The organism is Vibrio sp. M260112, from assembly GCF_036533775.1.
GTDB lineage: Bacteria > Pseudomonadota > Gammaproteobacteria > Enterobacterales > Vibrionaceae > Vibrio.
The window spans coordinates 1-57671 of the sequence record NZ_JATABH010000016.1; the positions used below are offsets into that span (position 1 = coordinate 1).

General features: G+C 45.6%; 50 protein-coding genes, 1 other RNA gene, 1 pseudogene and 1 riboswitch (1 of these 53 running past the window's edge). Of the genes and pseudogenes, 32 read left to right on the top strand and 20 right to left on the bottom strand.

All coding sequences use genetic code 11. The annotated features are described in order from the left end of the window. Positions 1-195: 195 nt before the first annotated feature. Positions 196-783, bottom strand: coding sequence for an outer membrane protein (locus QTN95_RS09080; RefSeq protein ID WP_331417252.1), 588 nt, complete (start codon positions 781-783; stop codon positions 196-198). Between the two features lie 132 nt (positions 784-915). Between QTN95_RS09080 and cydH the strand changes: the two genes are divergently transcribed. Together cydH and QTN95_RS09090 are read left to right on the top strand one after the other, a co-directional pair. Then, positions 916-1008 (top strand): cytochrome bd-I oxidase subunit CydH, encoded by a 93-nt coding sequence (gene cydH / locus QTN95_RS09085; RefSeq protein ID WP_331417253.1) that lies wholly within the window; start codon positions 916-918, stop codon positions 1006-1008. Positions 1009-1015: 7 nt separating this feature from the next. After that, positions 1016-2164: a patatin-like phospholipase family protein gene (locus QTN95_RS09090; RefSeq protein ID WP_138970804.1), complete on the top strand. Its 1149-nt coding sequence runs from the start codon at positions 1016-1018 to the stop codon at positions 2162-2164. A gap of 43 nt (positions 2165-2207) precedes the next feature. Here QTN95_RS09090 and pyk read toward each other — a convergent pair whose 3' ends face one another. Next, positions 2208-3650 carry a pyruvate kinase gene (gene pyk, locus QTN95_RS09095; RefSeq protein WP_331417254.1) on the bottom strand — a complete coding sequence of 481 codons (1443 nt, stop codon included), beginning with the start codon at positions 3648-3650 and terminating at the stop codon, positions 2208-2210. A gap of 339 nt (positions 3651-3989) precedes the next feature. Here pyk and mlc point away from each other — a divergent pair, with 339 nt between their 5' ends. Both mlc and QTN95_RS09105 read left to right on the top strand, forming a co-directional pair. Continuing rightward, complete coding sequence (mlc, locus tag QTN95_RS09100) at positions 3990-5207, top strand: sugar metabolism global transcriptional regulator Mlc (protein ID WP_331417255.1); 1218 nt, start codon at positions 3990-3992, stop codon at positions 5205-5207. Positions 5208-5336: 129 nt separating this feature from the next. Further along, on the top strand, positions 5337-6284 hold the full coding sequence (locus QTN95_RS09105; RefSeq protein WP_138970807.1) for a chemotaxis protein CheV: 948 nt from the start codon (positions 5337-5339) through the stop codon (positions 6282-6284). 79 nt (positions 6285-6363) lie between these two features. Here the strand turns inward: QTN95_RS09105 and QTN95_RS09110 are convergent, their stop codons facing one another. From QTN95_RS09110 to QTN95_RS09125, 4 genes are all read right to left on the bottom strand, one after another. Then, positions 6364-9435 carry an error-prone DNA polymerase gene (locus QTN95_RS09110; RefSeq protein ID WP_331417256.1) on the bottom strand — a complete coding sequence of 1024 codons (3072 nt, stop codon included), beginning with the start codon at positions 9433-9435 and terminating at the stop codon, positions 6364-6366. An 11-nt stretch (positions 9436-9446) separates the two neighbouring features. Then, the gene (locus QTN95_RS09115) at positions 9447-10847 is read right to left on the bottom strand and encodes a Y-family DNA polymerase (protein WP_331417257.1); all 1401 of its coding nucleotides are present in this window, start codon (positions 10845-10847) and stop codon (positions 9447-9449) included. A gap of 2 nt (positions 10848-10849) precedes the next feature. Next, on the bottom strand, positions 10850-11527 hold the full coding sequence (gene imuA, locus QTN95_RS09120) for a translesion DNA synthesis-associated protein ImuA (protein ID WP_331417258.1): 678 nt from the start codon (positions 11525-11527) through the stop codon (positions 10850-10852). Positions 11528-11671: 144 nt separating this feature from the next. Then, a complete protein-coding gene (locus QTN95_RS09125; RefSeq protein WP_269376015.1) occupies positions 11672-12415 on the bottom strand; it encodes a YciK family oxidoreductase in 744 nt (247 codons plus the stop codon). An 87-nt stretch (positions 12416-12502) separates the two neighbouring features. Here QTN95_RS09125 and sohB point away from each other — a divergent pair, with 87 nt between their 5' ends. After that, positions 12503-13564 carry a protease SohB gene (sohB, locus tag QTN95_RS09130; protein ID WP_138970812.1) on the top strand — a complete coding sequence of 354 codons (1062 nt, stop codon included), beginning with the start codon at positions 12503-12505 and terminating at the stop codon, positions 13562-13564. Between the two features lie 103 nt (positions 13565-13667). Here the strand turns inward: sohB and QTN95_RS09135 are convergent, their stop codons facing one another. After that, positions 13668-15104 (bottom strand): DEAD/DEAH box helicase, encoded by a 1437-nt coding sequence (locus QTN95_RS09135; protein ID WP_331417259.1) that lies wholly within the window; start codon positions 15102-15104, stop codon positions 13668-13670. A 103-nt stretch (positions 15105-15207) separates the two neighbouring features. Continuing rightward, entirely contained in the window at positions 15208-15771 is a 564-nt protein-coding gene (gene rrtA, locus QTN95_RS09140; RefSeq protein WP_331417260.1) for a rhombosortase, read from the bottom strand. Between the two features lie 3 nt (positions 15772-15774). On the opposite strand from rrtA, the gene QTN95_RS09145 reads away from it, so the two are divergent. Together QTN95_RS09145 and QTN95_RS09150 are read left to right on the top strand one after the other, a co-directional pair. Further along, a complete protein-coding gene (locus QTN95_RS09145) occupies positions 15775-16383 on the top strand; it encodes a tRNA-uridine aminocarboxypropyltransferase (RefSeq protein ID WP_331417261.1) in 609 nt (202 codons plus the stop codon). Positions 16384-16468: 85 nt separating this feature from the next. Continuing rightward, a riboswitch (purine riboswitch) is annotated at positions 16469-16568 on the top strand. 78 nt (positions 16569-16646) lie between these two features. Beyond that, the gene (locus tag QTN95_RS09150) at positions 16647-17654 is read left to right on the top strand and encodes an adenosine deaminase (protein ID WP_331417262.1); all 1008 of its coding nucleotides are present in this window, start codon (positions 16647-16649) and stop codon (positions 17652-17654) included. Between the two features lie 49 nt (positions 17655-17703). Here the strand turns inward: QTN95_RS09150 and QTN95_RS09155 are convergent, their stop codons facing one another. After that, positions 17704-19020: an anti-phage deoxyguanosine triphosphatase gene (locus tag QTN95_RS09155; RefSeq protein ID WP_331417263.1), complete on the bottom strand. Its 1317-nt coding sequence runs from the start codon at positions 19018-19020 to the stop codon at positions 17704-17706. Positions 19021-19234: 214 nt separating this feature from the next. Between QTN95_RS09155 and QTN95_RS09160 the strand changes: the two are divergent. Then, positions 19235-19369: pseudogene (locus tag QTN95_RS09160) on the top strand (LysR family transcriptional regulator); the annotation flags it as partial. 16 nt (positions 19370-19385) lie between these two features. Here QTN95_RS09160 and yfbR read toward each other — a convergent pair. Beyond that, on the bottom strand, positions 19386-19994 hold the full coding sequence (yfbR, locus tag QTN95_RS09165) for a 5'-deoxynucleotidase (protein WP_138970821.1): 609 nt from the start codon (positions 19992-19994) through the stop codon (positions 19386-19388). 73 nt (positions 19995-20067) lie between these two features. Next, positions 20068-21282 carry a pyridoxal phosphate-dependent aminotransferase gene (locus QTN95_RS09170; protein WP_331417264.1) on the bottom strand — a complete coding sequence of 405 codons (1215 nt, stop codon included), beginning with the start codon at positions 21280-21282 and terminating at the stop codon, positions 20068-20070. A 186-nt stretch (positions 21283-21468) separates the two neighbouring features. On the opposite strand from QTN95_RS09170, the gene QTN95_RS09175 reads away from it, so the two are divergent. From QTN95_RS09175 to QTN95_RS09205, 7 genes are all read left to right on the top strand, one after another. Further along, complete coding sequence (locus tag QTN95_RS09175) at positions 21469-22809, top strand: isochorismate synthase (protein ID WP_331417265.1); 1341 nt, start codon at positions 21469-21471, stop codon at positions 22807-22809. Further along, positions 22810-24540, top strand: a complete 1731-nt coding sequence (gene menD / locus QTN95_RS09180) for a 2-succinyl-5-enolpyruvyl-6-hydroxy-3-cyclohexene-1-carboxylic-acid synthase (protein WP_331417266.1) — start codon at positions 22810-22812, stop codon at positions 24538-24540. Next, positions 24530-25318 (top strand): 2-succinyl-6-hydroxy-2,4-cyclohexadiene-1-carboxylate synthase, encoded by a 789-nt coding sequence (gene menH / locus QTN95_RS09185; protein WP_331417267.1) that lies wholly within the window; start codon positions 24530-24532, stop codon positions 25316-25318. Before menD ends, menH begins: the two co-directional genes overlap by 11 nt. A 38-nt stretch (positions 25319-25356) precedes the next feature. Then, the gene (gene menB, locus QTN95_RS09190) at positions 25357-26223 is read left to right on the top strand and encodes a 1,4-dihydroxy-2-naphthoyl-CoA synthase (protein ID WP_269375994.1); all 867 of its coding nucleotides are present in this window, start codon (positions 25357-25359) and stop codon (positions 26221-26223) included. A gap of 163 nt (positions 26224-26386) precedes the next feature. Then, a complete protein-coding gene (gene menC / locus QTN95_RS09195) occupies positions 26387-27376 on the top strand; it encodes an o-succinylbenzoate synthase (RefSeq protein WP_331417268.1) in 990 nt (329 codons plus the stop codon). Beyond that, positions 27373-28743 carry an o-succinylbenzoate--CoA ligase gene (gene menE / locus QTN95_RS09200; protein ID WP_331417269.1) on the top strand — a complete coding sequence of 457 codons (1371 nt, stop codon included), beginning with the start codon at positions 27373-27375 and terminating at the stop codon, positions 28741-28743. The genes menC and menE overlap by 4 nt, the downstream gene beginning before the upstream one ends. A gap of 94 nt (positions 28744-28837) precedes the next feature. Further along, complete coding sequence (locus tag QTN95_RS09205; RefSeq protein ID WP_171052123.1) at positions 28838-29011, top strand: hypothetical protein; 174 nt, start codon at positions 28838-28840, stop codon at positions 29009-29011. Here QTN95_RS09205 and QTN95_RS09210 read toward each other — a convergent pair. From QTN95_RS09210 to QTN95_RS09220, 3 genes are all read right to left on the bottom strand, one after another. Further along, complete coding sequence (locus QTN95_RS09210) at positions 29008-29931, bottom strand: YeiH family protein (protein ID WP_331417270.1); 924 nt, start codon at positions 29929-29931, stop codon at positions 29008-29010. The genes QTN95_RS09205 and QTN95_RS09210 overlap by 4 nt on opposite strands. A 119-nt stretch (positions 29932-30050) precedes the next feature. After that, complete coding sequence (locus QTN95_RS09215; protein WP_331417271.1) at positions 30051-31922, bottom strand: MFS transporter; 1872 nt, start codon at positions 31920-31922, stop codon at positions 30051-30053. 24 nt (positions 31923-31946) lie between these two features. Beyond that, positions 31947-32537 (bottom strand): TetR/AcrR family transcriptional regulator, encoded by a 591-nt coding sequence (locus QTN95_RS09220; RefSeq protein ID WP_331417272.1) that lies wholly within the window; start codon positions 32535-32537, stop codon positions 31947-31949. A gap of 193 nt (positions 32538-32730) precedes the next feature. Between QTN95_RS09220 and QTN95_RS09225 the strand changes: the two genes are divergently transcribed. Both QTN95_RS09225 and QTN95_RS09230 read left to right on the top strand, forming a co-directional pair. Further along, on the top strand, positions 32731-33609 hold the full coding sequence (locus tag QTN95_RS09225; protein ID WP_331417273.1) for a Tim44 domain-containing protein: 879 nt from the start codon (positions 32731-32733) through the stop codon (positions 33607-33609). Between the two features lie 125 nt (positions 33610-33734). Then, positions 33735-34055: a DUF1244 domain-containing protein gene (locus tag QTN95_RS09230; RefSeq protein ID WP_331417274.1), complete on the top strand. Its 321-nt coding sequence runs from the start codon at positions 33735-33737 to the stop codon at positions 34053-34055. Between the two features lie 72 nt (positions 34056-34127). Here QTN95_RS09230 and QTN95_RS09235 read toward each other — a convergent pair whose 3' ends face one another. Beyond that, positions 34128-35195 carry a PLP-dependent cysteine synthase family protein gene (locus QTN95_RS09235; protein ID WP_331417275.1) on the bottom strand — a complete coding sequence of 356 codons (1068 nt, stop codon included), beginning with the start codon at positions 35193-35195 and terminating at the stop codon, positions 34128-34130. Between the two features lie 117 nt (positions 35196-35312). On the opposite strand from QTN95_RS09235, the gene QTN95_RS09240 reads away from it, so the two are divergent. Then, a complete protein-coding gene (locus QTN95_RS09240; RefSeq protein WP_171052125.1) occupies positions 35313-35786 on the top strand; it encodes an Lrp/AsnC family transcriptional regulator in 474 nt (157 codons plus the stop codon). Positions 35787-35813: 27 nt separating this feature from the next. Here QTN95_RS09240 and tesB read toward each other — a convergent pair whose 3' ends face one another. Further along, on the bottom strand, positions 35814-36674 hold the full coding sequence (gene tesB, locus QTN95_RS09245; protein WP_331417276.1) for an acyl-CoA thioesterase II: 861 nt from the start codon (positions 36672-36674) through the stop codon (positions 35814-35816). A 194-nt stretch (positions 36675-36868) separates the two neighbouring features. Here tesB and QTN95_RS09250 point away from each other — a divergent pair, with 194 nt between their 5' ends. Further along, a complete protein-coding gene (locus QTN95_RS09250; protein WP_138970836.1) occupies positions 36869-37294 on the top strand; it encodes a YbaY family lipoprotein in 426 nt (141 codons plus the stop codon). A 21-nt stretch (positions 37295-37315) separates the two neighbouring features. Here QTN95_RS09250 and QTN95_RS09255 read toward each other — a convergent pair whose 3' ends face one another. After that, entirely contained in the window at positions 37316-37618 is a 303-nt protein-coding gene (locus QTN95_RS09255; RefSeq protein ID WP_331417277.1) for a DNA base-flipping protein, read from the bottom strand. Positions 37619-37667: 49 nt separating this feature from the next. Here QTN95_RS09255 and QTN95_RS09260 point away from each other — a divergent pair, with 49 nt between their 5' ends. The 10 genes from QTN95_RS09260 to QTN95_RS09305 all read left to right on the top strand — a co-directional run bounded on the left by QTN95_RS09260 (position 37668) and on the right by QTN95_RS09305 (position 49617). Beyond that, positions 37668-38408, top strand: a complete 741-nt coding sequence (locus tag QTN95_RS09260; protein ID WP_138970838.1) for a hypothetical protein — start codon at positions 37668-37670, stop codon at positions 38406-38408. Between the two features lie 233 nt (positions 38409-38641). Continuing rightward, the gene (locus QTN95_RS09265; RefSeq protein ID WP_443088866.1) at positions 38642-40651 is read left to right on the top strand and encodes a diguanylate cyclase domain-containing protein; all 2010 of its coding nucleotides are present in this window, start codon (positions 38642-38644) and stop codon (positions 40649-40651) included. Between the two features lie 127 nt (positions 40652-40778). Next, positions 40779-40875: signal recognition particle sRNA small type (ffs, locus tag QTN95_RS09270), an RNA gene on the top strand. A 681-nt stretch (positions 40876-41556) separates the two neighbouring features. Then, on the top strand, positions 41557-43197 hold the full coding sequence (locus tag QTN95_RS09275; RefSeq protein WP_331417279.1) for an ABC transporter substrate-binding protein: 1641 nt from the start codon (positions 41557-41559) through the stop codon (positions 43195-43197). 71 nt (positions 43198-43268) lie between these two features. Next, positions 43269-44189, top strand: coding sequence for an oligopeptide ABC transporter permease OppB (gene oppB, locus QTN95_RS09280; protein WP_331417280.1), 921 nt, complete (start codon positions 43269-43271; stop codon positions 44187-44189). A gap of 15 nt (positions 44190-44204) precedes the next feature. After that, complete coding sequence (oppC, locus tag QTN95_RS09285) at positions 44205-45107, top strand: oligopeptide ABC transporter permease OppC (protein WP_331417281.1); 903 nt, start codon at positions 44205-44207, stop codon at positions 45105-45107. A gap of 29 nt (positions 45108-45136) precedes the next feature. Beyond that, complete coding sequence (locus tag QTN95_RS09290; RefSeq protein ID WP_240800956.1) at positions 45137-46108, top strand: ABC transporter ATP-binding protein; 972 nt, start codon at positions 45137-45139, stop codon at positions 46106-46108. Then, on the top strand, positions 46105-47100 hold the full coding sequence (gene oppF / locus QTN95_RS09295; RefSeq protein WP_331417282.1) for a murein tripeptide/oligopeptide ABC transporter ATP binding protein OppF: 996 nt from the start codon (positions 46105-46107) through the stop codon (positions 47098-47100). Before QTN95_RS09290 ends, oppF begins: the two co-directional genes overlap by 4 nt. Before the next feature lie 178 nt (positions 47101-47278). Further along, positions 47279-48223: a glutathione S-transferase family protein gene (locus tag QTN95_RS09300; RefSeq protein ID WP_331417283.1), complete on the top strand. Its 945-nt coding sequence runs from the start codon at positions 47279-47281 to the stop codon at positions 48221-48223. Positions 48224-48342: 119 nt separating this feature from the next. Further along, entirely contained in the window at positions 48343-49617 is a 1275-nt protein-coding gene (locus tag QTN95_RS09305) for an MgtC/SapB family protein (protein WP_331417284.1), read from the top strand. A gap of 63 nt (positions 49618-49680) precedes the next feature. Here the strand turns inward: QTN95_RS09305 and pta are convergent, their stop codons facing one another. Together pta and QTN95_RS09315 are read right to left on the bottom strand one after the other, a co-directional pair. After that, positions 49681-51855 carry a phosphate acetyltransferase gene (gene pta / locus QTN95_RS09310; RefSeq protein WP_331417285.1) on the bottom strand — a complete coding sequence of 725 codons (2175 nt, stop codon included), beginning with the start codon at positions 51853-51855 and terminating at the stop codon, positions 49681-49683. A gap of 122 nt (positions 51856-51977) precedes the next feature. Next, a complete protein-coding gene (locus QTN95_RS09315; protein ID WP_331417286.1) occupies positions 51978-53174 on the bottom strand; it encodes an acetate kinase in 1197 nt (398 codons plus the stop codon). 350 nt (positions 53175-53524) lie between these two features. Between QTN95_RS09315 and yfbV the strand changes: the two genes are divergently transcribed. Continuing rightward, positions 53525-53977 (top strand): terminus macrodomain insulation protein YfbV, encoded by a 453-nt coding sequence (yfbV, locus tag QTN95_RS09320; RefSeq protein WP_138973341.1) that lies wholly within the window; start codon positions 53525-53527, stop codon positions 53975-53977. Between the two features lie 130 nt (positions 53978-54107). On the opposite strand, the gene ald is transcribed toward yfbV, so the two are convergent. Continuing rightward, the gene (gene ald, locus QTN95_RS09325) at positions 54108-55232 is read right to left on the bottom strand and encodes an alanine dehydrogenase (protein WP_331417287.1); all 1125 of its coding nucleotides are present in this window, start codon (positions 55230-55232) and stop codon (positions 54108-54110) included. A 174-nt stretch (positions 55233-55406) separates the two neighbouring features. Between ald and lrp the strand changes: the two genes are divergently transcribed. Together lrp and QTN95_RS09335 are read left to right on the top strand one after the other, a co-directional pair. Beyond that, the gene (gene lrp / locus QTN95_RS09330; protein ID WP_004414493.1) at positions 55407-55901 is read left to right on the top strand and encodes a leucine-responsive transcriptional regulator Lrp; all 495 of its coding nucleotides are present in this window, start codon (positions 55407-55409) and stop codon (positions 55899-55901) included. Between the two features lie 181 nt (positions 55902-56082). Further along, positions 56083-57671 carry the 5' portion of a DNA translocase FtsK gene (locus QTN95_RS09335; RefSeq protein WP_331417288.1) on the top strand. It continues 1321 nt past the right edge of the window, so only the first 1589 of its 2910 coding nucleotides appear in the window; the start codon lies at positions 56083-56085; its stop codon lies off the right edge, out of view.

The window sequence follows — 57671 nt, forward strand, 5'->3', positions numbered from 1 at the left end:
CGCATTACTCACTTGCAAGAGGAGGCGATACACCATGTCTTGCCCATTAAACGAGAAGAGCGGATATATCCGAGAGCAATAAAACCAAAGGCAAAGAAATACCCCAATAAAAAGAAAGCCAGTCAGCTTAACTGACTGGCATTAGGCATTAGCCTCCTTTTTACTTTCATGCTCTGAAGATGTATCGGTGTACGACTAAAAGCGCCAGCTAATCCCAAGATTTGCGGAGAATTGGTTCATCCAATCTGTTTGGAATTTAATCACGCAGGAGTCATTACTACTGTTGTTGAATTGGCATATTCCAGTGGTTTCGTTATCCACGACCGTTCCTAGCCAACGAATATGAGTGTTAAGCGCAAGTGAGTCCGACACTCGGTATTCAATTCCCGTAAAGATACTCGCTGAAAAACCTACTTCGTCTTTAACCCAATCCGCATTGATATACGATGCTCCAAGCCCGATACCCAAGTAAGCTGAGATTTTGTCCTCGACCGGATAGTAGATGCTGCTTTGCAGATGCAAGTAGTGGATGGATGAGTTGAGGTTGATGTTTTCCACTTCACTATTTTGCTGGCTGTAGAATAGCCCAATGCGACCGTTGTCAATATCACTTTCAATGGACAGGGCAAAGCTTGGTGAGCTGGTTAAGTCGAGTTTGTTCTGAGCTTGGTCTTCAACACTCCCTCCCGCGGTGTAGCCAATCCAAGGTGAAATGTGTATCTCAGCAAAGGCCACGGGACTGGTTACAAGTAACAGTATTGGCATGGTATGTTTGAGTATCATTTATTGCCTCTTTCCCGATCAGTAATGCGCTAATTGTGACGCTAACATCATAATGCCACACAAAAAATACGTATTAATTGAAGATGGCTCACATAGATGTTATTACTTTGTTACACAATAAAGGAGGTGTCTATGCAACACGATCTGAAGTTTGCCCTAATCATTACAGCGACAGTATTTGCTGTTCTTCTCGGATTTGCAGTTACTGCTGTTATGACGGCGTAGCCATTCGATGAAAAACTGCGGTGTTATCACCAACGCTGCTGTACAACTCGATACTGAAAGGCTCAAAAAGTACACTGGCGGTAACAATGCTTTGGTTGCTCAGGGAGGCGGCCAAAGGGGGATTTTTACCTCTGGTGTTCTTGATGCATTTCTCCTTTCCAATTTTGATCCCTTCCACTCCTTTTATGGCACATCGGCTGGTGCATTGAACTTGTGCGCTTTCCTATGCCGCCAAAGAGGTATTGGCCGCTCGTTTATTCTCGACCTGACGACTGACTCTGAGTTTTTTCACCTGTTTCGTTATATTCGTCGTAAGCAGTATCTTGGTTTAGATTGGGCTTTGGATAAGATTAGCGACTATCCGTACCGACTAGATATAGATTTAGGCCGAAGGGTACTCGCAAATCGGCATGCCTACGCCGCTGTAACCGATACTGAGCGTTTGTTTGACCACTACCTACCAATGTTGCAAGAAGATTGGAAAAAGGTGCTCATAGCCACGTGTGCGATTCCTCGTTTGTATCATCAACCAGTACAGTTTCCTCACGGCGAGTATGTCGATGGGGGTGTTTCTGCTTCGATACCCGTCCAGGAGGCGTGGCGCAGAGAGGCGCGTTGCATCGTTGTCATTCGGACTGAAGGTGATGATCTATTAGATAAGCCTCCTGTTGAGACTCAGCAATTGGAAAATATGTGGTTACGTGATTCGTTTAATCTCATTCATGGTCATTTTCAGGAAAGGCTTGGACGCTGGAAACACGATTGGCACCTGTTTTTCGCCGAGCAGGTTGAGCGTGCTAAGCGGGAAAAAATAGAGCATAAACATCTTGAATCACTAAATGGTGGACGTTGGCTATTTGGTGCGGATGATGTTTATCGACTTAGCCATTTGTTGGGGGACAAGTTTGATTCAGGCCTAGCGGATATGCTGATGGTGCACTATCAAACCTATTCGTTGACCCAAGAGTTTTTGCATTCGCCACCTGATGACTGTTTTGTTATCCAAATTAGGCCCGAACAAGCGCTGAAATCGAGTTCACTAATGAGTGAGAGAGAAGATCTTTTGCATGACTACCAGACGGGTTTAGACGCTGGATTTCGTTTTGTAGAAGCGTTTTCTCAGTGTACTGACAAACTTGCCGTCGTATGTAAATAAGGGAGCTGATACGCTCCCTTAACGGTTGCAGAGTGTTGACTTGTTATGCAGCTAAGATACGCATACAGTTGGTTGAACCAACTACGTCCATCACATCCCCCTGAGTAATAATCACTAGGTCACCATCGTCTAATAATCCACGTTGCTTCAAGGTGGCGACAGCGGCTTCGGCCGTGGCGAGCCCCGTCGCTGACTTATCATCAAAGAAGACAGGGAATACGCCGCGATAAAGCGCCGATAAATTAAGCGTACTTTCATTGCGTGAGAGAGCGAAGATTGGTAGCCCCGAGCTCAAGCGAGACATCATAAGCGCGGTACGACCGGATTCAGTCAGTGTCACAATGCCTTTGATTCCACGCATGTGGTTTGCTGCAAACATTGTTGACATTGCAATCGTCTCTTCACCTGTCTCAAATACGGACTCCATTCGGTAGCTAGAACGGTTTACAGCGGACATTTTCTCTGCCCCTAAACAGACTTCTGCCATCGAGCGAACGGTTTCTAGTGGGTATTTGCCCGCAGCGGTTTCACCTGACAACATAACGGCATCGGTGCCGTCTAAGACCGCATTGGCTACGTCCATTACTTCGGCACGAGTCGGCATTGGGTTTTCCATCATCGACTCCATCATCTGCGTCGCCGTGATAACGGTTCGGTTGAGTGCTCGAGCTCTGCGGATAAGTTGTTTTTGAACACCCACAAGCTCAGGGTCTCCAATTTCGACCCCTAAATCACCACGTGCAACCATCACCGCATCCGAAGCAATGATGATGTCGTCAATGTTAGCTTCACTCTCTACTGTTTCGGCACGTTCCACTTTGGCGACGAGACGAGTTTGTAGCCCTGCATCGGTCGCGAGTCTGCGGGCATACTTCATATCTTCCCCGTTGCGAGGAAATGAAACCGCAAGGTAGTCAACGTTAATTTCGGCTGCGAGCTTGATATCTTTCTTGTCCTTCTCTGTGAGCGCTTCAGCAGAGAGACCACCGCCTTTTTTGTTTATCCCTTTGTTGTTTGATAGCGGGCCACCAATAATAACTTTGGTACGGACTTCTGTACCGCTAACAGCAATGACCTGTAGCTGAACACGGCCATCGTCAAGCAGTAGAATGTCGCCTGTCGAGACATCGTTTGGTAGTTCTTTATAGTCAAGACCGACTGCATCCTTATTGCCTTCACCCGGAGGTAAGGCGCTGTCGAGAGTGAAAATATCGCCGATAGAGAGGGTGATTTTGCCTTCTTTAAATGTGGATACACGAATTTTTGGGCCTTGAAGGTCTCCCAGAATTGCGACATGAGTGCCCAGTTTTGCAGCGATGTTACGAACTCGTGTTGCTCGCTCACGATGATCGTCTGCGGTTCCGTGCGAGAAGTTCATCCGTACTACATTGACCCCAGCTTCGATAATTGCTTCCAGCATGCCGGGTTGATCGGTAGAAGGTCCTAGAGTAGAGACAATTTTTGTTCTTCTTTGGATTGCAGTCATTCGGATCTCCTTGGTTTGACTTTGCCGCGTACTCGTTAACGTGCGGCACCTGTGCTTTTTTCCGTACTTACGTCAGGTTAGCTATAAGTATATACCTGAGTAAAATCTGTACTAATAAATCACATTACAATTCGATGTCGGTCTGTGAAAAGGTGATTGAAGAGATATTTATTAACGCAAAAAAATGCGAATCGATTTGTGATAAATCCTTCGCTATTTGATTAGGAACACAAAGAATCATGTTTATACGTGACACTTGTCACGGCAATCTATCAAAGCTCTTCACAATTACTTCGCAAAGTAAAAAAATTGTCGAGTTGTTGATATTTGGAGCACTCTATGTACATGGCTCAACCCGGCCATATTGATCATATCAAGCAGGTCAATGCTGGCCGCGTATATAAACTTATTGATCAAAAAGGACCTATTTCGCGGATTGACCTCTCCAAACAGAGTGAGCTGGCGCCAGCTAGCATTACCAAAATCACCCGAGAGCTCATCGAAGTACATCTTATTCATGAAACCACGGTTCAAGAAGCGACCAGTCGTGGGCGTCCTGCTGTTGGTTTGCAAGTCAACAATGAAGGTTGGCAGTTCCTATCTATGCGTCTTGGACGTGGCTACTTAACAATCGCTTTGCATGAGCTGGGTGGGGGCGTTCTAATCGACACCAAAATCGATATCCATGAAGTGGACCAAGATGATGTTCTCGCTCGCTTACTTCATGAAATTGATGAGTTTTTTCAAACCTACTCAGAGCAGTTAGATCGCGTAACCAGTATCGCGATTACTTTGCCAGGTCTCGTTAACTCTGAGCAGGGGATAGTGTTGCAGATGCCGCACTACAATGTTGAGAATCTGCCGTTAGGGCCAGAAATATACAAGGCGACGGGGTTGCCAGTATTTATTGCCAACGATACGCGCGCATGGGCTTTAGCTGAAAAGCTGTTCGGTCATTCGCAAGATAATGAGAATTCGGTTCTGATCTCTATTCACCACGGCTTAGGTGCGGGGATTGTGCTGGATGGACGCGTATTGCAAGGGCGTCATGGCAATATTGGTGAACTCGGTCATATCCAAATCGATCCCAATGGCAAGTTATGTCATTGTGGAAACCGTGGGTGTCTAGAAACGGTTGCCAGTTCTCAGGCAATTAGGGGGGAGGTGACACAGCGTATCGCTCAGGGCGAAGCTTCTTCCCTGTCGGAAATAGAAGAGATCACCGTAGAAGATATCTGTGAAGCGGCTGAAAATGGCGACCCGCTCGCTGTTGATGTGATTGAAAAACTTGGTCGTTACCTTGGCTCTGCGATTGCAATTGTGATTAACCTCTTCAACCCAGAAAAGGTGTTGATTGGTGGGGTGATTAACCAAGCGAAAGAAGTACTTTACCCTGCGATTCAAACTTGTATTGAAGAGCAAAGCTTACCCGTGTATCACCAAGACTTAGAGCTCGTCGAGTCACGTTTCTATAAGCAGGCGACGATGCCAGGAGCGGCATTAATCAAGCAAGCTCTTTATGATGGTCTATTGTTGATGAAGGTTATCGAAGGATAGTAGTTTCTGAGCTGTAGTTCCTTTATCTTTCTAGTAAACCCATATAATCTTGAATGATATATGGGTTTATTTTTATGTTAGTCTTGCTATAGACTACTTTTGTTATATACACATCGGTCGAGAAGTAATATGTCTGGAGTTTTAAATACCGTTGATCAGCGAACTAATCTAGTGGGTGAAAACCGCCTAGAGCTTCTGTTGTTTAGCTTGAATAGCAGGCAGGTTTTCGCCATCAACGTATTCAAAGTACGTGAAGTGATCAAGGTTCCACCGTTGACCAAAATGCCCGGTTCGCATCACCATATCACCGGCGTTGCTTCTCTTCGTGGTGTCTCCGTTCCTGTTATTGATTTGCGTGCCGCAATTGGTTTTCCTCCATCTCGTCTAGAGAATCAAGAAGAAAATCTGATCATCACGGAATATAACCGAACCATACAAGGGTTTCTGGTTGGTCAGGTGCGCAATATCGTTAATACCGCATGGACGGAAATTCAGCCTCCGCCAAAAACCGCAGGTCGAGCAAACTACTTAACGGCGATCACGCATGTTAAAGGTGGTGACAATCTAGATATCGTTGAAATCATCGATGTCGAGAAGGTGCTGGCTGAGATTATTGACTATGACATTTCTATCTCGGAAGGGGTTCTTGATCACGATTTGGTGACCGAGATGGTTGGTCGTAACGTTCTGATTGTTGATGATTCTTCGACAGCACGTACTCAAGTGCGTGGTACTTTGTCACAGCTTGGCCTGAATATTATTGAATGTCGCGATGGCTTAGAAGCGCTCAATTTACTTAAGTCGTGGTGCGACGAAGGTAAGAACGTCGTTGAAGACCTGTTGTTGATGATCACCGATGCCGAAATGCCAGAAATGGATGGCTACAAGCTGACTCATGAAGTTCGTAGTGATCCCCGAATGAAAGATCTTTTTGTCACACTCAATACTTCTCTCAGTGGCAGTTTTAATGATGCCATGGTGAAAAAGGTAGGCTGTGACCGTTTTATTTCTAAGTTCCAGCCGGACTTATTGGTTCAAGTGGCGCAAGATCGTCTGCGCGATGTATTGAATAAATAGAGATTATCGATATCTGTATTGATTAAAGGGAGCATTGCTCCCTTTTTGCTTAATTTATAATGGGCTTACATCGTTGAATTTAGTGAAAGTCCCGCGATTTACTGCGTAAATCTTGCAGCTTATCGGTCATATCGATCAAACGGCCGGCAATAACATGATGAACATCCCCTTCTTTCTCTAGAATCCCTTTCACTTGCAAGATCTTTGCGGTCAAATAGGCGGCTTTTTGGGCCCGTGAGGTTGCTTTCCAAACCACGACATTGATGTTGCCTGTATCATCTTCGAGCGTGAAAAACGTCACTCCTGCGGCGGTTCCAGGTGACTGTTTCCCCGTTACGACACCTGTCACCGTGACTAAAGACTGATGTGTTTTCTGTGCCAAATCACGCATACGAGTAAAGCGACCGAGAACACCGCTTTCATCCAATAGAGTGATAGGATGCTTGGCAAGAGATAGCCCAGTCGCGGCATAATCTTCAAGGATAGTTTGACTTTCGGAAGGTACATTCACAGTGGGGAGTTCAGCTTCTTGCATATGCTGAAATAGAGGGAGATCAGAGAGTGTGTCCATCATTGCCCAGCGGGTCTGATAGCGATTATTACTTAGACTATGCATGGCGTTGGCGGACGCTAGCAGCTCAAGATCACGTTGGTTGAGACCAATATGTTTAAGTTGATTGATATGAGTAAATCTCGTTTCGGCTCTGGCATGGAGCAATTGTTTAGCACTCTGAGTGCTGAAGCCTTTGATTTGTCTGAGTCCAAGCCGAATCGCCCACTTCCCCTGTTCACCAACGACGTGGTGATCGTATTGTGAGGCATTCACACAGACTGGCAAAATATGAACACCATGGCGACGAGCGTCTTGTACGAGTTGTGAGGCACTATAAAAACCCATCGGCAGGCTATTGAGAAGCGATGTATAAAAAGCCTCAGGGTAGTAATGCTTGAGCCATGCCGAGCAATAAGCAAGTACTGCAAAAGAGGCTGAGTGACTTTCTGGAAAGCCGTATTCACCAAATCCAAGTATCTGAGCGAAGATGCGTTCAGCAAACTCAATCTCATAGCCTCTGGCGAGCATGCCTTCTATCAGCTTGGTTTTGAATTTGACTAAGTCACCACTCTTTTTCCACGCGGCCATAGCACGGCGAAGTTGATCCGCTTCACCCCCACTGAAGCCCGCAGCCACCATGGCAATTTTAATCACTTGTTCCTGAAAAATAGGCACACCGAGAGTCCTCTCGAGTACGCTGCGCACCTCTTGTGATGGGTACTCGACACTTTCTTCGCCATTTCTGCGTTTTAGGTAGGGATGAACCATGTCACCTTGAATTGGGCCAGGGCGAACAATGGCAATCTGGATGACGAGATCGTAATAGCAGGCGGGTTTTAAGCGTGGTAGCATGCTCATTTGTGCCCGAGATTCGATTTGAAACACACCGACAGTATCGGCTTTCTGAATCATGCGGTAGACCTGGCTATCATCCTGACGCCGGGTGATTTCCGCGATGGTGAGTGTACGGCGGTGGAGACGTTCAATGAGGTCAAAGCATTTACGAATCGCAGTCAGCATTCCCAAGGCTAATACGTCTACTTTCAACAGTTTCAGTGACTCTAGATCATCCTTATCCCATTGAATAACGGTTCTGTCTACCATCGATGCGTTTTCTACTGGGACGAGCTCATATAGCGGCCCTGCGGCAATAATAAAACCGCCCACATGTTGCGAGAGATGACGTGGAAAACCAAGAATATCATTCACCAACGAGATGAACTGTTCTCCCTTTAGCGAGTCTGGTTGAAGACCAAGCTCCACTATTTGAGCTTGCCATCCCTGAGCTCGGTCGCGGCGATTGATATTTTTGATAAAGTAATCCAACTGACTCTCTTCGATTCCCAACGCTTTACCTACATCACGCACGGCGCTTTTGAAACGGTACGAAATGACCGTGGCGGCGAGTGCGGCACGTTCGCGACCATATTTTTGATAAATATACTGGATGACTTTTTCGCGTCGTTCATGCTCAAAATCGACATCAATATCCGGCGGCTCATCGCGTTCACGGCTGATGAACCGTTCGAACAGGACGGAGATTTTTCTGGGATCCACAGAGGTAATCTCTAAGCAGTAACAGACGACTGAGTTGGCGGCTGACCCCCGACCCTGATAGAGGATATGGTTGTTTTTGGCGAACATGACGATGTCATGAATGGTCAAAAAATAGAATGGATAATTAAGCTCGTCGATCAGTGCGAGCTCTTTATTAATCGTCGTTTCGATATCACTTGGAACACCATCTGGAAAGCGCAGCTTTTTACCATGTTCAACTAACTTGGTTAGGTAACTCATCGGCGTGTGTCCATCAGGGACCAGCTCGCTTGGATATTCGTATTGAAGCTCTCCTAAACTGAAGGTACAGCGGTTGGCAACCGCTATACTTTCTTGCAACCATTCAGCTTTAAACAACTTAGTGAGCTTTTCCTGACTGCGTAGCGTTCGTTCGGTGTTTGTTAATCGCTGCTCACCTAATTCACTCACGCTACAACCGTGCTTTATTGCAGTCAGAGTGTGTTGCAGTGGTAAACGAGTCGCGGTATGCATTAATACGCCGCCACAAGCGGTAATGGGTAATTGATGGTGAGTGGCGAGTTGCTGACAGTGTTCTAGGTATTGTTTGTCATCGGATTTAAGATGACGCTGTACGCCAACCCAAAGTCGATGTCGGTGATGCTGAGTGAGCCAATGTCCCCACTTATTGTCAGTGGTTCTATGACAAGGAAGCCAGATGAGTAAGCAACGCTTAGCCGACATCAAATCCCATTCTGACAGCTGATAGCTGCCTTTTTCAGAACGTCTCCTAGCATTGGTGATAATTCGACAAAGCTCAGCATAGGCCTCTCTGTTGGGGCATAACAGAACGACCTGACAGTCGTCATTGAGCCAGAACATGCTGCCTATAATCAGCTTAATATTAAGATTATGCTGTTGGCTGGCGCTATAAGCTCGGACGACTCCCGCAACAGAGCACTCGTCAGTGATAGCCAGCGAGTGATAGCGAAGAAAGTCCGCTTGTAAGATCAACTCTTCAGCATGCGAAGCGCCGCTAAGAAAAGAGAAGTTACTTTGACAAAACAGTTCAGCGTAAGCCATATCAACACTCGTCAGCTAAACATCCCGTGGACGAACCACTGGTGATCCTGATTACGAAATACCCATAGCCAACGTCCTGCGTGAGTGCGAGCAACGAAGTAATCACGGGTCATATCATCGCCATCCCACCAGCCAGCAACGAGACGTTCAGGACCTTGAATAATGGCAATTTTTTCCATTAACGGCTCGGGTTTATATAACAATAAACTCGGACGTAAGCGATAACTGATATGACGTATAGGGATTGGTAGAGTTGGGTCACAGAGAAAGGTCGCCTTTTCAGGACGAGGATCATGGCTGTGAGCGACTTTACGCACGTGTTCATTACCTAGCTTCGCTTGCAGAAGACCAATCAGTTCCAGTTCGGTCTGTTCGCCTTGCACGCCGTTAAAGAGATCGGCGCTGGTGGATTCAAGCTCTCCGGCGCGAATGAGACGCAAGGTTAATCCTTGAACCGGAGCCTCCAGTTTGATTGACTCCATTGTTAGGCGACAAAGAGTCAGCCATCGTGTGGTGAGATAATCCCCACTAGCGGAATAAAAGCTGACTGTGCACTCTTCTTTATCGCGTTGATGTAATCGCAGTGCCAGCTCGTAGCCCACTTGATTGCGTAGCGTCAGGAAGCATTCGAGTTTATCGAGTAGTTTGGTTAAAGGTTTTTCTAGCCATTGGACATTTTCGATGTCGAACAGAAGTTCTTGATAGCATTCAAAATGTTCAGGGGGGTGATAAAACGTGACAGGGTGTTTGAATTGCCCCATCAGACGTCCTACGTAGTTGACGAGATCAATATCAAAACGACGAGCGACCTCTTGCATCGGTAAGGCGAGAAGCTGCTCAAGGGTCGCCACTCCAACTCGTTGCAGTTTTTCAACTTGCTTGTGCTCTAATTCAGTAGCAAAGAGCGGAAAAGGGGCCATCGCCGAGATAATTTTCTCTTTATCGAGCGTCAGTAGTGCGACACCTGATTTGGCTAACAGCATGGCCGAGAATGGCGAGAATCCGATCGAGTACAGATAGTTAAGCTGTAACTTTTCAAGATGGTGAGAGACCCGTTGCCAATAGGCGTTCAACCCTCCGTAGAGTGACAGCATATCCGTGACTTTCAATAACACGCCTTGCGGAGGAAATAAGCAAATATCAGATGTGACCATATAAAGCCATTGGGCAATATTGAGCAACGTTTGCTGTTCGATTTTCGGATCGTAGGGGTGAACTTGTAGCTTCTGGCACAAAGCACTGGCACTGCCCAACCCCATACCTAGCTGAATACCTTCGTCGAGAGCCGCTTGGTTACATTGCACCACTTTAAAATGGCTTGATTCAACAATCGCCAGTGGTGATGCGCTGTTTTCTGCAAATAATGCATCCAGCTGCAAGGTTGGGAAATGAAGGTAGATCCAACTTTGCATAGTTAGCCTTGTTGACGGATCGGGAATGGGATAACGACGGGTGCTTTAGGTTGCAGGGTTAAACTTGGCCAACTTGCACTCATATCGATGACGAAACTGCCCTGTGGCCAGCCTCCTTTGCGTTTAGTGATGGTCACTTCAATACCAAGCGGGTGGGGCAGCAATGTCATACTTAAGCTGACAGGTAGAGAAAAGAGACTTTTTGCTACGCTTTTAAAGACGAAGTGCAGGCAGTTGCCACGTTCACTTGCGACTTGCAGTCGTCTGGCTTGGTGAACTTCAAGCTCAGGATGCCAAAGCAACACATTGCTACACGCGCCACTGCGCAGGCACTGTTCAGCCGCCCACAATGCTTGGTGCGGGTTGCGAGGGGAGATCATCAGGACTTTATTCGTGTCTAAGCCCAAATGATGAAGCTGCTCAGCACATAAGTAACCCGGTGCTTGAATGAAGACAGATAATCGATCTTGGCTGGTGTTTTTCAGGTGTGGCAGCACTAGGCGTAATTCACCAATGCTGGTCTCACTTTGTAACTCGACGACGCCATATTTTGGAAAGCCACCTTCGAGCTTTTGATCCAAGAGTTCATAGCCTGTTGAGTAGTAATCGTGGTGTTCAGGTGTTTGGATTCCTGACCAAAGCCACTGTTTTTTCTTCAGATGCTCGATTAATTCATACATAATAATTTACCTGTATATATGTACAGTATAATTTATTGAGTATGAACGGCAAGAGGAGAGAGATTTAAATGGATAAAAAAACGCCTTGTGCGATTAGAAACAGACCACAAGGCGTTGATTGCAATGTAAAATAGTTTTTTACGTTTATCGTTTTGGTTGTGCGTCGATACACTCACCGTTTACTGACTTGCTCTCTGCTGACATCAGGTACAGATAGAGCGGCATAATATCGAGAGGTGTTTTTAGCAAATCTGCATCTTCAGCAGGATAAGCTTTAGCACGCATGCCTGTTCGAGTCGCACCTGGATTGATGGCGTTGACACGAATGTTGCTTTCGCTCAATTCGTCAGCAAGGATCTGCATCATCCCCTCAGTCGCAAACTTGGACATCGCATAAGTTCCCCAGAACGCGCGACCACTATGACCAACCGTTGATGAGGTAAAAATGATGCGAGCATCTGGCGATTTATGCAGTAGAGGCAGCACAGCTTGAGTCATCAGAAACTGTGCTTTAACGTTAACCTGCATGATATCGTCGTAAGTGTCTTCACCGATCTGATCAAATGGGCTAATGACGCCGAGTAAGCTGGCATTGTGCAAAACACCGTCTAAACGACCAAACTGACCCTCAATGGTATCAACCATATCGAGGTAGTTTTGTTTAGTCGCGCCTTTCATATCAAGCGGGATAATCGCTGGTTGAGGATAACCAGCCGCTTCGATTTCGTCGTAAGTCTGCTCCAGCTTTTTCACTGTACGACCAAGTAAAATCACGGTAGCGCCGTGCTCTGCATAAGAGAGCGCCGCTTGCTTACCGATGCCGGCACCTGCGCCAGTCACCAGAATGACTTTACCTTTCAGGGCATCTGAAGAAACAGCATATTCCACGATGTGTATCCTTTTGTAATGTTCTGCTTTATGAATCCATAACTTGGTGGTTACAATACACTAATTCGCACATTTGGGGATCTCACATTGGAATTTTTGTTGGACTATGGCCTGTTTTTGGCCAAGATTGTGACTGTTGTAGTCGCGGTGATTGCGATATTGGTTATTGCTAAAGCAGTGAGCGGAAAAAGTGGTGCTGCCAAGGGTGAACTCGAAATCACCAACTTAACAGAGCAGCATAAAAATACCGTTGAACAGCTAGAACATTACTTACATGACGACGCTTTCATCAAGGCTCGCGATAAGGCTGAGAAGAAGCAAGAGAAAGAACAGAATAAAGCACGCGAAAAAGAGATTAAGAAGGCATCAAAAGAGGGTGAACTGGATAGCAAACGTGAACCTCATCTGTTTGTCCTTGATTTTAAAGGTAGTATTGATGCTAAAGAAGTGGCTTCGCTGCGTGAGGAAGTGACGGCGATTTTAGCTGTAGCCCGTGAAGGTGATGAAGTGTTACTACGATTAGAGTCTGGTGGTGGCATGGTACATGGCTACGGCCTTGCTTCGTCTCAACTGGATCGTATCAAGGCAGCAAAACTTCCTTTGACGATTGCTGTTGATAAAGTCGCGGCAAGCGGGGGCTATATGATGGCCTGCATCGCCGATAAGATTGTTTCAGCACCATTTGCCATCGTCGGTTCTATTGGCGTGATTGCCCAGTTACCAAACTTCAATAAAGTGCTGAAAAAGTACGATATTGAATATGAGCAACTGACGGCCGGCGAATACAAGCGCACGCTGACTATGTTTGGAGAAAACACAGATAAAGCACGCGAGAAATTCAAGCAAGAGCTAGAAGAGACGCATGATCTTTTTAAAGATTTTATCCGTGAACGTCGTCCTGCATTAGAGTTAGATAAAGTCGCGACGGGCGAGCATTGGTTTGGTACCCAAGCCTATAAACTTGGTTTGGTTGATGAGATTAAAACGTCAGATGACATTGTCGTTGAAGCGTGCAAGGACAAAACCGTACTAGCCATTCATTATGTAGAGAAGAAGAAGCTGACCTCAAAGCTTGCAGGTCTTGCCGGAGAGGCGGCTGACAACGTTCTGATGAAGTTGATTGACCGTGGCCAGCGCCCAATCATCTAAATGACTAATCATGCAGAATCAAAGCGCCTATCTCAAATGGCGCTTTTTTTTAACTCACTTCAGTGGTCTAAACGGAGTCGTTTAGCCTTAAACGATGAGCCTGCTATTGGCTTGATGCAGAACTGCGAGGTGCTTTTGCGCGGTTAGGGCGTCGGTTAGACGGTTTACCGTTTGATGGCTTACTGCTGCCAGAACGGCCTTTCGCTTTTCCTTCGCCATGCTTAACGTTAGTAGGTTTGCTTTCTCCACTTGGCTTACTATGACCGAAATGGCGTTTATTTTTGCTTGCTGGCTTATTGCCACGGGCATTATCTCCCGAGCGTTGACCATCTTGGTGGCCAGTCTTAGGCTTCTTAGGTTTTTTCGCCTTGATAGGGCGTGTATCTAGTTTTGATTCTGGCAACTCGTTAACCGGTTTAAAGCCTTCCAGCTCAAAACGCGGCAGTACTTGTTGAATCAAACGTTCAATACCAAATAAATCACCCGCCTCATCCGCTTCTACTAAAGAGATCGCTTTGCCTACTTCACCGGCACGACCTGTACGACCGATACGATGAACGTAGTCTTCGGAGACATTTGGCAGCTCAAAGTTAACAACTTGTGGCAGCTGTGGAATATCGATACCACGTGCGGCGATATCTGTCGCAACTAAAACTCGGATATCACCGGATTTAAAGTCAGCCAGTGCTCGAGTACGTGCGCCTTGGCTTTTGTTGCCGTGAATAGCGGCTGCTGTAATGTTCTCATTATTGAGGAACAGCGCTAAACGGTTCGCACCATGCTTGGTACGGCAGAACACCAGCACCTGTTTCCAGTCGCCATCTTTAATCAGTTTGACTAGCATCGGTGCTTTTTTGCGCTTGTCTGCTGGGTAGATGCTTTGCTCAATGGTCACTGCTGTCGAGTTTTCAGGGTTAACCGAAATCTCGACTGGATTGTTTACCAATCCCTTTGCTAGTTCACGGATCTCTGGCGAAAAGGTGGCCGAAAACAGTAAGTTCTGACGTTTTGCTGGTAATAAATTTAGGATCTTACGAATATCGCGGATAAAACCCATGTCAAGCATGCGGTCGGCTTCATCAAGAACTAAAACTTCAAGCTGCTCAAACTTAATCGCGTTTTGCTGGTAAAGGTCGAGTAGACGTCCTGGCGTAGCCACAACAATGTCGCTACCTTTACGAAGCTTCATCATTTGAGGGTTAATTTTCACACCGCCAAACACAACGGTGGAAGTCAGTTTCTGATAACGACTGTACTTGAATACATTCTCTTGAACTTGTGCAGCCAGCTCACGAGTCGGCGTCAAGATTAACGCACGGACATGATTGCCCCTTACTCGTGTACCATTGTCTAGGCGTTCAAGGATAGGAAGAGTGAAACCGGCTGTTTTACCTGTACCTGTCTGCGCTGCTGCCATAACATCCTGACCGTTAAGTACGGCAGGGATAGCTTGCTCCTGAATTGGAGATGGTTTGTTGTAACCCTGTTCCTCAATTGCTTTGAGAATCGGGGCAGAAAGGCCTAAGGAGGTAAAACCCATAGTGTGTACTCTGTATAATAAATGCGTAATATTCACGCACATTGGTTATGCGTGAAAAAGGGCGCCATTCTGAGCCCTTTGACGATGAACATCAACCAAATTATTACGCAGTGGTCAGAGGTTGGGATTTTCTCTTGATGAAATAGACCATCAGAGCGAATACCAAGCCAGACAGCGCACCGAATAAGTGAGCTTCAACGGCAACCGGTGCGTTGATAAGATCGCTGGTTGACTGGGCGGCTCCCATGGTGAGTTCCCACGTCACTTTAAGCATCACACCAGCCACCAATAGCCAACTGCTTTTACGTTCTTGTAGGGCTTCTAAGGTGGCGAAATAGGCGAAGATGCCATGTAATGTGCCTGATAGTCCGACATAGCCATTCATAGTGGTAAACAAATTGAGAATACCAATACAAAGGCTAGTTGCAATCAATATGAGCGCTAAACTCTTGGCCGTTGGCTTAAAAACGAAACAAATCACCCATAGACCCGCCAGATTCATCGTGAGGTGAGCAAAGTTGGTATGAGTGAAATTTCCTGTTAGGATTCGCCACCATTGGCCTTGGTTAATCCAGTAGCGATGCCAATTTACTTGCGACGCTAAGGGATCGAATTGCAGACCCAAGCACACTAAACTTATAGCGATTAACAGAAGAAATAAGCGCACACTATGTCCCGATATTGTTCTCAATGTGGAAAGTCACTCAAAGCTTGTATATGTAAGTGGATACAAAGCTTAACATCAAATGTTGAGCTGGTTATTCTACAGCATCACAGCGAGAGGACCAGACCTATGGGCACTGCACGTATATTAAAATTGTCGCTGGCCAACAGTTACTGCTTTGAAGGCGAAGATTTCTCGCAGCACATTGAACTCAATGCTTTGCTGAATGAAGCTCAGTGTCATCACTTTGTACTCTATCCAGGAGAAGGGGCGTTAGCGCATACTGAAGTCGCTGAGAAGCTGACTGAAGGTACCAAGATACGCATTATCTTACTCGATGGTACATGGAAAAAAGCCTATAAAATTTGGCAGTTATCGACCAATCTGCATTCTCTTCCTTTGATACGTTTACCTGATGACCTACAAGGCAACTACCGTATCCGCAAAGCGCCAAGTGACAACAGTTTGTCGACTGTTGAGGCTGGCTATCATATTTTGTCGCTCCTTGAGCCAGAAAACGAGTTTAGGCCACTGATTGAGGCTTTTAACCACATGATAGAGTTTCAGATAAAGCAGATGCCACCGGGGGTGTTTGAGAAAAACTATCTGAGTTAATTAAAATGCCTAGAAAATCACAATGAACTAGCTAAACTATATTTTTAAGCGGCTTAGAAGATCGGTTACCAGATTGATAAGTCGTACCGTGGTCTTCACGGTGCTTCGTATAATCCCGCTGATAGGGTGCGGGAGTCTCTACCTGGAGCCGTAAATTCCAGATTACGAAGAGTTAAGTGCATAGCGCTTTTCTCTTTGTATGTCTGACACTTTTCTAGAGAAAGGCGCTTGTTATACCAACCAAATTGAGTGAGGAGACAAGCGTGCATCAATCCAATTTTATCCAACAACTACCAAAAGTAGAGCTGCACTTACATATCGAAGGGACACTCGAGCCCGAAATGATGTTCGAGTTAGCACAGCGGAATCATATTACCTTGCCTTATAGCACGCCTGAAGAAGTTCAGGCTGCGTATGAGTTTACTAATCTGCAGTCTTTTCTTGATATCTATTATCAGGGGGCCAACGTATTAATTACGGAGCAGGATTTTTACGACTTAACCTACGCTTATGTGACACGTTGTCACCAAGATAATGTCATTCATACCGAGATTTTCTTCGACCCGCAAACTCATACCGAGCGTGGTGTGGCGTTTGAAACCGTGCTCAATGGTATCCATCGTGCATTGCAGGATGGGCGAGAAGAATTTGGTATCAGCAGCCGAATTATCATGTGTTTCTTGCGTCATCTTGATGAAGCGAGCGCGTTTGCAACATTGGAACAGGCGTTACCCCACAAAGACAAAATCATCGCAATAGGATTGGATTCGTCAGAACTGGGACATCCACCAGAAAAATTTTCTCGTGTGTTTGCCAAAGCGAGGCAAGCTGGCTTTCTGACGGTCGCACACGCTGGAGAAGAAGGCCCTTCCAGTAATATTAATGACAGTTTAGAACTACTAAAAGTGAGCCGAGTCGACCACGGTGTACGCTGTGTCGATGACGAGAAGTTGGTTGAACATTTGGCTAAAACGCGCATGCCGTTGACGGTTTGCCCATTATCGAATACCAAATTAAAAGTGTTTGAGCAGATGCAAGATCACAACATTGTTGAACTATTAAGAAAAGGTTTGTGCGTCACCATCAATTCAGACGATCCTGCCTATTTTGGTGGCTACATGACGGATAACTTTCTTGCTGTCGATAAAAGTCATGGTTTAACTTGGGAAGAGCTGGCGCAGTTTACCTTAAATGCGATTGAAGCCAGCTTCATTAGTGCGGAAGAAAAACAGGAACTGACTGCAAAGTTGGATGCCTTTATGGCTGACTAAATAGAATCAGGAGCCATTTGGCTCCTGATTTGTTAAAGCGCAACGATTGCTAGTGTGATGAAAATAGCTGCTGATGCAGGCGCTGGGCATGTCCATCTGTCATCGATGAAATGTAATCGGCGATTACCCTATATCCTTCACTCGGGTCGTGTTTTGCTGCCCACTGCAAACGAACTTGAGTAGGTAACAATCGCTCAGGATCAGCACTGAGCGCTTCGAAAATATCCATGATGATCTGTTGGCCTTTGTACTCGACTACCTGTACATGCGGTACTTGAATAACGTAGTCACTAACGAAGTGTTTAAGAATGTCTAAAGCCTTAGCCATCTTAGGCTCAAGATAGGCATTGAATGAAAGCAGTTCACACGCAAAACAGGCATCAACTGGTTTAATAGATATACTGGTCAATAGCGCGTTGACCATCCCACCAATCGCATCTTTGCGCTGGTAGTGAGTGCCTGCAAACAACATGTCGGTGATGGAATCGATATGTTGTTCAAACCATGGGTCACCACATTCCGATAACTGACTGGCCGCCCCTTCAATCCATTGGTGGCGATTGACCATTCCAAGTACCAAGGCGTCTTCAAGATCATGCACACCGTAGGCGATATCATCGGCCAGCTCCATAATCGAACAATCGATAGACTTATAGCGAGTCTTTTTGTGTTCGGTATCAGGCAGTTTTTCATCGCGCATCGTACTGAAAAGCTGTTTGTCTTTTTCGCTCAGAGGTTCGAGCAACCAGTCAAACAGTGAGCGATCACAATCATAAAGTCCTTTAGCAGGCATCCAGTCGCGTGCACGGAGTTTGCGTTGATGGGAGACACTGTCTGGGAGGGTCACTGCTCGTGTTTGACTGATCATTGCCGGATACTTGATGAGCCCAAGTAGCGTTCGACGAGTTAGGTTCATACCGAAATGTTCAGTGTAAGGTTCGAGTTTAGTGACGATACGAAATGTCTGTGCATTGCCTTCGAATCCACCGTGTTTGCGCATCATGTAGTTAAGTGCAACTTCTCCGCCATGCCCGTAGGGTGGGTGGCCAATGTCATGTGCAAGGCAAAGTGAATCAATCAAACTGTCACTGGGCAGCAGATCACGAAACTCTGGTTGTTTCTTTTTCAATTGCGCGACAATTCCGGTGCCTAGTTGAGCGGCTTCTAATGAATGCGTTAAACGAGTGCGGTGGAAGTCATCGAAACTTTTGCCGTGAACCTGAGTTTTCGCTTGTAGGCGGCGAAAGGCAGCAGAATGAAGAATACGGGCACGATCGCGTTGATATGGGCTGCGGTGGTCATCACGACGAATCTTATGTTCATCATCATGACGTTGATGCCATAAATCGCTGATTTGAAACGTCATAGGCAATACCCCTCTGTTTTTCCTAACCGTACACCGATGCAGAGAGGACTTCAAGTGGCAGAAAACTATGAAAATTTTGCCACTTGATCCATAGGCTAGTCCTTCATACTTAAAATCAAAACAGCAGCCACGGCGAGAAAAGCCGTCATCATCAGAAATACATCGTTGTAGGCCATAATAGCGGCGTCGCGTTGCATGGTCGCAATCAGACTTGCTTGTGCGCTTATTACCTGAGTACAAGATGCCTGAAGTACAGGTGAGTCTTGTCTATGCAGATAGGCAACTGATGCCGAAACGTAAGAAAGTGTTGATTGAATATTTGCTTAACGCGTTCCAGCATCGTAATTAAGTGGCAACAAGCTGTATTAGCTGATCTCGTCTAAAGAGAGCTCGAAGCTTGGTGCGAAGGTATTTAGGAAATATTCCATCTCTGGGGTAAAGCGTTGCTTTAAGGTGACATCTAAGCGTTTTTTCGCCAGCGCATACTCATGATTGCCTGCACTCAGTTCTTCGAGACATTTCAGATAGGCGCAAATGGTATCGGCTTGCTTAACTATCATGGCATCATCGGAATGCGCTTGTTGGGAGATTAAATATGGGGTGAAATCATCGTGAAATTCTTCGGGCAGCATAGATAACAGTTTCTTTTCTGCGGCAGCCTCAATCTTTTTGTATTCTTTGGCTATCTCTGGATTGTAGTACTTAACGGGTGTTGGTAAATCACCGGTTAACACTTCACTGGTGTCATGGTACATACCTAAGATAGCGATTCTTTCTGGGTTAAGGTTGCCGCCAAACTTCTTGTTTTTGATCAGTGCCAAAGCGTGGGCAACGAAAGCAACCTGTAAGCTGTGTTCTGAGATGTTTTCACTTGATACTGAACGCATCAACGGCCAACGCTGAATCAGTTTCATGCGCGCCAAGTGGGCAAAAAAGTGGCTTTCCTGAACAACTTTGTTTGGACTATCTGACATTTCTCTACTCCATGAAATGAAAAAGGGCACTCAGTGAGTGCCCTTTAAGAATATGAGAGATTGAAGCTAATTACTACTGACTATAGGTCGACAGGAAGCGTTCAAAGCGACCGATCGCAACTTCAAGATCTTCGACGTGAGGTAAAGTCACGATGCGGAAGTGATCAGGTTTAGGCCAGTTAAACCCTGTCCCCTGAACAAGCAGCACTTTTTCTTGAACCAAGAAATCGAGCACCATCTTCTGGTCGTCTTTGATGTTGTAAACCTTAGTATCAATTTTTGGGAACAAGTACATCGCCCCTTTCGGTTTGACACACGATATCCCTGGGATCTGGTTAATCAATTCCCATGCGCGATCACGCTGTTCGAGCAGACGACCACCAGGCAGAATCAATTCATTAATACTTTGATAACCACCTAATGCAGTTTGAATCGCATGTTGCATCGGCACGTTAGCACAGAGTCGCATTGACGCTAGCATATCGAGACCGTTTATATAGCCTTTGGCCATATGTTTAGGGCCCGTCATAAACATCCAACCGCCACGGAAACCACACACGCGATAAGCTTTCGACAATCCATTGAACGTCATCACGATGACATCGTCGGTTAGGGTTGCAACGGAAGTATGTGTTGCGCCGTCGTAAAGAACTTTGTCGTAGATTTCATCAGCGAAGATGATAAGTTTATGCTGACGTGCAATCTCGATCACTTCAAGTAGGAAGTCACGGCTGTATACTGCACCGGTTGGGTTATTCGGGTTGATTAATACGATGCCGCGTGTTTTTGGCGTGATTTTACGCTTGATGTCGTCAAGGTCTGGATACCAGTCCGCTTCTTCATCACACATGTAGTGCACCGCATTACCACCGGAAAGAGCAACGGAAGCGGTCCATAGCGGGTAGTCAGGTGCAGGGACGAGCATTTCGTCACCATTGTTTAGCAACGCTTGCATTGCCATAACGATAAGCTCAGAGACGCCGTTACCAATGTAGACGTCTTCGACGTCTAGTGAATGAATTCCCTTGCGCTGATAATGCTGAACGACGGCTTTACGAGCTGAATAAATTCCTTTTGAATCACAGTAGCCTTGCGAAGTAGGCAAGTTACGGATTACATCGACTAGGATTTCGTCAGGTGCGTCAAAGCCAAATGGGGCGGGGTTTCCGATGTTTAGCTTTAGTATTTTATGCCCCTCTTCTTCCATGCGTTTAGCATGTTTTAGTACCGGCCCCCTAATGTCATAGCAGACATTATCGAGTTTCGACGACATCCCGATATTTTGCATTGATTAAAACCTAAAAATAATTGAATTTCTTTATTAAAGTACATCAAAAAGAATTTTTTTAGAATAAAAATCTGGTTGAATGGCAAGAAATAACAACTTGTAGCACGCCCGTTATCACAGGATTTTGCAAAACATTCACCACAACCTTGATTTGAGAGGGGTCTATAAATAGAGTAACCACCTACAATGAATAACAATCCCCATGCATACGAGGCTGATTTGTCTAATTTTCATCAAGCCGTTACTGAACTGATCGAACGCGTAAAGGATGCAGGAGACGGTATCACTCGTCTGGTTCAAGTTCTTGAGGAAAAACCGGACTTTGCGTTTATCGACTGGCTTGAGGCTCAGCCGATTTTCCCTCAGTTCTATTGGCAATCGCGCGATACTCGTGAAGAAGTGGTCGCGCTAGGCCAGTTACATACATTTGTCGACCCTGCGCCCGCTTATGCCATATTGGCTGAAGATCAGCGTATATGGGGAGGGCGTTCATTTGACGGACAGACGAGCAAGAATCGTCGCTGCATGTCTTCGTTCTTTTTTCTACCGCAGATAGAGCTGATTCGCTTTGATAACAGTTGGTCTATTGCGGTGAACTTAACGGCAGAAAAACACCGCACTCTCGCTAGCCTATGCAAGTTGCAGCTTGACGTTAAACCTCTTATGCCCGTTACGGCACATGTCGAAAATATCCAGCATACGCCTGATAAGTTTCAGTGGGGGGAGTTGGTAGATAAAGTCCTGACAGGCATTAGCAATAACGAGTTTAAAAAGGTGGTTTTGGCTCGCAAAACAGAGGTCACGCTTGATGCGCCCTTATGTGCGGCTCAGTTCTTAAAATCAAGCTATCTGCACAATCACCATAGTTTTCACTTTTTACTGTCGTTAGATAGGAAGCATAGTTTTATCGGATCAACGCCGGAGCGTCTTTACCTGCGTCAAGATCAGGAACTTTATACGGAAGCGCTCGCCGGTACGATCGGACGAGGTAGCAATGCCACTCAGGATATGGAACTGGCTAACTGGTTGGCCAACGACAGCAAGAACCTCAATGAAAATCAATATGTTGTAGACGATATTATCGAGCGTCTAACTCCGCACTCTGAACATGTAGAGGTGGAACAAGAGGCTCGCTTAGTTCGTTTACGTAAGGTTCAGCACCTAAAACGCAGCATTCACGCCCACTTGAATAAAGGTGTTAATGGCGTGCAGTTGTTGAGTGCGTTACAGCCAACCGCAGCAGTTGCGGGCTTGCCGCGCAAAGAATCGATGGCATTTATTCAGCAACATGAACCCTTTGCTCGTGGTTGGTACGCAGGCTCGATGGGCTTTATCAGTCACCAGAGAGCTGAGTTTTGTGTCGCAATTCGCAGCGCCCTGATCCTCGATGACCATGTCCAGTTATTTGCTGGTGCAGGTATTGTTCCTGGCTCAGTAGCGGAATATGAATGGCAAGAGCTGGATAAAAAAATGTCGACACTGTTGTCTCTGATATCAGATAACGCACCGTTAGGAGTCGCTTCTTAGATGAACGCGGAAGTTTTAAGTGCTAATCAAGCAGTGATAAACCGCATTTGGAGTCAGGTAATACTTGAAGAACTGACCCGATTTGGTGTGCGTGAAATTTGTATCGCTCCTGGCTCTCGCTCAACGCCTTTGACATTGGAAGCGGATGAAAATCCACAACTAAACCTCCACACGCATTTTGATGAGCGTGGGCTGGGATTTATGGCGTTAGGCCTTGCGAAAGCAAGTGGTAAACCTGTCGCTGTCGTTGTGACATCAGGAACGGCAGTCGCGAATCTTCTTCCCGCTATTGCGGAAGCAAAACTTACTGGCGAAAAGCTGGTGGTGCTTACGGCGGACAGACCCGTCGAACTGGTTGGCTGTGGTGCTAACCAAGCCATCAACCAACTTGGGATCTTTTCTAGCCATGTGACCTGTGCGGTTGACCTACCCAGTCCATCGTTGAATATTCCACTCAATTGGGTGCTAACGACAATCGACCAAGCGCTGGCTGAGCAACAGCAAAAGGGCTGTGCGATTCATGTTAACTGCCCATTTCCTGAACCACTTTATAGCGCTGAACCTAAGTGTTTATACCAAAGCTATAGTGACCAATTGGGCTTGTGGTGGCAAAGCGACAAACCGTTGACGAGTAAGAGTTACCCATTGCAGAGTCCACAACTGAATGTCAGTGATTTTTCGCGAAGAAACGGCCTGATAGTGCTTGGTAGTGTGACGCGCAGTGAAGCATCTGCTGCCAAACAGTTGGCTGAGCGGCTAGGTTGGCCAATCATGTGTGACCCACAGTCCGGACAAAGCTCGGCTTGGTCACACTACGATCTATGGTTGCAGAACAGCAATCAATCGGAAGCCTTACAGCAGTGTGAGTTAGTTTTGCAACTGGGTTCGCGCATCGTATCGAAGCGTCTGAATCAGTGGTTAGCTAAGCATATCAAAACCACTGGTGCTGATTATCACTATGTTGCGCCGAGTTTCGACCGTAATAACGCGAGCCATATGATGCAAGTGCATCATCTTGCCTCTGTAGAGAGTTGGATCTCGCACTTGTTAGCGATATTGCCGCCAATTGCTCAAACGAATTCAGGTTGGGCTGATGAGTTGTGTGCTGTCTCTGAACAGGTCAATAGTTTGGCTTCGTTGCATCTCTCGTGCGATGCGCCTCTATCTGAAATCGCTTTGGCTCTAACCGCGCCTCAACTGCCTAAGCAAGCACAATTGTTTATCGGCAATAGTCTGTTTGTACGCCTTTTGGATATGTTTGCCCGTTTTGATGGCGTTGAAGTTTATAGCAATCGAGGGGCGTCAGGGATTGATGGCATAGTCGCTAGTGCTGCGGGAGTGGTACGGGCAAATAAACAGCCAACGGTTCTCTTCATTGGCGATACATCGCTTTTATACGATATCAACTCATTAGCGCTGTTTACCCATGAGCAAACACCGGTTGTCATCGTGGTGACCAATAATGATGGTGGTGCCATCTTTGATTTACTGCCTGTTCCAGAGCAACAAAAACAAGCTTTGTATCAAATGCCCCATGGCTTTGAGTTTGAACATGCTGCTCGACAGTTTCATCTTGCTTACGCTAAGCCAGAAACGTTGGCGGAATATCAGCAACTGATCGACAACCATGTTGAGAATGGTGTGGGTGGATTGGTTATCGAAGTGCAAACGCCCGCGGAGCAAGCTTCCCGTCAGTTAAGAGAATTTACGCAACAGATTCATGCTTTATAGTCAGGCTTCTCAGCATTTAGCCCATAACCCAGCACAGCCAGTGCTGGTCTTTTTGCATGGCTTACTGGGTTGTGGAAAAGATTGGCAACAGACAATTGATTACCTAAGTGATTACCCTTCAGTTTGTCTTGATTTACCCGGTCATGGCTTGAGTGGGTTGAACAGCTGTAACAATTTTAAAGAGTGTTGTGATCAAATATCTGACACTCTTCTCACCCAGTTCGAGCCTCATCGACCTATAGTACTGATTGGTTACTCAATGGGTGGTCGCATCGCAATGAATGGTGTGGTGAACAATCACTTTGCGGGGCTTAATATTCAGCAATTGATTGTTGAAGGGGGAAACTTTGGTTTGCCATCCCCAATGGATAGAGCAGCAAGGTGGGAGTACGATGTTCAGTGGGCTGAACGTTTTACGAATCAGCCAATTGAACAGGTGCTAAGCGATTGGTATCAGCAGGCGGTGTTTAGTTCACTAAATCATGCGCAAAGACAAAAACTGATCGCTAAACGCAGTGCTAACCTAGGGCCACAAGTGGCAAACATGATGCTAGCGACCTCGCTGGCAAAGCAAGATTATTTGTTGGATGCGCTCAGCTCATCCGCAGTAGCAGTACATTATATTTGTGGCGAGAAAGACGATAAGTTTAGTCAGTTGGCCAAACGAAGCGGTTTGTCTTTCAGCCAAGTTGCAGAGGCTGGGCATAATGTTCATGTTGAACAGCCCCAAGCTTTTGCCGAAATCGTTAAAACTCAAATAAAACAAACCTTTGTATAGTTTGTTTTGAGTCAATTGGTAAACAAACAGGAATCACCATGGCAAAAACAGTCGGTATCTCAGAAGAAGAATTATACGCACCAGTACACTGGAATGACTGCAGCGGTGAATATGAAGATATTCAGTACCACAAATCTGAAGATGGTATCGCTAAGATTACTATCGCCCGCCCACAGGTTCGTAATGCGTTCCGCCCTCAAACGGTAAAAGAGATGATCAACGCGCTTGCCGATGCACGTTATGACGAAGGTGTCGGCGTTATTATCCTTACCGGTTTAGGTGAGAAAGCGTTTTGTTCTGGCGGTGACCAGAAAATTCGTGGCGATTACGGTGGTTACAGAGATGACTCAGGTACGCACCACTTAAACGTTTTGGACTTCCAACGTCAGATTCGTACGTGTCCGAAGCCTGTTATCGCTTCGGTTGCAGGTTGGGCTGTAGGCGGTGGTCACGTACTGCATATGATGTGTGATCTGACGATCGCCGCTGAGAATGCACAGTTTGGTCAAACTGGCCCTAAAGTAGGTTCCTTTGATGGGGGGTGGGGCGCGTCATACATGGCACGTATTGTTGGTCAGAAAAAAGCTCGTGAAATCTGGTTCTTATGTCGTTTCTATGATGCGAAGGAAGCGCTAGACATGGGGCTAGTCAATACCGTGGTGCCTCTAGAAGATCTTGAGAAAGAAACCGTACGTTGGTGTCGTGAGACATTACAGCACAGCCCAATGGCGCTTCGTTGTCTTAAGGCCGCGTTGAACGCAGATTGTGATGGTCAAGCGGGTCTTCAAGAGCTAGCTGGCAACGCAACCATGATGTTCTACATGACTGAAGAAGGTCAGGAAGGTCGCAATGCTTTCAATGAAAAGCGCCGTCCGGACTTTAACAAGTTTCCACGCAACCCATAATTTGTCGTTAATATCTTAGTTCTAATCGTGATAGCAATTCGAGGATGCGTCATCTTTCACGTCCTCGCCTTGCTGTAGAAGCGATAACCTAGATGTTTGCAGACGAACGGGTGAAATATCCAATGCATGCTACATTTATATCAATAATGAAAAGGATATTGCTATGAGATCAGCCAAACTCTATCGCTATGAACTGCCGATGGACAGCGGTGTGATACTGCGTGATCAGAGGTTGAAACAGCGCGAAGGTTTTGTCGTAGAGTTAGCGCTTGATGGTGACACTGGTCTTGGTGAAGTTGCTCCTCTTGCGGGTTTTAGTATTGAGACCATGGATGAAGCCTATTCACAGCTCGTCGAGCAACTGGCTTTGTGGCAACAAGGCGTGGAGCTTAATTTTGATGGTCTGTATCCATCGGTTGCGTTTGGTCTTTCAATGGCGCAAATGGAATTGACGCAACAGCTTCCACAGCACGGTGTGTATCAAGCTGCTCCACTCTGCTCAGGGGATCCTGATGAGCTCATTCCTAAGCTCAACGCAATGAGCGGTCAGAAAGTAGCAAAAATCAAAGTTGGGCTGTATGAGCCTATTCGTGACGGGATGTTAGTGAGTCTATTTTTGGAGTCCATTCCTGACCTCACACTAAGATTAGATGCCAACCGAGCTTGGAGTGCTGAAAAAGCGCAACAGTTTGCCAAGAAGATCGCGCCTTCGTTAAGAGGACGTATTGCCTTTATCGAAGAGCCCTGCCAAGTGCCGGGTGACAGTTTTTCTTTTGCGATTGATACTGGAATTGCTATCGCTTGGGATGAGACGCTTCAGCATGCGATTCGTCGCGATGATTTTAAGCTTGAAGATCTCAATGGTGCTAAAGCGATCGTCATCAAGCCGACTTTACTTGGCTCTGTTGAACGCTGTATCGCGTTGATTCAAAGAGCTAAGGAACTGGGGATCAAAGCGGTTGTGAGTTCGAGTATTGAATCAAGTCTTGGTTTAACTCAGTTGGCTAGACTGGCACATTGGCAGTTACCTGACGAAATACCAGGTCTTGATACTGTGGGTTTGTTCGCTCAGCAGCTAGAAGTTGCTTGGCCAGGTTGCGAATTGCCACTGACTTCATTGTCGGACCAAGCATTGATTTGGCAGTCAGAATGAAAGCAGAGTTATCACCTGTCAATAAATGGGCTCAACTGAGCCCATCTTTGTATGCTTTAGAGACTCCTGAGCAAGGTTACACTTGGCTTGAACTCGCCGAAAAAGTACAACGCCTAGCCGCATCTTTAGGTAAACAAGGCGTATCCGTTGGCGACCTAGTTACTTGCGTGGGTAAGAACAGTCCTCAATTGTTGCTGCTCTATCTCGCCTGCCTCGAACAGGGAGCCATTTGTGCGCTTACTATGCCGCAGAGTGAAAGTGAGCTTAAAAGCAAACTGGCAACCCTGTACCCCAATCCCGACAATGCTTACCTATGGTCGGATCAAGGTACGCCTGTGCCTACGACGGGGTATCATGTTCAAGTGTCAGAGCTTGAAATCGAAGATTGGCACAGCCATTACCAAAACAAATCTATCGCTTCGATTGTATTTACATCTGGTTCAACGGGCATACCGAAAGCGGTTGCTCATACATCGCAGCACCATCTTGCCTCAGCGCAGGGTCTACTTGAAAAATTTCACTTCCAGCCAGGTGATACTTGGTTATTGAGTCTGCCTATGTACCACGTATCTGGTTTAGCGATTGTCTATCGTTGGCTTGCGACTGGCGCAACTCTCAAAATAGGTACAGGTAATTTAAGCGAAGATATTTCGGATGTCAGCCATGCATCACTGGTCGCAACCCAGCTAAAACGCTTGCTCGATAGTAGTGAAACTCTGGCTCTCAGCCATGTTTTACTGGGGGGGAGTCATGTCCCTTTGGAACTAAGCCAGCAAGCCGCTGAGCGCGGGATTGAAACCTGGCTCGGATATGGAATGACAGAAGCGGCCTCAACAGTGACCGCTAAAAAGATAGACGCAGTTTATAGTGCGGGGAGCGTATTACCCAAACGCTTGGTAAAACTGGATGGTCAGCGCATTTACATTGGTGGTGATACTCTGGCTTCAGGTTACTACAAGCAAGGAGTACTGACGCCAATAGCTGAAAATGGCTGGTTTGATAGTAAAGACCTTGGTCAGTGGTTAGGTGACGAGTTGGTGATCATCGGTCGAGCGGACAACCAATTTATTTCTGGTGGGGAGAACATCCATTGTGAGGAAATAGAAGCAGTGCTCAACCAATTAGATGCTATCCAGCTAGCGATTATCGTGCCTATCGAAGATGACGAATATGGACATCGACCTGTCGCGGTATTGCAGTGTGAAAAGTTACCTGAACAAGCGGAGATTGAATTACTGTTACAACTTAAGCTAACTAAATTCAAATGGCCGAAGGCCTATTATCAGATGCCACTGGAACTGTTAGCGGGTGGGATAAAATTATCGCGCCAAAAGGTTAAACAGTGGCTGGAAAGTCAACTTAGTTAATTTCGACATTTCATAGTCCAAATGTGAATTTAGCAATCTTATAACCTTAATTCATAATACCTCTATTGAGATATGGAATTGGATATAAGAAGCAATGAAAGCACTCTTGGTTATCGCCGTGTTACTTCAGATAACGGTTGCCCTGCAAAGTGAGGGTTTAGTTAAGGCATTAGCTGAGCTCTCGGCGTTTTTGCTGGTTGTTACTATCGCCTCAAGCACTAAACAGCAAAAACGTCAATCGCTAGAACTTGATACAGAAAAGCGTTAAACCAACGTAAGCCATGCTAATGACGTGGTTGAAATCAGTATCCACAAAGTCACACCAAACATCAGTGGTTTGGCGCCCGCCGACTTGAGTTTCTCGACAGAAATACCGCAGCCAATCAAGAATAAACAGACCACTAACGCACGTTTCGCTACGTCAAATATGCCCTGATAGAGCGCATCAAATTGGGGGAGGGCATCACTTACCGCGATCGCGATACAGTAAAACAAGATGAAGTATGGAATGGTGACTTTCTTTGAGTCGCTACGGAACAAAAACGCGCTAAACAGTGCAACAGGTATGATCCATAGTGCTCGAGCCAGTTTAAGCGTTGTCGCCGTTGTCAGTGCTTCTTCACCATAAGCAGACGCGGCACCAACCACGGATGAGGTATCATGAATCGCGATGGCTGCCCAGGTGCCAAACGTGTGCTGGTCAAGGTTCAACGCATGACCAATCACCGGGAAGATAAACAGGGCGATAGAGTTAAGAACAAATACCGTCGCGAGAGATAAACCTATCTGTTCATCGCTCGCTTTAATCGCTGGTGATACAGCAGCGATCGCACTGCCACCACAAATTGCTGTGCCAGCAGAGATCAGATACCCCGTCTCTCTGTTGAGACCGATCCATTTTGTAACCCACCAACCAATTACCAAGGTACCAAAAATGGTGGTGACAATCAGGCCGATACCATTCGATGTTACCGCGAGGGCCTGTTCAAACTGAATACCGAAACCTAAGCCAACGATCGAGTAGGCAAGCAGCTTTTTAGTGACCTTGGCGAGATTGAATTCCGCAGGAACAAAGCCAAGTGAAGCGAGCAAGAAGCCAATCACAAGTGCAGTAGGAGAGGTGATAAAAGGGGTCAGGCAAACTGCAAGAGCAAGCCAAAATGGCAACTGTTTGGTTAGCTTATTCATTATTGATTTGGTGAGTTGAGATCAACCGCAAGTGTAGCGTACCCAAAGCGATAAATAGAGCTGAATGTTTTGAACGGCTGTTCAGAAAAACTGAACAGCCGTGTTTTGTTATGATAGACCTAGCGCCAGTCGCCTCTTAGTGTCGAGACCTTTTCAAACATCGTCTCCGTAGACGCTGATTTAGGGTCAACCGGCTCACCCACTTCAATTTCAATCTTTGACCAAAATCGCGTTGGTAACCCTTTACAGGCTGCCCCTTTATGACGGCTGAAGTAACTTCCCCACATGCCCTTTAGCGCAATAGGAATGACAGGAACAGGGCTACGTTTGAGGATCAGATCCATACCGCGCATAAATGGATTCATCTTACCATCGGAGGTCAAGCGACCTTCGGGGAAGATACAGACAATGTGTCCTTCGGCCAGTGCCTGCTCCACTTCTGAAAATGCTCTTACTATTGAGCGGCGATTAGTTGCCGAAATGGGAATAACTCCCGCGCGCTTGAGAAAACGGCGCAAAGGAGGTGCATTGGCATAATCTTCTTCCATTACAAATCGAATGAGCCTTGGACAAACGGCGCTGAGCAACAAAGCATCCATATAGCTGACATGGTTGCAAACCAGTAGAGCGCCCTGTTTATCTGGCAAATTATGCAGATTCTTATGGGTCACTCGGTACATGGTGTGTGTAAGTATCCAGACTAGAAAGCGGACGACAAAGATAGGGACTTGAGAAAACAGGTAAGTCGCCACCAACATGTTGAGTACCGCCAGCAGCAAGAATAACTGAGGAATAGAAAGGCCAATAACAGATAGGCAAATAATTCCTAGAATGGCACTACCGACCATAAATAGAGAGTTGTAAATGTTGAGTGCGGCAATAACCTGTGCCCGTTGATCGACTTTTGCTCGTTGTTGCATCAGCGCATATAGCGGGACGATAAAGACACCGCCAGAAGCACCAAGTAGAAATAGGTATGCAAATACTGGCCACAGCGGTTGGTATGCCACAAAGTCTGAAAAATGAGCAAATTCTGGTAACTGCTGTGGAACCGCTAACGCCATTAATGCGCCAAACACGGTGATCCCAAAACTGCCGAGCGGCACGATACCAACTTCAATGCGATGGTTTGAGAGTTTGTCGCACGCTAGCGAACCTAGCGCAATACCAATGGAAAAGAGCGCAAGTAAAAATGAGACGGCACTTTCACTGCCATTAAGGTAGATCTTAGTGAAGTTAGGAAATTGGGTCAGGTATGCCGCGCCCAGAAACCAAAACCAACTGATGGCCATTAATGAGCGGAAGATTGTCTGATCTGATTTGGCGATGGCGATGGTTTGTTTGGTTTGCTTGATTGGTTGCCAACGGAACTCGAGCGTTGGCGCACTGGCAGGTGCTACAGGAATAGAACGGCTCGCGAGGTAGCCAAGCAGCGCGAAGATAACGACGGACGCTGCCGCGACGTATTTGGCGCTTTCAGAAGAGGCGATAACCCCCGCTCCTAGAGTGCCGATTAAAATCGCGAGAAATGTGCCGGTTTCGACTAAAGCGTTGCCTGGGACTAACTCATTGGGTTTGAGTTGCTGAGGCAGAAGCGCATATTTTACCGGACCGAAAAACGCAGATTGCGTACCCATCAAGAACAGCAGTATCAGCAGTATAGTGTAACTTTCGGTGATAAAGCCGATTGCCCCTAAACACATGATGCCGATCTCAGCGAGTTTAACCTTGCGAATAAACCAAGATTTCTCATATTTGTCAGCCAATACACCCGCGGAGGCTGAAAAAAGGAAAAAGGGCAGAATAAACAGACCTGCCGCGAGATTGATGAATAAATCACTGGAAATGGGTAAGGTACCTGCGCCAGCAAAAGCGACGAACAGCAGCAGAACATTTTTAAAAATGTTGTCGTTGAAAGCGCCGAAAAACTGTGTGACGAAATAAGGCAGAAATCGTTTCTGCCTTAGTAAAGAGCTTTGGCTATCAGACATTAGTGATCCTTAACATTTAGGATGTTACCAATTGGTCAGGTAGTTTGAGAGCAAATTCTCGATCAACTCCTTGCCATCGATAGGCTGATCGCTGAAGAACTTGTCATCGACGCTTAGTAGCGTAATACCGTGCACACCTGACCAAAGCACGCGACTTGCTTTTAGCACATCGGCTTCACTGCGATGAGGGGCAAGTGCTTGTAACAGGTGTTCTAGCATACCAGTCATGGCATTAATTCGTTGTGCTTGCCACTCCGGCAGCGTCTCGCCATTCATATTGTGCTCGAAGATAAGTTGCCAACGATTTGGATGGCGAAGTGCAAAGTCATGATAGCAATAGGCCAGTTCATACAGTGCTGACCGGTTATCTTGACTGCCGTTAACGACATGGTTGGCTTCAGATGATAGCTCGTCTAAGGTCTGCGCTACGACATGCAATAACAGTAAATTGTAGTTTCCGAACACATTGACCAGTGTACTCGGTACATAACCAATCATGGTTGCGATCTTACGCAAGCTAAGCTCATGATACGAATTGGTCGTGAGAAACGCCTTTACCGTTGATAGTGTAAGGGCGATGAGTTCTTCGCGGGTGTGATCGTTTCTTCTTGCCATGGTGAATAATCTAAAATGAACATTGTTCAATATTCTAATGAGCCAATGCCTATAGCGCAACTTTGCTAAGGACAATTTGCAATATTCTGATACATGTCGCGCCGACGTTTTTGTATGAATCTAGTTCCGCTGAGGGTAAGATGTCATAATAAATAAAAATTCAATACCTCGATACGAACTTGAAAGGAAGAATATGAAACGGCTCTTTTCTCTCGTTGCTCTACTTATGGTCTCAGTGGCTATCACGCCGATTGCCGAGGCAAAGAAGTTAGGTGGCGGAAAATCGTTCGGCAAAAGTCTTAAAACTGCGCCTGCGCCAAAACAGCAACAACAAAACACCAATACTATTGGTAAAGATCAAGCAACTAAGACTCAAAGCTCAACCAAGAAAGGCTTGATGGGCGGCCTACTTGGTGGCTTGTTAGCTGGTGGACTGCTTGCTGCCTTCTTTGGTGGTGCATTTGAAGGTATCCAATTCATGGATATCTTGATCATCGGTTTGATTGCTTTTGTTATCTTCAAACTTATGCGTGGCATGCTTGGGGCAAAGCAGGGCAGTATGAATCAGCATCGTCAGCAGCCTGCATTCGGAGGTTCTGCGCCTAAATTTGAACAACCAAATGTACATAATTTCGAGCAGCCTCAGTCAGGTGCACAAAGCGGTGGTTTTGGTTTTGGTGCTCAGAGTGATGTTCCTCATAACTACCCACCGGGTTTCGACCAAGCGGCCTTTATCAATGGATCTCGTGAACACTACCGTATCCTTCAAGGTGCTTGGAACCACAACCAGTTAGATACGATTGAAGAGTATGTTTCTCCAAGCTTATTTGAAGATCTGAAATCAGAACGTGAGAAACTCGGTGGAGAGCAACATACCGATGTGATGTATGTTGATGCTGAAATCGTGCGTGCGGATTATGATGCAAGCAAAGCGCAACTAAGCTTACAGTTTAGTGGTCGTTACCGTGACTCAGTAGAAGGTATTGAAGAGAACATCGAAGATATCTGGCACTTAGAGCGTGATTTAACCACACCAAATGCGCCATGGCTAATCGTTGGTATTCAAGGCTAATACCGATACCTAACCGTTAAAGTTTAACGCCCAAGCTCATAGCTTGGGCGTTTTTGTATTGTCTAAAGCTGTCAATGCTTGGTAGTATTTTTAGCCTAGCTAAAAATCATACTAAGGTAAGTAAAGTGGCTGAATTTAAATACAAAAACCTCACTCAAGAGCAGCAAGACAAACTGGATGCTGCGGCTTTTCGTCGTTTACTCGCGCATCTAGATGACAACAAAGACGTACAAAACATCGATTTAATGATTCTGGCTGGTTTCTGCCGTAACTGTTTCAGCAAATGGTACAAGGCTGAAGCAGATACCCAAGGGGTCGATCTCGATATCGATGATGCACGTGAACGCGTTTATGGCATGACTTACGATGAGTGGAAACAAAACCACCAGCCAAAAGCAACGCCTGAGCAGCTAGCTGCGTTTGAAGCGCGCCAAAACAAGGGTTAATCAACCTGAGTGAATACAAAAAAGCCCCGTTACGCGTAGAGTGAACGGGGCTTTGACTTTTATCGTATTAGGCTAGCTTAATTGGCCAGTGACCTCTAATTCTTCAAGTTTGGCTATGTATGGCTGAAGGTCACCGATGTTCTCTTCAACCCACTCGGCGTTGTAGTATGTATCTAAATAACGTTCACCGCTGTCACACAGTAGCGTCACAATCGAACCTTTTTCACCACGGGCTTTCATTTCGCAGGCTAGCTGGAGTACACCGTATAAGTTTGTACCAGTTGATGCCCCGACCTTACGACCTAGGATTTTTTCTAGCCAGTGCGCCGTTGCGACGGATGCTGCGTCAGGAATAGTGCGCATCTCATCAACAACACCAGGAATAAAGCTCGGCTCAACTCGCGGACGACCAATGCCTTCAATTTTGCTTCCGCAATCGCCAGTGAGATTTTTGTTACCTGTCTTGAAATACTCATGGAACACTGAGTTTTCAGGGTCAACAACACAGAGCTTAGTGTCGTGTTGTTGGTAGCGAATAAAGCGCCCAATTGTAGCTGAAGTTCCCCCCGTACCCGGACTCATTACGACCCAAGTTGGTACTGGGTGATCTTCCATTTCCATCTGACTAAAGATCGAGTTGGCTATATTGTTATTACCACGCCAGTCTGTTGCTCGTTCTGCGTAGGTAAACTGGTCTATATAATGCCCATTCAACTCTTGAGCTAGGCGGTGAGATTCTGCATAGATCTGATCAGAACGATCAACCAAATGGGCTTGACCGCCGTAGAATTCAATCTGCTCAATTTTTTTGCGTGCGGTACATTTAGGCATCACAGCGATAAATGGTAGGCCAAGTAGGCGAGCAAAATAAGCTTCAGAAACCGCGGTACTACCTGAGGAAGATTCGATAATCGTGGTTTCAGGACCCACCCAACCATTACAAATTGCGTAAAGGAATAGAGAGCGTGCGAGACGATGTTTTAGAGAACCTGTCGGATGTGTACTTTCATCTTTTAGATAAATATCAACGCCTTCGATACTTGGCAAATCGAGTTTAATCAGATGTGTATCAGCACTGCGCTGATAGTCTGCTTCGATTTTTCGTACAGCATTGTTAATCCAGTTATGGTCGGTACACATAGGGTTTATCCTTAGAATCGTTATAGCGTTAATGTAGCGATTAATAGGGAGAAAAACTTTGCTTTTTTTACTCCGTTTTGCTTTATTTGGAGAAAATAATTCTATAAATGTGATTTTATGGATATCGAATTAGACAAAATTGACCGAAAAATACTCGATCTATTACAAAGTGATGGAACATTGTCTCTCAATGAACTGGCAGATGCAGTCAATCTAACAACGACACCATGTTGGAAGCGCATGAAGAAGCTAGAAGAGATGGGGGTTATTCAAAAGCGAGTTGCACTACTCAATCCCGAGAAATTGGATTTGTCGTTCACGGCCTTCGTACTGATAAAAACCAGTGACCATTCCCATGAATGGTACAGCCATTTTGTTTCAACCGCTTCTGAGTTCCCGGAAGTGATGGAGTTTTATCGAATGGCGGGTGAATACGACTATATGATGAAAGTCTTAGTGAAGGACATGAAGTGTTTTGATCGCTTCTACAAAAAACTGGTCAACTCAGTGGAAGGTATTTCTAACGTGACATCTACTTTTGCCATGGAACCTTTAAAATACACCACGGCTCTGCCGATCTGCAGCGATTAAAAGCCTCCCGCAGGAGGCTTGATGGCTTTAGCTGGTAAAACGCATCACACCCTCTTGTACTGCGGTAGCAACAAGATCGCCATTACGATTGTATATTTCGCCACGGACCAGTCCCCGTGTATTGCTTGCAGTTGGACTTTCTATCGCATAGAGAAGCCAGTCATCGACTTTAAATGGTCGGTGGAACCAAATGGAGTGGTCGATGGTAGCGACCTGGAATTTCGGTGTCATCAGAGAGACACCGTGAGGGTGTAGCGCAGTGACAAGGAAGCCCCAATCAGATGCGTAGCCTAATAAATATTGATGGATAAGTTGGTTATCCGGTACTTTGCCGTTGGCTTTTATCCAAAGATATTGCTTGGGATCCGCTTTTTCAGGTTTCAACGGATTCACCACTGTAACCGGTCGCATTTCGATAGGTTTTTCTCCGCAAAACGTTTTCTGCAATTTTTCTGGTAGCAAATGAGCAATGCGGCCAGCAAGCTCTGACTCTGACGCAAAGTGCTCTGGCCCTGGGATATCAGGCATCACATTTTGGTGTTCAAACCCCGGTGCTTCGCCGTGATAAGATGCGGTGAGGTAGAAGATTGGACGCCCATTTTGAATCGCTTTCACACGACGAGTACTGAAACTACGACCATCGCGTAGGTTTTCCACATCGTAAATAATAGGTTTCTCGGGATTTCCCGGATAGAGAAAATAGCTATGAAATGAGTGAACCGTACGATCCGCATCAACGGTGTAGCGAGCCGCTGATAATGCCTGACCGATAACCTGACCACCATAAACTTGTGGTAGCCCGAGGTTTTCGCTTTGACCTCTAAAAAGTCCTTCTTCAAGTTTTTCTAATTGCAATAAATTCAACAACTCGTTTAGAGGTTTACTCATATTTGTGACCTTCTAATACCATATTTGAGACCCATTTTACGCAGTTACTGACAAATAAAACAGCTGTTTAAATTTTAATTGTCATCATAGAACTAACATAGTCAGAACTTTGTCAGTAATCGTTAGCGTACAATGACATTCATATAATAGCCTTCTATAATCCTCGTGAATTTAATTAGTTATAGAGAGGCTTTATGAAAAAGGCACTAGCGTTAGTAATGTCAGTGGTACTAGGTGCAGTATTGGTTGGCTGCCAATCTTCAGAGAAACAAGAGCAACCACGAGTGGATTCAGTGACAGGCACACTTGCTTACCGTGAGCGCATTGCGTTGCCGGATAATGCAGTGGTGACAGTGACTCTACAAGATGTCTCATTGGCGGACGCTCCAGCAAAAGTTATCGCTAAGCATCGTTTTGAAACCAATGGTGCGCAAGTTCCTTTCGAGTTTGACCTCGCTTACGATACTAACAAAATTGAAGCTCGCCACCGTTACAGTGTGAGTGCGCGTATTGAAGTAGATGGTCAGCTTCGTTTCATTACTGATACGTCTTATCCGGTTATTACTGATGATGCACAGACGGACAATGTCAATCTGCGCCTAATCGGTGTGCGTAACTAAAGAGTATTGAATGGCAGCCCATCAGGGCTGCCATTTATATTTTCTCAAGCTCAACTTTCCCTCTTCACTGACTTCAACACCTTCTGCAATAAGCTTGGCTCTTTGTCTCAGTAGATCCTGTCCTTTTAAAGAAATCTTGCCCTGACTGTTAATCACTCGGTGCCAAGGCAACTTGGTCTCTTGTGGAAGATTGCCAAGGGCTTTACCAACGTGACGGGCATAGCTAGGATAACCTGCGCGTTTTGCGATCTCACCATAGGTCGTGACTTTTCCACTAGGAATTTGGTGAATTACAGCAAAGATTTGCATTAAAAACTGGTCCATAATCAGAGTGTCCTAGTACAGAGTTCCAAGGAATGGATAAGGAGAGGGCATGGTATTTTCTACATTTCAGTTCTTAGTGACAACGTTATTGGCTGTGGTTTGTGCTCGGAGTATCAGTCTAAGCGAAGGCGATATCCCCGTTTTAGCCTTAATCATCCCCGCATTGTGGATTTTTCCCCAAGGCGGTGTGGTCGGTCTTGTATTGATGGCCGCGATGACCACTTATGGTCTTACACTACCTCATCAACCGTTTACGTTATCCGTGAGTCTATGGGTACTGTTCCCGTTATTAATGGTCGCATTTTCTAAACGAAGCAGCTTGGGGGTCGTGCTGACAAGTGCTTTGATCGTGACGACCTTAATGGTGGGGATTATGGTGACACAAGCGGGAGGAAAGCTCGCTGGTGAACCCGTTGTCACCTTTGTCCAAACTATTGCCGTGATTGCTATTTGGTGGTCAGTCTCTCACTGGAAGCCATCCAACAAACATAGCTGGTGGGCTCTGGGTTTAATTCTGCCGTTATGGATAGCTGATTTGTCTTACGCCGCGCTGTTGGCTCTATGTATTACAGGCATTATGGCCTCGATGGAAAGTTTGTCGAAGTTGACCTCATTCCGTTGGAGTAAATTGTTATGTTGGACACTACCAACGGTTGGCTTCGCTGCCTTAGTCGTTACCCCTACCATCGAAGTGCCCAATCCCGTGTTTGTCGTGTGGATCTGTTTGCTCGGTACAGCTTGGATGACAGACTACATTTTGCGAAGTGTTGAACAAGAGCAAGACATATAAATAGTCAATCAGAGTTCGATGTATATGCGGTTGGCATATTCAACTATGTGTGTCAAAATTGCGCATGTTTTGAACGGTGAGTGGGTTGATAAGGACAATACTTTTAAACAAGTGCTTGTTTGTCCGACACTTTAGTTCGGCATCCGACTCGATGATATCCCCAGGGCATCTTTGTTCCTTGGTCATCTTTGAGATAAGAGAATTCATAACTATTCAAATAGGAACAAGCAAGGATGACCTACCTCTGGCGCATGTGGTGCACTGTGTTTTGCATGCTATTGATACCCACAACGTACGCAAACACCAAATATAAGGTCGCGATGGAGGCGGATGATGTCGTCTCACGGATACTTTTTGATGCTGTTTCTGAGCAATTTGGGTTGCAGGTGGAGTATGTCTATTATCCAAGCTTTAATAGCATCCTAAATGCCGTAAAAACTTCGCAAGCCGATTTTGCCGCCAACGTTACTTATACTACTGAGCGCGCTGAGTTTTTTGAGTTCTCAAGCCCAACCAATATTGAATACACCTATCTTTTTAGTTTGATTAATGCCGACTTGGATGAAGTCTCAACCGTCGGAGTACCCGCCGGAACCATTTATGGCGAGTTGATTCACGCTAACTATCCAGAAATGAGCTTGGTAGAATATCGTGGACATGACCAAGCTAAATCCTTGATTGAGTCAGGGCAAGTTGATGGTGTTGTTGACGCGATCAATCAGTTAAAACCCATGCTTCTCGCGGGTTACGATGCACAATTGCTTAACCATCAACTGATGATTAAGCCCGTTTCAATTATTGCGCCAAAAGGCAAACATCAAAACTTACTCAAAACGATTGAACATTATGTGCACGGCGCAGAGGTACAAAAACTTCTGCGCGAGTCGGTGAAGCAGTATCAATTTGATTTGAGAAAACAGGCGTTACGTCAGGATGTTATTGATAGCCTGATCAACTATCAAAAGCCCTTGAGAGTCAAGATTGAAAATATAGGTCAGTACGCCAAATACGAACCAGACGGTAGTATCAGTGGCATTACTGCCGATGTGGTTTTACAGGCGTGTGAGATTCTGATGCTCAGATGTAACCTCATAAGTACCTACGATGAATCTTGGGAGAGCATGTACCGTGATTTGATCGAGCAAGAGATTGATGTTCTATCACCTATTGTGGCTTCTGAATCACGCAAGAACATCGCGTATTTTAGCGTGCCTTACTATTTCCCAGAAGCCATCCTGGTCAAAAGGGAAGGGTACAAAGAGAATGTTTACAGCAACGTCTCAGAGTTAATCGCCGAGAGAATTGGCGTGATCCGAGACGACTTCTACCAAGAGTTACTTTCGCAGCGTCTACCTAACAAAGTCCTCCATGCTTACCCAAGTGGTGATGCAATCTATGAAGCGCTATTAGACGAAAAAATTGATTATTTGGCGGTCAGCCGAGCTAACTTCAATAAACGACTACGCGAATCCAATGATCTACTTCCACTCGCAGAGGAAACATTGATTGGCAGCTACTACAAATCACCGATTGCGATAGGTTTTGCCAAGAACGATCTAGGAGAAACGCTAGCGCCACTCTTTACTCGAGCAATCAAAATGATCGATGTTGAGCGCATCATCAGCAAATACGATTATCAACCGGACTGGAAAGCCACCTTACATGCAGAACAGGCGTTTTCACGAAATAGCCAGTTTCTCTTCTTATTGGTGCTAGGATTTTTAGTGGTCGTGGCAATGTATCTGCATAGCCAATCAAATACCGATAATCTAACCAGGTTACGTAATCGTCGAGCGCTAAAGCAGAAATATAGAAGCGGCATCAATGGGGATGAGACCTTAATCTATTTAGATGTAAATCGATTCAAACAGATCAATGACAGCTATGGTCATGAAGTCGGTGACCAAGTGTTAAAAGCGGTGGCGAGCTACATTAGTCGTTATTGGCGTGGATCGAGCTATCGAATTGGTGGCGATGAGTTTGTGCTTGTCGGTAAGGTTACGCCAGAAGAGGTCAGCAAGTTAAAAAGCCAGTTTGAGTTGTTTCCGTTCGCTTCTGATGACAAAAGCATTGCGTTTAATGTCTCCCTAGCTTTCGGTGCTTCACCTTCAGGAAGACACTTTATGAGCATTGAAGAAGTGATACATGAAGCCGATGTAGAAATGTATCAGCACAAGCAAGCGCAAGCAGACGGAAAAAATGGGGCGAGACAAGCTGCGAAAGTGGTTTCTCTTAACTCATAGTGGTTACTCACTAAGCAGTTGAATCGAAAAGATGACTTTTCTGCCTTGTTTGACTTGAAATAGCCCTGAGGATGACTGATAATCCCCTCACTCCTTAGCTCTGCTAAGGAAAACGAATCTATGGAGGCCCTGGTCCTCCCGCAACAATAGCTCGTGAACTCGGTCAGGTCCGGAAGGAAGCAGCCGCAGCGAGTGACTTGTGTGCCGGGATGTGGCTGGGGCTTCCACCCATTAAAAACGCCGCTTTTATTAGCGGCGTTTTGCTATCTGCTACTTTTTAATTTTAATCCTTTCCTTTTTGTCTAAACATTAGAATTCTCGTTTAGAACTTATTCCAACCCGCATTAACTATTTTCCCTCGATCAGATTGTTCTGATAAAAAATCTAAATAAACCCACATGTATTAATGATGGGAATATCTATCATTTGGTTGATAATTGGGATTAATGTCTGAAATATGATAATTAGACTTTAGTAAATTTAAGTGAAGTGACTAAGTTCACAGAACGCAATTTTGCCAAAGGCAAATGTAGCTATTTGTTATCTAGATTGCATTACTTTTGTAAAATTTCCGCACAATATATAGCATAAGATGCTAAAAAAGCTTCTTATTAGATAATATGGCACTTCAATCTGCTTGGGAGAGAATTTTTATTTTATTCAACTAAGGAATTCTTGATACCTAGAGATTCTTACCAATTTATTGACGTAATCGGGTGTATATACGACTTTTTGCTACATTTTTATGGCAAATTACTTCAATGATTGCTAATGTGTGCCGCAATCTTTGTATTATTTTAGATTTTTATGCTTAATTTTTGAGCTAAACAGTTCTAAATCACTGGCCGTTCTAGTGAGATACAAAGAAGTCATGGATGCAATACATAAAACTCGGAGTTTAATGCATGTACAAGAATAAAATCACACAAGCCCTACTTCTAGGCGCTGGTTTGGCAGTGGCTGCCACTTCTACTACTACACTTGCAGCAGATGTTCCTGCTGGCACTCAACTAGCTAAAGTTCAAGAACTGGTCCGTGGTAACGGTTCTGAAGTTGCGTCTCTTGACCCACATAAAGTTGAAGGTGTTCCAGAGTCACACGTTCTACGCGACTTAATGGAAGGGCTAGTGATTCAAGATGGTCCAGGTAACACAATCCCTGGCGCAGCTGAGTCTTGGACTACAGAAGACAACCAAACTTTCACTTTCAAAATCCGTAAAGACGCTAAATGGTCTAACGGTGACCCAGTAACTGCGTACGATTTCGAATACAGCTTCAAGCGTGCAGCAGATCCAGCGACAGCATCACCATACGCTTGGTACATCGAATATACAAAGATGAAGAATGCTAAAGACATTATTGCTGGCAAAAAAGACGTAAGCGAGCTTGGTGTTAAAGCTGTTGACGATCACACTCTAGTACTAGAAACCGAAGTACCACTACCTTACTTTGTTAAGATGATGGCACACACAACAATGTACCCAGTTCACAAGGCAACTGTTGAAAAATTCGGTAGCGGTTGGACTAAACCAGGTAACTTCGTTGGTAACGGTGCATTCGTACTTTCTGACTGGGTTGTGAACGAGAAAATCGTACTTGAGCGCAACACAAATTACTGGGACAACAAAGACACAGTCATTGATAAGGTAACTTTCCTACCTATCGAAAACCAAAACGCGGAAATGAACCGCTTCCTATCTGGTGAAATTCACCTAACATACGAAGTGCCAAACGAGCAATTCCGTCGTCTATCTAAAGATTACCCAGAGAACGTTGTTGTTTCTCCAAACCTATGTACTTACTACTACGGTTTCAACACTCAACGCCCTCCATTTGACGATGTACGCGTACGTAAGGCACTGTCTTACACTATCGATCGTGACATCATCACTAACGCAATTCTTGGTCAAGGTCAGAAGCCAGCATTCGCGCTGACTCACAGCGGTATCACAGGTTTCTCTCCTGAAGCGCCTGAGTACGCATCTCTATCTCAAAAAGAGCGTATAGAGAAAGCGAAAGAGCTTCTAGCAGAAGCAGGCTTTGGTCAGGGTAAACCACTAGACTTCACACTTCTTTACAACACTTCAGAGAACCACAAGAAGATCGCTGTAGCGGTACAATCTATGTGGAAGAAATCTCTAGGTGGTTTCGTAAACGTGAAACTTGAAAACCAAGAGTGGAAAACGTACCTAGACAGCAGCAAGCAAGGCAACTTTGACGTTCGTCGTGCGGGCTGGTGTGCTGACTACAACGAAGCATCTACTTTCCTAGCAATCGCTATGACTGAGAATGGTTCAAACGATCAGAAATACTCTAGCGCTGTTTTTGACAAAGCGATGAACGACGCTGTAAACGTAGCGAAAACGGATGAAGAACGTAATGCGTTCTATGCAATTGCTGAAGCTCAGCTTGCGCAAGACATGCCAATCGCTCCGATTTACCAGTACGTTCAGCCTCGCCTAGTGAGCACAGTGGTAGGCGGCTATCCTGATCAGAACCCTCAGGACAATATCTACTCAAAAGATATGTACATTATTAAAAAATAGTAATTTGAAGTAGATAAGAATGCGCCCATAGCCTGCGCTATGGGTGCATTTTTTTAGATGTGAGATGCATTATGTTGAAGTTAATTTTTACTCGTATTGTGGAAGCAATTCCGACCTTACTTGTCCTAATAACCGTTTCTTTTTTCCTTATGCGTTTTGCTCCAGGTAACCCTTTTTCATCAGAAAAGACTTTGCCACCTGAAGTAATGCAAAACATCAATGAGAAATATGGTCTAGACAAGCCTTTATTTGAACAATACACCACCTATTTAGGCAATATTTTGCAAGGTGATTTTGGCCCTTCATTCAAATACAAAGACTACACCGTTAATGAGTTAGTCGCTGAAGCATTACCAGTTTCAGCTAAAGTGGGCTTTTACGCGTTTATTTTTACCGTGATCGTCGGTGTGGCGGTCGGTACACTGGCTGCACTGAAACAGAATACTTGGCTTGACTATTCGGTCATGTCCACGTCCATGATAGGGGTGGTGTTACCCTCCTTCGTATTTGCTCCTGTTCTGATTTATATCTTTTCGATCGGCTTAGGCTGGTTCCCTGCGGGCGGTTGGAACGGTGGTGCGATTGAGTACATGGTACTTCCAGTGTTAGGTATGTCATTCCTGTACATTGCGACCTTTGCTCGTATCACTCGTGGTTCAATGATTGAAACTCTCAACAGTAACTTTATCCGAACAGCACGAGCTAAGGGCTTGAGCTACCGTTACATTGTTCTTAAGCATGCGCTGAAACCTGCACTGCTACCTGTAGTTTCTTACATGGGTCCTGCATTCGTAGGTATCATTACTGGTTCTGTTGTTATCGAAACGATCTTTGGTCTGCCAGGTATTGGTAAGCTATTCGTTAACGCAGCATTTAACCGTGACTACTCGCTAGTAATGGGAATTACCATCCTAATTGGTTTCCTATTCATCTTGTTCAACGCTGTTGTTGATATTTTACTAGCGTTAATCGACCCGAAAATCCGTTACTAACAGGGAAGTATCGTTATGTTAACGAAAAAAGAGAATCTAGAAGCGATCGAAAAATTCTCAGAGAATCTTGAGATTGAAGGTCGCAGTTTATGGCAGGACGCGCGAATCCGCTTTATGCGTAACAAAGCGGCTATGGTGAGTCTTTTCATCCTATTTATCATGACATTAGCGGTGATTTTCTTGCCAATGATCGCGCCATACACGTTCGATGATACGGATTGGTATGCGATGCACGTTGGGCCAAGCGCGGAACACTGGTTTGGTACTGATAGCTTAGGTCGTGACCTATATGTTCGTACCCTTATTGGTGGTCGTATCTCGTTAATGGTTGGTGTACTAGGCGCACTTGTCGCTGTACTTATTGGTACACTTTACGGCGCGGCATCTGGCTTCATTGGCGGCAAAGTAGACCGTCTGATGATGCGTGTACTAGAGATCCTATACGCGGTTCCATTTATGTTCCTAGTTATCGTACTAGTTACATTCTTTGGTCGTAATATCATCCTTATCTTCGTAGCGATTGGTGCCATTGCATGGCTTGATATGGCGCGTATCGTACGTGGTCAGACTCTAAGCTTGCGTAGTAAAGAGTTTATTGAAGCTGCCCATGTTTGTGGTGTGAGCAAGTGGAAAATCATCACTCGCCATATCGTACCAAACGTATTGGGTATTGTAGCGGTTTACTCAACGCTGCTTATTCCTAGCATGATTCTAACGGAGTCATTCTTATCATTCCTTGGTCTTGGTGTTCAGGAGCCAATGACAAGTTGGGGCGCACTACTTCAAGAAGGGTCACAGACAATGGAAATTGCTATCTGGCAACTTTCATTCCCAGCAGCCTTTATGGTCGTGACTCTATTTTGCTTCAACTATGTTGGTGATGGTCTGCGTGACGCGCTTGACCCGAAAGACCGCTAATTAAAAGTATAAAGATTAAGGAAGCAATGATGAGTCTATTAGATGTCAAAGACTTGCGTGTCGAATTCACCACTCAAGATGGTATCGTCACCGCAGTAAACGATTTGAACTTCTCTCTCAAGCAAGGTGAAACACTTGGTATTGTAGGGGAGTCTGGTTCAGGTAAATCTCAAACTGTATTCGCAATCATGGGACTGTTAGCTAAAAACGGTATCATCTCAGGTAGCGCTAAGTTTGAAGGTAACGAAATCCTTAACCTACCAGAAGCTGCTCTGAACAAGGTGCGTGCAGAGCAGATTGCAATGATTTTCCAAGACCCAATGACCTCACTTAACCCATACATGAAGGTAAGTGAACAGTTGATGGAAGTTCTGATGCTGCACAAAGGCATGGGCAGAGCAGAAGCGTTCGAAGAGTCTGTACGCATGCTAGAAGCGGTGAAAATTCCCGAAGCTCGTAAGCGTATTACTATGTACCCGCATGAGTTTTCTGGCGGTATGCGTCAGCGTGTAATGATCGCGATGGCACTACTATGTCGTCCGAAACTGCTTATCGCCGATGAACCAACAACGGCATTGGACGTGACTGTTCAAGCGCAGATCATGGATCTATTGAACGAGTTGAAGCGTGAGTTCAACACGGCAATCATCATGATCACCCACGACCTGGGTGTTGTCGCGGGTTCATGTGACAAAGTACTCGTTATGTATGCAGGTCGTACCATGGAGTATGGGTCAGTCGACGAAATCTTCTACAACCCAAGTCATCCTTACGCTGAAGGTCTACTTAAAGCGATTCCTCGTCTTGATACTGAAGGCGAAATTTTGCCAACAATTCCAGGCAATCCACCGAACTTACTTCGTTTGCCACCTGGCTGTCCTTATCAGGAGCGTTGCCACCGTGTAACAGATCGTTGTAAGAGCGAAACGCCAATCCTAACTCCGTTTGGAGATGGGCGTCAGCGCGCATGTTTTTCTGATTGGGAGGCTTGGAACAAATGAGTTTAGAGAACAAATCGTTATTGTTGGACGTAAAGAACCTAAAAGTTCACTTTAACATTGCTGCCAAGTCAGCATGGCCATGGGCTAAGCCTGCTAACCTTAAAGCGGTAGATGGCGTAAACGTTCGTCTATACGAAGGTGAAACGCTTGGCGTAGTAGGGGAATCAGGCTGTGGTAAGTCGACCTTTGCACGTGCAATCATCGGCTTAGTCGAAGCGACCGACGGTGATGTAATGTGGCTTGGTCAAGACTTGACTAAGATGAAAGAAGTGCAGCGCCGCGAAACTCGTAAAGAGATTCAGATGATTTTCCAAGACCCACTCGCGTCTTTGAATCCACGTATGACGGTTGGCGATATCATTGCGGAACCTTTAGAAACGTTCTACCCAGAGCTATCTAAGCTAGAAGTGAAAGATCGTGTAAAAGAAATGATGGCTAAAGTCGGTCTACTACCGAACGTTATCAACCGTTACCCACACGAATTTTCTGGTGGTCAATGTCAGCGTATCGGTATTGCTCGTGCACTGATCCTAAAGCCTAAGATGATCATCTGTGATGAACCTGTATCGGCGCTAGACGTATCGATTCAGGCGCAGGTCGTTAACTTGCTTAAAGAGCTTCAGAAAGAACTTGGACTTTCGCTGGTATTCATCGCTCACGACTTGTCAGTTGTAAAACACATTTCCGATCGTGTGCTGGTTATGTATTTAGGTAACGCAGTAGAGCTTGGTGAGTCTGACGCTTTGTTTGCAGATCCTAAGCATCCATATACTCGCGCACTTATGTCTGCGGTACCAATCCCAGATCCTAAGCTAGAGCGAGCTAAGCACATTGAAATGCTTGAAGGTGATTTACCATCGCCAATCAATCCACCTTCTGGCTGTGTTTTCCGTACTCGTTGCCCACAGGCAACCGATGCGTGTGCGAAGACTAAACCAACGATTGAAGGTACCGATGTTCACGCTGTTTCGTGTTTACACGTAAGCGTATAACTCGCTTTGTCACTATTAACGCGGCGTCCTAGAGGACGCCGCGTTTTTGTGCCTGACCTCTACTCATCAACCAACTAATTCAAATAATTTGAACAACTAAACCAAGACTGCCTAATTAATCTTATCGAGGTTTCTTTTTATACTGAACTCATCAACATATTGGCGTGAGGAGTGGAAGATGGGCAAACTAGTCGAAGGCGTGTGGCACGATGTTTGGTATGACACCAAATCAAACAACGGCAAATTTGTACGCGAAGATGCGGGTTTTAGAAACTGGATAAAAAATCAACCCGATGCGCAGTTTCAACCAGAGTCTGGTCGCTACCACCTATTTGTCTCTCTTGCCTGTCCTTGGGCACATAGAACCCTTATCTTTCGCAAGCTCAAAGGTCTAGAAGAGCATATCGATTTAACCATTGTTTGCCCAGACATGATGTCTGAAGGCTGGCAAATGGGACTGCCAGAGCCACTTTTTGGTCATACTTGCCTGCATCAAATTTACACCCAAGCGAAAGCAGATTACACAGGGCGAGTGACGGTGCCTGTGCTGTGGGACAAGAAGCACAACACCATCGTTAGCAATGAGTCTTCAGAAATCATCCGAATGTTTAACTCAGAATTTAACCACATTACTGGCAATATGGATGATTACTACCCAGAGCACGAGCGAGCGTTAATTGACGAGTGGAATGCTTATATTTATCCAAACGTGAACAATGGTGTGTACCGATGTGGATTCGCGACAACGCAAGATGCGTACGAAGAAGCGTATGAAGGTTTGTTTGCCTCACTAGATAGGCTGGATGCCCACTTAGCCAATCATCGCTATTTAACGGGATCTAAAATTACTGAGGCAGACTGGCGTTTATTTACGACTTTGATCCGTTTTGATGCGGTTTATGTCGGCCACTTCAAATGCAATAAACAACGTATCGCGGACTATCCAAATCTTAACGGATATCTCAAGGAGCTATATCAGATTCCAGGTATTAAGGAAACCACAGACTTCTACCATATTAAGAGACATTACTATTACAGCCACACTGGAATTAACCCAACTCAAGTTGTGCCAAAAGGCCCCAAACTGGATTTAGACACGCCTCACGGCAGGGATAAAAGTTAACGACTCAGCAAAAACGCCACACAAGTGGCGTTTTTTTCAGTTTTATACGGCGAGTCACGATTTTAGTCACCAAATTGCGTAATCTTATGACAGTAAAGCCAAAGTTTGAGGACTGAGGGATGGATATCAACGGATTAGTCAACGGCGAACACCTGATGTGGAATCTTTTTGTTTCCTTGTTACTCGGTGCGATTGTCGGTACTCAGCGTGGTTGGGTAATGCGTAACAGTGTTGAGGGCAGTCGGGTTGCAGGTATCCGTACTTTCTCATTGGTCGGCCTTCTCGGTGGGCTTACGGCAATTTTGGCGAAGCTCTATTCGCCATTACTGATTGGCTTTGCGTTGATCGCTTTAGTCGTCTTGGCTTGTATCGCGTTCGTTGTTCAACAAAAAAAGAACGCCGACGTGAGCATCACTGGCGTGGTGAGTCTACTGGTCACGTTTGTGCTAGGCATACTCGCTGTATCCGGTGAAGCTGTGTTGGCAGCCGCATCCGCTGTGGTGACGGCGGTCGTTTTGGATAACAAAAGAGAGTTGCACCAAGCGCTACAGCGACTTAAAGAGTATGAATTGGATGCGGGATTACGCTTATTGCTGATTTCCATCGTGATGTTACCTTTGCTGCCGAATGAAACCTACGGCCCTTGGAATGCGCTCAATCCCTATGAAATATGGTGGATGGTGGTACTGATTGCCAGTATCTCATTTGTTGGTTATTTCGCGATAAAAATCGGTGGCGCGAAACGAGGTATCTTGTTTACCTCGGTGTTTGCGGGTTTAAGTTCTTCGACTGCGCTTACACTCCAGTTTTCTCATCTATCACGTGAACAACCAAATATAAGTCCTCTGCTCGCGAGTGGCATTTTGCTCAGTTGTGGAACTATGTTCCCGCGTCTCTTAATTGTACTTTCCGTGATTAACCCTCAGCTAGTTACCTTGCTATGGCCAATTGTCATCGCCATGATGATCGCGCTTTATCTGCCAGCATGGTGGGTTTGGCGTAAAAGTGGCGTTAACAATATTGAACCTTCAAACAAGCAAGCCAATCCCCTTGCTCTGCAATCAGCGTTGTTTTTTGGTGTGATATTGGCGGTGATCATGTTGCTATCTCAAGCACTATTGCAATGGTTCGGCGATACCGGCGTTCTACTGCTCTCCGCTTTATCGGGTATCACAGATGTTGACGCAATATCCTTGGCTTTAAGTCGTCAGAGTAACGATACCCTGAGTGTTACAACCGCTATGCTAGGCATCATTATTGCCGCTTCGGTCAACACGGTGGTCAAAATGGGTATGGTGGTGGCTATCGGCGATAGACGGCTGTGGATTAGGGTTGCGCCCATTATGGTCGGGTGCGTTGCGACTGGCGGTGCGATGTACTTAGCGATGTATTGAGCGGATTTGAATAAAAGAAACCCCCGCCGAAGCGAGGGTTTATATCACTAATAAGAGATAGGGTTAGTTAACCGCTTTCTCTTCCGCTTGTTCTGCTTGTTCTGCTTGAGCTGCCTGAATCGCTGTTAGTGCAACCGTGTAGACGATATCGTCAACGAGAGCACCGCGAGAAAGGTCGTTTACAGGCTTACGCATACCTTGAAGCATTGGACCGATAGAGACTAGGTCTGCTGAACGCTGTACCGCTTTGTATGTCGTGTTACCAGTGTTTAGGTCTGGGAATACGAATACTGTTGCTTTACCCGCTACTGGAGAGTTTGGTGCTTTAGAAGCCGCTACGTTTTCCATGATCGCTGCGTCGTATTGTAGAGGACCGTCGATAACAAGATCAGGACGCTTCTCTTGAGCAATCTTAGTCGCTTCACGTACTTTGTCTACATCAGCACCCTTACCAGATTCACCAGTAGAGTATGAGATCATTGCAACGCGTGGTTCGATACCGAATGCTGCTGCTGAATCAGCAGACTGGATAGCGATTTCCGCCAACTGTTCAGCTGTTGGATCTGGGTTGATCGCACAGTCACCGTAAACCAGAACCTGGTCAGGAAGCAGCATGAAGAAAACAGAAGATACGATAGACGCATCAGGTGCAGTCTTGATGATTTGGAACGGAGGAACGATAGTGTTCGCAGTCGTGTGAACTGCACCAGAAACTAGACCGTCTACTTCGTTATTTTCAAGCATCATAGTGCCTAGGAACACTGAGTCTTGTAGCTTCTCACGAGCAACAACTTCAGTCATACCTTTCGCGCCACGTAGCTCAACGAGACGCGCGACGTAATTTTCACGTACTTCATCAGAGTTGATGATCATTACGCCCGCACCGAGTTCGACGCCTTGCTGCGCAGCAACACGTTTGATCTCTTCTGGGTTACCCAAAAGCACACATTCAGCGATACCACGCTCTGCACAGATAGCCGCAGCTTTAACTGTACGTGGCTCATCACCTTCAGGAAGAACGATACGTTTACCTGCTTTACGAGCGAACTCAGTTAGCTGGTAACGGAATGCTGGAGGGCTTAGACGACGAGACTTCTTAGTACCTTCAGTCATAGACTCGATCCAGTTGCCATCGATGTTGCCAGCAACGTGCTCGTTAATGAACTCGATACGCTCTTTATCGTCCGCTGGAACTTCAATGCTGAAACTCTGTAGGTTCAGAGAAGTCTGCCAAGTGTTACCTTGCGCTTTGAAGATAGGCAGACCTGAATCGAACGCAGGCTTACATAGGCCAACGATCTGTTCTGGGATATCGTAACCGCCAGTCAGAAGGATTGCACCGATTTCAACACCGTTCATTGCAGCTAGAGCCGCAGCAACGATGACGTCAGGACGGTCTGCTGAAGTGACTAGCAGTGAACCTGGCTTGAAGTGTTCAATCATGTTTGGTAGCGAACGTGCACAGAAAGTGATGCTCTTAATGCGGCGAGTTTTAATATCACCAGCATTGATGATATCCGCATTCAGGTGCTTAGCCATATCGATAGCACGTGTCGCGATTAGGTCAATGCTCCATGGCACACAACCTAATACACGGATTGGAGATGTGTTAAAGATCTCCATTACTTTCATTTCGTTTTGCTTCGCACTATCAGCATCGTCAAAGATTTCTGATAGGTCAGGACGCGTACGACCTGCTTCATCAACAGGCGCATTCAGTTTGTTGATGATAACGCCTGAAATGTTCTTATTCTTAGTACCACCGAAGTTTGAACATGCAACTTCGATGCGCTCTTTAAGCTGCGCAGGGTTGTCTGTGCCAGGTGTTGCAACAAGTACGATCTCTGCACCAAGTGTTGCTGCAATTTCTGCGTTCACTTGGTTAGCGAATGGGTGTTTACGAGTAGGTACAAGACCTTCGATTAGCGTTACGTCAGCATCTTTGTTGATTTGGTTGTAACGCTCAACCACTGTTTCTAGCAGCTCATCCATGTTGTCGTTACCGATTAGGCTTTCAGCAACAGACATCGCAAGAGGTTGGCCGATCTTCACATCGCTGTTTGAACCAACGATAGTTGAAGTTAGATCAGGTTGATCGCCACCAGAACGCGGCTGACAGATTGGTTTGTAAAAAGAAACTTTAACGCCTTTGCGCTCCATTGCGCGAAGAACACCCATGCTTACGCTAGTAAGACCAACACCAGCACTTGCAGGGATAAGCATAATAGTACGAGACATTCGTAGAGTACCTATAGCTATTGGGGATAAAAGCTCAACTATTATTCCTTGCACTGCAAAGAATAGGAGTTGAGCCCCAGAATAAGAAAACCGGCTGCCTATTTAGCAGCCGGTTAAGTCAATTAAAGACCTGCTAGACGTGCAGTGTCTTCAGCGATAACTAGCTCTTCGTTAGTAGAGATAACCATTGCTGGGATACGGCTGTTCGCAGTAGTGATAGTACCTTCGCCGCCGAAACGTGCTTTAAGGTTAGCTTCACCATCAACTTCGATACCGAAGATACCTAGGCGGTTTAGAACCATTTCACGGATAGGGCCAGAGTTTTCGCCGATACCGCCAGTGAAAGTGATTGCGTCTAGACGGCCGTCAAGAGAAGCTGTGTAACCCGCTACGTACTTAGCTAGACGGTGACAGAACACGTCCATAGCACGAGTTGCTTCTTCTTTCTCACCGTAGTTGTCTTCAACGAAACGACAGTCAGAAGTCACTTCTGTTAGACCCGCTAGACCAGACTCTTTAGTTAGCATGTTGTTGATTTTCTCAACTGAGTAACCAAGAGTGTCGTGTAGGTGGAAGATGATTGCAGGATCGATGTCACCACAACGAGTACCCATTACTAGACCTTCAAGAGGAGTTAGACCCATAGAAGTGTCTACTGACTTACCGTTCTTAACCGCACATACAGAAGCACCGTTACCTAGGTGACAGTTGATGATGTTTACTTCTTCAACTGGCTTGCCAAGGATGTTAGCTACTTCACGTGTGATAAATAGGTGAGAAGTACCGTGCATGCCGTAACGACGGATACCGTGCTCTTTGTACAGGCTGTATGGAAGAGCGTATAGGTAAGACTCTTCTGGCATCGTTTGGTGGAAAGCAGTGTCGAACACAGCAACGTTTTTCAGCGCTGGGAAAGATTTTTGAGCTGCTTTGATACCGATGATGTGAGCAGGGTTGTGAAGAGGTGCCAGCGTTGCACAGTCTTCGATGCCTTTAAGTACGTCGTCAGTAATTAGTGCAGACTGAGTGAACTTCTCGCCGCCGTGTACAACACGGTGACCGATTGCTGCTAGGTTCTCAGAAAGCTCTGGCTTAGAAGCAAGAATAGTTTCTACCATGAACGCTAGTGCTTCTTCGTGAGCTGCACCGTTGCCCAGTTGAGCTTCGTGCTTACCGTCAAGTTTCCACTTGATACGAGCTTCTGGAAGGTGCAGACATTCTGCAAGACCCGTTAGATGCTCATCACCGCTTTCTGCATCAACAACAGCAAATTTAAGAGAAGAACTACCGCAGTTTAAAACTAAAACTAGCTTTGACATGAGTGACTACCTGTAATAATCAGTTAGGATAAAAATTAATCACAAGAATAGACGATGCATTACAAGCTGCGTACTAATCTTGGTCAAAAAAACTTAGAATTCCATATAAAAAGACAGTGGCGATCCAGATCAACCACTCTTGCATCCGCTGCAGAAAGGTCTCAAGAGTTGCTTAAATTGTAAATAACGGCAACAATGAGATTGTGGGTCCGCAAAGGATAACGATAATAACCAATGATAACAAAAAAAATTTGAAAGAATATTAACTTTCATCAATTTTTTGTCCTTATAGTTGAATCTTTCAACTAAATTTTAGTTTTGGACCCACGGACGAAGTGAGAGAGCCCCCTATGAGTAATAAAGTCGGTTTAGTTCACAGCCTACGAGACGGGCAAAAGTACATGGATATTTGGCCCATGCGCAAAGAGCTGAATATGCTATTCCCTGAGCAGCGGATCATTAAAGCAACTCGCTTTGGTGTAAAAGTGATGCCCGCTATTGCCGCGATCAGCGTACTTACCCAAATGGCGTTCAATAATTACCAGTCGATGCCTCAGGCCGTGATCATTGCATTATTTGCGATCAGTATGCCGATTCAAGGCATGTGGTGGTTAGGGAATCGATCTAATACTCAGCTTCCGCCAGCACTTGCCGGCTGGTACCGCGAAATTTACCAAAAAATTGTCGAAAGTGGCTGTGCGTTAGAACCGATGAAATCGCGTCCTCGCTATAAAGAGTTAGCACAGATACTCAATCGTGCGTTTCGTCAGTTAGATAAGTCAGCGTTGGAGCGCTGGTTCTAAGATAAGCGACGAGCTGCGAGTTTCTAGTGAAAAGTGTTGGCATAGCAAATGTTGTGTCAATGATTACTCGCCACTCAAACAAAAAAACGCCCACCGAAGTGAGCGTTTTTATCAATTCAATCATTCAACATTAGTTGAACATAGCGATTGCTTGTGCTGGTTCTAAGTACTCTAGGTTGAAGCTTTCAGCCACTTCTTTACACGTTACTTTACCGTGAATGACGTTCAAGCCTTCTAAGAAGCCTTTGTCTGCAAGTAGGGCTTCGCGGTAACCTTTGTTAGCAAGTTTAACAATGTACGGCAGTGTTGCATTGTTAAGAGCAAACGTAGAAGTACGAGCAACTGCACCTGGCATATTTGCAACACAGTAGTGAACTACGTCGTCAACGATGTAGGTTGGTTCTGCGTGCGTTGTTGCGTGTGAAGTCTCGAAACAGCCGCCTTGGTCGATTGCTACGTCAACAACCGCTGAACCTGGCTTCATCTTAGCGATATGCTCTTTTGTTACTAGTTTAGGCGCTGCTGCACCTGGGATTAGTACTGCGCCAATCACTAGGTCTGCTTCTAGAACATGCTTCTCAATGGCATCTTCTGTAGAGTAAACCACTTTTGCACGACCTTGGAATTCTTCATCCAAACGACGTAGAGCGTCTACGTTACGGTCAAGGATAGTTACGTCAGCGCGTAGACCTACAGCCATACGTGCCGCGTTAGCACCAACGACACCGCCGCCGATAACTACAACTTTAGCTGGCTCAACACCAGGTACACCGCCAATCAGAAGGCCGCTACCACCGTGAGATTTCTCTAAAGTTTGTGCACCCGCTTGAATAGACATGCGACCTGCAACCTCAGACATTGGCGCAAGTAGTGGCAACCTACCCATATTATCTGTTACAGTCTCATATGCTATACAGACAGCTTTGCTCTTGATTAGCTCTTCAGTTTGTGGAAAATCTGGTGCTAGGTGCAAATAAGTAAATAAAATTTGCCCTTCTCGAAGCATAGCTCGCTCGACAGCTTGAGGTTCTTTAACCTTTACAATCATTTCTGCTTTCGCGAAAACGTCAGCAGCGGTAGGAAGAATGGATGCGCCTACAGCGATGTAATCATCGTCTGAAAAACCGATGCCTGAACCGGCATTAGTTTCAACAAAAACTTGGTGACCTTGAGACACTAGCTCGCGAACGCTCGCTGGGATCATACCAACACGGTATTCGTGGTTTTTGATTTCCTTAGGTACGCCAATAATCATCCTGAATCCTCATTTTATGTTAGTTGTATAAACTATGATGGTTGTATTAACTGTTTGTAGGGTAATTCTGTCGAATTAATATCTAGTATAGATATGTTTGAATAAAATTTGATACTGAATATTAAAAAGTTGTAGTATATTTTTTTGCAAGGAAGTAATAAGGTGGAATAAAAAATGGCAGACAACAATAAAAAGCCGTCCAAGGATCTAGATCGCATCGACCGCAACATTCTTAATGAGTTGCAGAAAGATGGTCGAATTTCGAACGTAGAGTTATCAAAACGTGTAGGACTTTCTCCTACACCGTGTTTGGAACGTGTACGTCGTTTAGAGCGCCAGGGGTACATTACGGGTTATACCGCATTGCTTAACCCGCAATATCTCGACGCGTCATTACTCGTGTTTGTAGAGATTACGTTAAACCGAGGTGCACCAGACGTGTTTGAGCAGTTCAACACCGCGGTGCAGAAACTGGATGATATTCAAGAGTGTCACCTAGTTTCTGGTGACTTTGACTATTTGTTAAAAACACGTGTATCAGACATGAGTGCTTACCGTAAGCTTCTGGGTGATACGCTTCTTCGTTTACCAGGTGTTAACGACACACGAACATACGTGGTAATGGAAGAAGTCAAACAAACCAACCAGTTGGTGATCAAAACTCGATAGTTCTGACATGATCTCAAGCCTAAAGTCCTAATAGCTTTCGATATTCTGACTTTAAGCAATTGGGTTTTTGCGCCTGATATGGTTAAATCGATAGTCCGAGTAGCTTTGCTGCTCGGACTATTTTTTTCTTACCGATCAGAGCCTCTTCGCTCATTGGTGTTTCACATAGATAAAGTTGGTTATGTTTAAAGAAACCAAAAATAAAGTACATACGATCATTAAGACGGGTGAGGAATCACCGACGTCCCGCCTCAGCGGTCCACAACGCCTTCAGGAATGTAGCTTGATCGTGATTGTTTTAATTTCGATATTCCTATCAGTGGCACTGACGACCTTTAGTGCCGCCGATCCTTCGTGGTCGCAAACCGCATGGGGGGGAGAGATAGATAACGCTGGTGGGCTCGTGGGAGCTTGGTTGGCGGATACGCTGTTTTTTGTTTTTGGTTCTTTAGCTTATGTGATTCCATTTGTGGTGACGGCAACGGCCTGGGTCATGTTACGCAAACGTGAAGAAGGTGAAACGCTCGACCTCATGCTTTGGGGGGCTCGATTGTTAGGTCTCACGGTCATCATTTTGACCAGCTGTGGTTTGGCGGATATCAACTTCGATGATATCTGGTATTTCTCCTCTGGCGGGGTGATCGGTGATGTCTTGACCAGTCTTGCCCTTCCGACACTGAATGTTTTAGGTACCACTTTGGTCTTTCTTTTCCTGTGGGGGGCAGGGTTTACCTTGCTCACGGGTATTTCATGGCTGTCGATAGTTGATTGGCTCGGAGAGAAAACCATCCAACTCATTACTCTGTTGGTTAACAAGATGAGAGGTCGTCAGGATGAAGTTCTCGAAGCGGAACTCAATCAATACGAAAGTACGGATTCTCTATCCATTGACCCTGAAGAAGCCCAACCACAAGCCCAGCCAGCAACGCAAAGTGAAAGACGCTTTAATATCCATATGCCAGAGATGGCAACGGTCAAAGCCGTAGAACCAGCGCCTCAACCTCAGGTCCGTGAGACAGCAGAACCAGAGTGGCAAACGACGGTTGAACCATCGATGGAATTCTCCGTAATGACCAATCATGCGAAGGCAGAACCGATCGACCCCGCACCAACGTTTGAAAGAACCAAGCAACTTGGTGCTACTATTGAAGAGTTAGAAAATGCTGCGCGTAGCGTTGATGATCTTGCGCCAAGCCCAGAGGTTACCGCGAGTGTGGAAGAGCAACTCAGTGTTGCTTGCGCACAAGAGTCAGCGCCATTGCCGTCAGAATCATCGAATCAAGAGAGGGTTGATCTGCCTTGGCACACTGACTTGGTTGAAGAAGAGATTATTCAGCCTTCAATTAGCGATTCTGACTTGGCACAAATCTCTTCTGAAATTACCCCTGACGAAGAGTATCAGGAACCTGTTATTTCATCCTTTGATGTCGTTGAAGATTCTGCGGCTGAAATGGTTCATCCACTAGAGGCAGAAGACATTGCTGATAAAGACGCGGCGGCTCTGCACAACCTAGTTGAAGAAGCGAAAGCAAAAGTGGTTGCACAGCAGAATCCGTTTTTGGTTCAGCACGAGCCAAATCTGCCAAAACCTCTTGAGCCGATGCCAACTCTTGAGCTGTTGTATCATCCAGAAAAACGAGAAAACTTTATTGATCGTGAAGCGCTGGAGAACATCGCTCGTCTGGTAGAAGCCAAACTTGCAGACTACAAGATTCAGGCAACCGTTGTTGATATCTTCCCAGGCCCTGTCATTACAAGATTTGAACTCGA

Excerpts from the sequence above, each read along its gene's own strand:
- QTN95_RS09080 (WP_331417252.1), bottom strand. The coding sequence starts at position 783 with ATGATACTCAAACATACCATGCCAATACTGTTACTTGTAACCAGTCCC.
- cydH (WP_331417253.1), top strand. The coding sequence starts at position 916 with ATGCAACACGATCTGAAGTTTGCCCTAATCATTACAGCGACAGTATTT.
- QTN95_RS09090 (WP_138970804.1), top strand. The coding sequence starts at position 1,016 with ATGAAAAACTGCGGTGTTATCACCAACGCTGCTGTACAACTCGATACT.
- pyk (WP_331417254.1), bottom strand. The coding sequence starts at position 3,650 with ATGACTGCAATCCAAAGAAGAACAAAAATTGTCTCTACTCTAGGACCT.
- mlc (WP_331417255.1), top strand. The coding sequence starts at position 3,990 with ATGTACATGGCTCAACCCGGCCATATTGATCATATCAAGCAGGTCAAT.
- QTN95_RS09105 (WP_138970807.1), top strand. The coding sequence starts at position 5,337 with ATGTCTGGAGTTTTAAATACCGTTGATCAGCGAACTAATCTAGTGGGT.
- QTN95_RS09110 (WP_331417256.1), bottom strand. The coding sequence starts at position 9,435 with ATGGCTTACGCTGAACTGTTTTGTCAAAGTAACTTCTCTTTTCTTAGC.
- QTN95_RS09115 (WP_331417257.1), bottom strand. The coding sequence starts at position 10,847 with ATGCAAAGTTGGATCTACCTTCATTTCCCAACCTTGCAGCTGGATGCA.
- imuA (WP_331417258.1), bottom strand. The coding sequence starts at position 11,527 with ATGTATGAATTAATCGAGCATCTGAAGAAAAAACAGTGGCTTTGGTCA.
- QTN95_RS09135 (WP_331417259.1), bottom strand. The coding sequence starts at position 15,104 with ATGGGTTTTACCTCCTTAGGCCTTTCTGCCCCGATTCTCAAAGCAATT.
- QTN95_RS09145 (WP_331417261.1), top strand. The coding sequence starts at position 15,775 with ATGTCCCGATATTGTTCTCAATGTGGAAAGTCACTCAAAGCTTGTATA.
- QTN95_RS09155 (WP_331417263.1), bottom strand. The coding sequence starts at position 19,020 with ATGACGTTTCAAATCAGCGATTTATGGCATCAACGTCATGATGATGAA.
- yfbR (WP_138970821.1), bottom strand. The coding sequence starts at position 19,994 with ATGTCAGATAGTCCAAACAAAGTTGTTCAGGAAAGCCACTTTTTTGCC.
- QTN95_RS09170 (WP_331417264.1), bottom strand. The coding sequence starts at position 21,282 with ATGCAAAATATCGGGATGTCGTCGAAACTCGATAATGTCTGCTATGAC.
- QTN95_RS09175 (WP_331417265.1), top strand. The coding sequence starts at position 21,469 with ATGAATAACAATCCCCATGCATACGAGGCTGATTTGTCTAATTTTCAT.
- menD (WP_331417266.1), top strand. The coding sequence starts at position 22,810 with ATGAACGCGGAAGTTTTAAGTGCTAATCAAGCAGTGATAAACCGCATT.
- menH (WP_331417267.1), top strand. The coding sequence starts at position 24,530 with ATGCTTTATAGTCAGGCTTCTCAGCATTTAGCCCATAACCCAGCACAG.
- menB (WP_269375994.1), top strand. The coding sequence starts at position 25,357 with ATGGCAAAAACAGTCGGTATCTCAGAAGAAGAATTATACGCACCAGTA.
- menC (WP_331417268.1), top strand. The coding sequence starts at position 26,387 with ATGAGATCAGCCAAACTCTATCGCTATGAACTGCCGATGGACAGCGGT.
- menE (WP_331417269.1), top strand. The coding sequence starts at position 27,373 with ATGAAAGCAGAGTTATCACCTGTCAATAAATGGGCTCAACTGAGCCCA.
- QTN95_RS09205 (WP_171052123.1), top strand. The coding sequence starts at position 28,838 with ATGAAAGCACTCTTGGTTATCGCCGTGTTACTTCAGATAACGGTTGCC.
- QTN95_RS09210 (WP_331417270.1), bottom strand. The coding sequence starts at position 29,931 with ATGAATAAGCTAACCAAACAGTTGCCATTTTGGCTTGCTCTTGCAGTT.
- QTN95_RS09215 (WP_331417271.1), bottom strand. The coding sequence starts at position 31,922 with ATGTCTGATAGCCAAAGCTCTTTACTAAGGCAGAAACGATTTCTGCCT.
- QTN95_RS09220 (WP_331417272.1), bottom strand. The coding sequence starts at position 32,537 with ATGGCAAGAAGAAACGATCACACCCGCGAAGAACTCATCGCCCTTACA.
- QTN95_RS09225 (WP_331417273.1), top strand. The coding sequence starts at position 32,731 with ATGAAACGGCTCTTTTCTCTCGTTGCTCTACTTATGGTCTCAGTGGCT.
- QTN95_RS09235 (WP_331417275.1), bottom strand. The coding sequence starts at position 35,195 with ATGTGTACCGACCATAACTGGATTAACAATGCTGTACGAAAAATCGAA.
- QTN95_RS09240 (WP_171052125.1), top strand. The coding sequence starts at position 35,313 with ATGGATATCGAATTAGACAAAATTGACCGAAAAATACTCGATCTATTA.
- tesB (WP_331417276.1), bottom strand. The coding sequence starts at position 36,674 with ATGAGTAAACCTCTAAACGAGTTGTTGAATTTATTGCAATTAGAAAAA.
- QTN95_RS09250 (WP_138970836.1), top strand. The coding sequence starts at position 36,869 with ATGAAAAAGGCACTAGCGTTAGTAATGTCAGTGGTACTAGGTGCAGTA.
- QTN95_RS09255 (WP_331417277.1), bottom strand. The coding sequence starts at position 37,618 with ATGGACCAGTTTTTAATGCAAATCTTTGCTGTAATTCACCAAATTCCT.
- QTN95_RS09260 (WP_138970838.1), top strand. The coding sequence starts at position 37,668 with ATGGTATTTTCTACATTTCAGTTCTTAGTGACAACGTTATTGGCTGTG.
- QTN95_RS09265 (WP_443088866.1), top strand. The coding sequence starts at position 38,642 with ATGACCTACCTCTGGCGCATGTGGTGCACTGTGTTTTGCATGCTATTG.
- QTN95_RS09275 (WP_331417279.1), top strand. The coding sequence starts at position 41,557 with ATGTACAAGAATAAAATCACACAAGCCCTACTTCTAGGCGCTGGTTTG.
- oppB (WP_331417280.1), top strand. The coding sequence starts at position 43,269 with ATGTTGAAGTTAATTTTTACTCGTATTGTGGAAGCAATTCCGACCTTA.
- oppC (WP_331417281.1), top strand. The coding sequence starts at position 44,205 with ATGTTAACGAAAAAAGAGAATCTAGAAGCGATCGAAAAATTCTCAGAG.
- QTN95_RS09290 (WP_240800956.1), top strand. The coding sequence starts at position 45,137 with ATGAGTCTATTAGATGTCAAAGACTTGCGTGTCGAATTCACCACTCAA.
- oppF (WP_331417282.1), top strand. The coding sequence starts at position 46,105 with ATGAGTTTAGAGAACAAATCGTTATTGTTGGACGTAAAGAACCTAAAA.
- QTN95_RS09300 (WP_331417283.1), top strand. The coding sequence starts at position 47,279 with ATGGGCAAACTAGTCGAAGGCGTGTGGCACGATGTTTGGTATGACACC.
- QTN95_RS09305 (WP_331417284.1), top strand. The coding sequence starts at position 48,343 with ATGGATATCAACGGATTAGTCAACGGCGAACACCTGATGTGGAATCTT.
- pta (WP_331417285.1), bottom strand. The coding sequence starts at position 51,855 with ATGTCTCGTACTATTATGCTTATCCCTGCAAGTGCTGGTGTTGGTCTT.
- QTN95_RS09315 (WP_331417286.1), bottom strand. The coding sequence starts at position 53,174 with ATGTCAAAGCTAGTTTTAGTTTTAAACTGCGGTAGTTCTTCTCTTAAA.
- yfbV (WP_138973341.1), top strand. The coding sequence starts at position 53,525 with ATGAGTAATAAAGTCGGTTTAGTTCACAGCCTACGAGACGGGCAAAAG.
- ald (WP_331417287.1), bottom strand. The coding sequence starts at position 55,232 with ATGATTATTGGCGTACCTAAGGAAATCAAAAACCACGAATACCGTGTT.
- lrp (WP_004414493.1), top strand. The coding sequence starts at position 55,407 with ATGGCAGACAACAATAAAAAGCCGTCCAAGGATCTAGATCGCATCGAC.